A 56,171-nucleotide genomic window follows, 5' to 3' on the forward strand; every position below is an offset into this window, starting at 1 on the left:
GTAAAACTGAGTATATAATTGATGTAAATATTCACTCTAGCACATATATGAAAAAGTTAATTATTCTATTATTACACAATGTTATTCTTCTAAAATAAAAATGCCATGTGTAATAAAATACCTATACTTAATTTTTTATATCCTATAAATAAAATGAGGCAAAAAAAATCATGAGTAATTTTTCCACGGAAACTGTAAGCCTAAAATCATTAATATTAAATATTGATTCTCCTTTTTTAGCTGTCCCGTCATCATCTGATGATTTTCCAGCAAAAATATATACTAAAGTAACAGCTACTGTGAGAGATATACATGGAAATCCTTTATCTGGAAAAAAAATATTTGTTTCAAGTGACTCAAGAGCTAGTTTGGAAGAAATAATAATCTATGATTCTGATCATACTACAGAAATCAAGCTTCAATCCGGTGGGGATTATGAAGGTTTCCTTGTTAAAACAGATCAAAATGGCAATATCTTATTTTTCATTCATCCGATTAAATCAGAGGGATTAAAACTTAAGCTCTTTTCTCAAATATTAGGAACTACAAATACAGTCGCTGCAAACTATACCATCTATATAATTGGCAATACTTTACAAGAAATTCTAGAAAAATATCCAGAACCAGAGATATTTAATTCTTCTGGAATAAACTTAATATCACATGGAGAAAGCAAGTTTTCAGTTGAAATTCCGGATTATGATAGCCCTAAAGTTGGTGATTCTATTCTATTTTTTGTTAATGATAAATATACTAAATACTCTATTAATATTACGGACGAAAGTGATTCTGGAGGCTCTCTTAAACTGCCTTATGCAATTTTTGAAGAAAATGTTGTATCTTATTTTAGTTATATTGTTATCAGAGAAGCCGGGGAAATCGCTCAATATAAATCTAACCCATTAACTTTGATTTACAAAGGAAATTCAGAAAATAAGCCTTGGAATGATGTTGATAGAATATACGATACTTGCAAAGTTTATTCTAGTGGTGACACTCTTATAGACGAATATGATGTTGTTAACGATGCTACTATAGCTGAGAGTAACCCAAGTAATGCAGGTTTATTTGTTAGAATAACAGGAACTAATGATCCTAATGACAGCAGTAAAGTATTTTTTGGGTCTGAAGTTAAATTAAACTTGTATATTAACTCTAGCACTAGAAAAATCACGCATACTTTTACTGGTACAATGCCAATTCACCCTGATGATGCAGGAGGGAATACCGCTACGTTATTAATAAGTATAGATCATAACTATTTGAATAATGATATGGGATACGAAAGTGGGGAAAATGGTTCAATCTTCTTTGATTATCAGGTAGGGGATGATACTGATATTGATGTCGCATATGGTGGAATTTGGCAAGGTGGTATAGACACAGATCCTTATGCCTGATAACGATTTAAAAAAAATCAGATAAAAAACATTATCCATAATAAATAATATTCTTAGTTCCTATAACAAATAGGAACTAAGAGAATTGAAAATAATAATATATCAATAAGCACAAAATTAATTTTATAAAGTTTTCAAATGGAGTAATATAATGAACAATACAGTTGCATTTCCTCCTACTAACTATAGTGTTATTAAAGGGCAAATTCTAATAATAAATGTAAATTTAACATCTGATAATCCAATATCTCCTAATACGTATATCTACTTGGAAAATCGAAATAATGCCACACTAGAATATCCTATCCCTAATATATCTCTTTCTTCAGATGAAAAAACAGGAACATTTACCGTTCAATTAAGGATATCATCAACAGTGAATAGTGGTGATACTATCAGTTTTGATATAGTTCCATCCTCTGATTCAGCGATCTTTCCTTCATTAAATAATATTCAATATACTGTCAGAACATTAAATAATGATTCTTTGCATCTGAATTTTGATGTAACTTCTTTAGAAGTACCTACTAGTGAAAATACGCCACCTAATGGAAAAATATTTACTCGTGTAAGCACGCTGATTAAAGATGAAAATAACCGTATAATTCCCTATCTTGCTGTGTTAATAAATACAGATGATGATCGAAATCTGGATAAAATTAACATATATGAATCGGATAAAGCCACACAAATAGAAACTCAGAATTTTTCCTATTACAAAGGGATATATTTAGCTTCAGATAAAAATGGTAGATTAGCTTTCTATATTTATCCTAAAAAAGATGAAGCTTTAATTCTAAATTTAAACTCTCAAATTTTTGGGGTTGGAGGTGCAGAGCCTTCAGCTAATACATTAAACATTACTCACAGCGATCCTGCTGGTGTAATACATAAATTAGCCCCCCCTGAAATTGAAGGGTTTAACGGTGGAGAATTAGTAAACCACGGTGACACATATTTTTATGTTAAAATACCAAGTTATTTGGGTGCAAGAAAAACTGATACAATTAAATTCTATGTTAATAGTCAAGATGCTGGCGTTGATTATCCGCTTGTAACTACAACTAAATTAGATAATTTCTCTATACCATTACCTTATTATATCTTTCCAGTTGGAGAAGTAACTGAATTTTATTATAAAATAATTCATACTAATAGTGCTAATACTTTAATATCAAATCCCTTAGAACTAACCTACACGGGTGAACCATGGCCAGCTCCCGTTTATTATGATAAATGTGTGGTTTATTCTAGTTTTGGGGCAGGAGATCCTAGTAACCTCATAGAAGATTTTGATAATACAGACTGTGTTGATATTAAATACAATAATATTGTGAACTGTGATAACATATCTAATTATAGCAATAATAAAGATGAGACAGGGTTATTTGTGCAGATCACAGGATCTAACGATCCAAATGATAAAACCAAACCACCTTTGGGTTCAAAAATAAGATTACACTTACAAATTAACGCAAAATATAGAACTGTTGATCAATGGATAGATGGTTCAATACCAGAGCAAGTGGGATCTGATGGTGTGACAGCAGTAGGAACAATAGGTATTCCATATTCTTACTTGACAGGATGTTCTGAATATGAGAATTGTCATACAGGAATGATTCAGATTACGTATTATATTGATAGCAATGGTAAGCCTTCCCATACAAGAGCCTGGAAAGGAAGAATTTCCACTGCGCTTGCAGGAACGCCCCCAGACTGTACACCATATTAATAAGAAAACAGAGATACCTTACCCGTTTTCTTTGTACTTGGAGTGTAAATCAGGCTGATAATATGCTTAAAGCTGCCCGTCACAATCTTTTGTGCGCGGGTTTTATAAAAATTTTATTTTTTAATTATGCGATAATTAATTTAAATCAGTTTAGTAAATAATTTTCTTAATTTATAGTTCATCGGTTAATATTAAAAACCATCAGAAAACTATTTTTCTTTATTTAAATTTAATTACAGAGGATCATTCGAGTAAAACACCTTGCAATATAAAAACACCCTACATTTATTATTAAATAGTGTTATTGGTTAACCATCACGTTAAAGGAAAAATAATTTTTCATTCATTATTCCGATAGCTTATTTTCATTAGTTTTCAAAAAAAATCTCATGTAAATTGTATACCGAGAAACATGATGCCATATAATATTATAAGAGGAATAAGCCATGAGTTTTCTATCTGCACCTATATTACCTCAAGCTGTAGGTGGTGTTTTAGACAAATCTAAAATAAGCGATAATACTATTAAAGTAGCGATACCAAAATACGAAGGTATTGCTGAAAAAGATATCATTACGCTTCATTTTACATCAGGCACACCTATTGTTTATAAACTCCCTAATCCTGAAAAATTAGATGATCCATTTATCATTCCCAATATAGATAAATCACAAGTTCCGGATGGAGAATATAATCTGTACTATCTTGTTCGACATATTACCTCAGTCGATTCTAGATTCTCAGATGCTATATCCGTAAAAGTTATCGATGGCACATCAACACAACCCCCCGTAAAACCATCAACCGACGTTCCCTTTTTCGTCATAGGTGCCCGCTCTACCCTTTACAGCACGGCTAATGCCCTCTATGGGCCACAACGCCTGACCGCCTGGGATAAGGACAATAAACCAGCGGAGGTAAACTGGACATATGCCGGTAAAACAAAAACCGACAGATCCTGGCAGAAGACTACTTCACATTATTTCTACGATGTCGCTCCCCATTTACCACTAATCGCGTCTTTAGGAGACCATCAGGTCACACTAAACCCACTCAACATTTTCGGTAATGGGGGTACATCCGATAGCCTTTATGCCACCCAACCCACTGCCCCTAGAAATGAAGCACTACCTTTCGGTCTTCCGGAAGATTTCTCCTCTAGTTTTGCTGCATTGCTCGATAACAAGGGATTGGTAACCTGGGGGAATATGAATTCTCGTAATCTGGGTCTTGTCGCCAGAAATGTGAAGAAAGTTGCAGCCTCCGGGGTCGGTTATGTGGCTCTGAGTGCAGATGGCAGCCTGTCATTCTGGGGAGTACCAAACGATATAGGCTTATCCGTACCTTCCGGTAATGATTACGTTGATGTCGGTATAGGAAGCACATCCCTTATCGCTCTGAGATCTAACGGGTATTATGCTGTCTCGGGATTTAATGAAGGAGTAGGAGTAACAAACTATCTGGGAGCTACCGATAGTGTTCTCCTCTTCGGAAATGACACCGGTGTCTTTGGTTTTAATACTGACACTGCGGAAGCTACCTGGTGGGTTAGCAGCTATGCCGGAGGGCAACCCCACTGGCCCCTTAATTCACTGGGCAGTAATTACGTACATCCCCGTGCCATTGTCCCCGCAAATAACGGTGCGATTTTTATCGGACAAAATGGTAGTGCGGAATTTTGGCCGCCTCCACTTGTTCCCGCAAAAAATCCGGCAGGAAATAGGGGCCCATTAGTCGCTAATAATGTTATACAAGCGGTCTATTCCATTGATTGGTCCGGCTTTGGAACAGGAGCTGCTTGTCTGGATGATTCGGAGCAAATCTATCTTGATTCTTCAGGGATTATTAGTACTGGTGTCGCAGATATGTCAGGCAATAGGCAAACGCTCATTTTAAGGTACAACGATGGTAGTGTCGATGCATTCGGTAAAGATCACAGAATAGTGCCCCCAGAACTACGAAGTAAAAATAATGTCGTTCAGGTCACATGTACATCTCAAGCCTATGCCGCATTGCATCAGGATGGCACAGTCACCGTTTGGGGTGACCCTAACTATGGCGGCGCTATTGATTATTCAGTCAGTTCTCAGCTGCATAATGTAAGAGCTATCTACGCCACAGGGAAAGCGTTTGCGGCTCTAACATCAGATAATAGAGTTGTTACTTGGGGAGAGAATATCGGCGGCGGAAATAGTGATGCTGTTCAAAGCCTTCTTAATGGGAATATTAGTTATTATGCCTAATAAAACATAAGCCTAAAAATAAGGTGGATACGATAATAATCGCTTCACTCTGAAATAACAGGCGCAATCAAGATGTCTGAAAACAGAAAAATCAGGTTGCGCCTGCTCCAATACCTAATATCACCATTATGGTGCACTCTCGTGCTTGATTATCCCCAATTTAGTGCAATCACATCTAAAAAGTGCTGTTTATCTGTTCACATTTCGCCACCAAAAAATTCATTCATTGATATTAAGCGCTTTTAAAAAGTTGGCACACTTTTCGCATTGTTTTTTTGCAATAGAAATAGAAATTGCAAGATAAGACTGCATTCCCTGCATCGTTTTATCCAGCCGACGTAAACCAGGAGAGCTTAGTATGTCCGTTGAACATGTTTTGTCCATGATTGAAGAACATCAGGTGAAATTTATTGACTTACGTTTTACTGATACTAAAGGTAAAGAGCAACATATCACCATTCCTGCCCACCAAGTTGATGAAGATTTCTTTGAAGATGGCAAAATGTTTGATGGTTCATCTATTGGTGGCTGGAAAGGCATCAATGAATCCGACATGGTGTTAATGCCGGACCCAAGCACTGCAATGCTTGACCCATTCTTTAATGATGCCACGCTCATTCTGCGCTGCGATATTCTGGAACCCGGCACAATGCAAGGCTATGACCGCGATCCTCGCTCTATTGCAAAACGCGCGGAAGATTTCTTACGTGCAAGCGACATTGCAGATACGGTGCTATTTGGGCCAGAACCCGAATTTTTCCTGTTCGAGGATATCCGTTTTGGCAGTTCCATCTCTGGTTCTTATTACTATATTGATGATACCGAAGCTGCATGGAACAGCGGTACACATTATGAAGCCGGTAACAAAGGCCATCGTCCCGGCATCAAAGGGGGCTATTTCCCTGTTCCGCCAGTCGATTCTTCCCAAGATCTGCGTTCAGCCATGTGCCTGACAATGGAAAAAATGGGGCTGGTGGTTGAAGCTCACCACCATGAAGTTGCAACTGCCGGACAAAATGAAGTCGCCACCCGCTTTAATACAATGACCAAAAAAGCGGATGAGACTCAGATTTATAAGTATGTGGTGCATAATGTGGCCCATAAATTTGGCAAAACTGCGACATTTATGCCAAAACCGCTGGTGGGAGATAACGGCTCTGGTATGCACTGCCATATGTCGCTGTCCAAAAATGGCACCAATCTGTTTGCTGGTGACAAATACGGCGGTTTGTCCGAGATGGCCCTGTACTATATCGGCGGTATCATCAAACATGCCCGTGCATTGAATGCCTTTACCAACCCAACAACCAACTCATACAAGCGTCTGGTGCCCGGTTTTGAAGCCCCGGTCATGCTGGCTTATTCTGCCCGCAACCGTTCTGCTTCTATCCGTATTCCGGTTGTGTCCAGTACTAAAGCCCGCCGTATTGAAGTGCGTTTCCCTGATCCTGCGGCTAACCCTTATCTGGCCTTCTCTGCCCTGTTGATGGCGGGTCTGGACGGTATCATCAACAAAATTCATCCGGGTGATGCGATGGATAAGAATTTGTATGACCTGCCAGCAGAAGAAGCGCAAGAGATCCCAACAGTGGCCTCTTCTCTGGAAGACGCTCTGGCTGCTCTGGATGCAGACCGCGAATTCCTGACACGCGCCGGTGTTTTCACTGATGATTCAATTGATGCTTATATCAACTTATTGAATGGTGAAATTGAACGCGTTCGCATGACTCCGCATCCTCTGGAGTTTGAACTGTATTACAGCGTGTAATGCTTTATAGCGTGCTTGATGGCATTGCTGTTGTTCCTTTTTTGTTGCCGTGAAACTTTTGGCCCATCTTCGGATGGGCTCTTTTACATACTGAACAGAGGAACTCATTGAGTTATGCTGAAATAAGCTACAATGCACCAAAAACGTGCAGAGATTGAATGACGATGGCTGATTTACCCAAAGCAGAACAAATTCTCGACTCACTGATAAACAGCGTATTGGTGCTGGATAATGATTTGATTATCCACTACGCCAATCATTCCGCTATGCAGCTTTTGGCACAAAGTACGCGTAAATTATTTGGTACGCCTCTTCCCATTCTGTTTGGCTATATTTCTCTGGATACAGAATTGATGCGTGCCAGTTTGATCAACGGACATGGTTTTACCGATAACGAAGTTATTCTGGTGATCAACAATCACTCTCATGTGATGTCGCTCAGTGCCCAACCAATTTCCGAACAGTTTATCCTGCTGGAACTGGCGCCTATGGACAGTCAACGCCGTTTAAGCCAAGAGCAGATTCAACAAGCACAGCAGGCGGCTGCGCGGGAATTGGTTCGGGGGCTGGCACATGAAATAAAAAATCCCCTTGGAGGACTGCGGGGAGCCGCGCAATTACTTGCCAAGGCGTTACCCGATCCTGCCTTGCGGGAATATACCCAAGTGATTATTGAACAAGCCGACAGGCTACGCGGCCTTGTTGATCGCTTATTGGGGCCACAGCATCCGGGTGCTCAAACCAGTCAGAGCATTCATCATGTCGTCGAGCGCGTTTATCAATTAGTTGCGCTGGAAATGCCCTCCAATGTCACTCTGACCAAAGATTATGATCCCAGTCTGCCAGAACTGGCTCACTATCCTGACCAAATTGAGCAGGTGTTATTGAATATCACCCGCAATGCGCTACAGGCACTGGGGGAAAAAGGGGGCACTATCACACTGAGAACGCGAACCGCATTCCAGATTACTTTACAGGGTGAGCGCTACCGTCTGGCTGCCAGAATTGATATTAAAGATGACGGACCTGGTGTTCCGCCCAATATTCAGGATACGCTGTTTTACCCTATGGTCAGCGGGCATAAAGGTGGCACTGGACTTGGGCTATCCATCGCCCGTAATCTTATCGACCAACATGCTGGCAAAATCGAATTCACCAGTTGGCCGGGGCATACGGAATTTTCCATTTACCTGCCTATCAAGAAATAACCATTCAAGAAGCAGAGGGTGACAATGCAACGAGGAAAAGTCTGGGTCGTTGATGACGACAGTTCTATCCGCTGGGTACTGGAACGGGCGCTGAGTGGCGCGGGGATGGCGTGTACCTGTTTTGAAAATGCCGATACTGTGCTGGCTGCACTCTCTCAGGACTGTCCTGAAGTGCTTCTGTCAGATATCCGCATGCCCGGTTTCGACGGGCTGAGCCTGCTTAGTCAGATCAAACAGAGCCATCCACAGCTTCCGGTCATCATTATGACCGCCCATTCTGATCTGGATGCCGCCGTCAGTGCCTATCAACATGGTGCGTTCGATTATCTGCCAAAACCCTTTGATATTGATGAAACTGTCGCGCTGGTTGAACGGGCGCTGAATCACTATCGCGAACAACATCAATCCTCCTCTAACCCGCAAGTGGCGGCATCTGTTTCAGATATAATCGGAGAAGCCCCCTCTATGCAGGAGGTATACCGGATTATCGGTCGGCTTTCCCGTTCTTCCATCAGTGTATTAATCAATGGGGAGTCCGGCACAGGAAAAGAGCTGGTTGCCCATGCCCTGCACCGCCACAGCCCACGCGCTTCTGCGCCATTTATTGCCCTGAATATGGCGGCAATCCCGAAAGACTTGATTGAATCTGAACTGTTTGGTCATGAAAAAGGCGCTTTTACAGGCGCTAATCAAGTGCGGCACGGGCGTTTTGAACAAGCCAATGGCGGCTCGCTGTTTTTGGATGAAATCGGTGATATGCCACTGGATATCCAAACCCGTTTATTGCGCGTTTTGGCTGAGGGACAATTTTATCGGGTCGGCGGTTATGCGCCAGTGAAGGTTGATGTCCGTATTATTGCGGCGACTCACCAGAATCTTGAACAACGCGTTGCGGAAGGCAAGTTCCGGGAAGATCTCTACCATCGCCTGAATGTTATCCGTGTTCAATTGCCCCCCTTGCGGGACAGAGTGGAAGATATTCCTCGTCTGGCCCACCATTTCCTGCAACAAACCGCGATAGAACTGGGTGTTGAAGCCAAAGTGCTGCATCCTAATACTGAACTTGCTTTGATGCGCCTGCCGTGGTCAGGAAATGTGCGCCAGTTGGAAAACGTCTGCCGCTGGCTGACCGTCATGGCGGCCAGTAAGGAAGTGCTGGTACAGGATTTGCCTGCTGATCTGATTGGGAATCAGACTACAGAACAAACAGGAAATGCGCCTGTTTCTCACTCTGCCGCACCTGAAAATTGGTCGCATCTGTTAGCAGCATGGGCGCAACATGCGCTAAAAGAGGGAAAAACCGATCTTCTTTCTGATGCTCTGCCATTGCTGGAACGCACTCTGCTTAATTGCGCACTGGAATATACAAATGGCCATAAACAGGAAGCCGCCCGTTTGCTGGGTTGGGGAAGGAATACAATAACGCGGAAATTGAAGGAGTTGGGGTTGGAATAGATCTCCATGAAAACGAAAGCTTATAGCATCCTGTTTGTTGTGATTCCCAAAAGTCCGCAATATTCGTCATAACTTACTGTAACCATGCGATGCTTAACCTATCCGAAACTTCATAAATGATGATAAGTTGTGTGCTTTTAATCCGATAACCATTTCAAATTCTGTGTTTACAGTTTATCAAAAAAGGGGTACTTTGTACTCCAGCGTGGACGGAGGTTTTGCCAGTGAGTCATGCAATAGAGTTTATCGAAACTACGATGTTCACCCGGCAGATAAAACAGATTGCCACGGATGACGAACTCAAAGAGCTGCAATGCGAACTGATAGAGTCACCGGATAAAGGGGATCTTATACGGGACACAGGTGGATTGAGAAAAATCAGGATGGCGACAGGCTCACAGGGGAAAAGTGGCAGTATCAGAGTTATTTACTTTCTGGCGACAGAAGAGATTATATATCTGGTTATGGCCTATCCGAAAAATACCAAAGATGATCTAACTAATGCCGAAAAAGCAGAATTGAAAAAACTGACCAAGTTACTGAAAAATGAGGTGTAATATGAATTTTTTTGACGAGTTGAAAGCATCTCTTGAAGAAGCGGTCGACATCAAACAAGGCAAGAAAGCCGCAGCGCGTGTCACCCGCTACGAAGTTGCTGATGTAAAAGCTATTCGTACCCAGCTGAACATTTCACAAGCAGATATGGCGGCAGCACTTGGCACTAGTCTCGATACGATTAAGAGCTGGGAGCAAAAGCGTAGAAACCCTACAGGTCTGGCGGCAAAGGTGTTGGCGATTATCCAAGATGACCCTAATTTCTTTACAGTGTTGGCATCACATTAAATAGAAGAAACGCGTTCTGTGATGTTCTGGTTACGAACATTTGCATCCAGAACATCATCATTCTCGTTTTTTTGAATGTAAACGCGGTCAGTGTCGAACTCAAACTCAACAGGTAATCTAACTGCCTGATTATGCCCATCACAATGGCATAGTAATTCATATCACCCGCGAAAACTGCCTCTGACGCATTTGGTTACGCAGGTAGCTATCAAAACACATGCAAATATTACGGATCAGTAAGCGCCCTTTCGGGGATACCTGAATCTGCGATTCCGTCACTTTAACTAGCCCATCTTCCGCCAATGGAGCTAACAATTGCAGGTCTTCGGCAAAGTAATCAGCGAAATTCAGCCCATAACTCTGCTCGATCTCCGCAAAGTTCAGCCGGAAATTACAAATCAGCGCCTTGATAACATCACGACGAATACAATCATCCTGCGTCAGCGCCAAACCACGCCATAATGCCTGCCCCTGTGCTTCTACCGCCGCATGATAGGTTTTCAAATCTTTCTGGTTCTGGGCATAGCTGTCTCCCAACATACTGATGGCTGAGACGCCCATGCCAAGCAAATCGCATTCTCCCTGCGTGGTGTATCCCTGAAAATTACGGTGCAAAATACCTTCTCGCTGGGCAATCGCCAATTCATCATCAGGGCGGGCAAAGTGATCCATGCCAATAAATTGATACCCGTTATTTGTCAGGGTTGAAATTGTTTCCTGCAAAATATCCAGCTTTTGAGTCGCAGTCGGTAAGTCCTGTTCCTTGATCTTACGCTGCGCCGCAAATAAATTTGGCAAATGTGCGTAATTGAATACACTCAGGCGATCAGGCGACAGCGCCAACACGCGCTGCAATGTGAAAGCAAAGCTCTCTGGAGTTTGCTTCGGCAAGCCGTAAATCAAATCAATGCTGGTGGATGTAAAACCGATTTCACGGGCTTGGCTGACCAGTTCAAAAATAAATTCTTCATCCTGCTCGCGATTCACCAAACGCTGTACGTCTTTATTAAAATCCTGCACACCCATGCTAAGGCGGTTAAAACCTTCATGGCGCAGATGGTCAATCACATCAAGCTCAATTTCTCGCGGATCAATTTCAATGGAAAGTTCGGCATCAGGCAGAAAATGAAAATGGCTACGCAACATCGACATCAATCGGCTAATCTGCGCCTTATCCAGATAAGTCGGCGTACCTCCGCCCCAGTGCATCTGGCTGATTTTCCGCTGGGAAAATAATTCAGCCCGTGACGCAATCTCTTTTTCCAGCACATTCAGATATTCATCCGCTTTGTGCTTTTGGCGAGTAACCAACTTATTGCAGCCGCAGAAATAACACAGCTTATGGCAGAACGGGATATGAATATAGAGAGAAAGCGGTCGATTAGGATAACGGGCAGCAGCCTGAGAAAAAGCAGAATCATCATACTGCTGGTTAAACTCCAGGGCTGTTGGGTATGACGTATAACGAGGCCCTGAATAGTTGTATTTCTGGATCAAAGGCAGATCCCAAACAATGGCTTGCTCTGACATGCTTATTCCTTCCGCTGTTTTCGCCCATCAAAGCACAACTTTTTCATGGAGTTGAAATGTCGGGCCATGATGATATTGCGCAACCGACGTTTACGTCGCGATAGCTGCCATAGTTTACCCAATAACCACAATAAATAACATACTAATACTGTGGTTATTAGAATGAACCCGCCTTTTACGATCACAATCAATTGATACAGGGATTACTTACCCTTCAACAACTGCATGATATCTTCCTGCTGTTCCTCTTCGCTGTCGTCTTTCTCCAGATTGATACCCAGTTCTTCCATTAACGTATCAATGCGGTCGAGTATGTGGTCGACATAGGCATTGTCTTCCTGAGACAGTTTTTCACCCTGCTCAAGACGTGCCAACAAGTCATCCAGACGCTCATCATTTTCCAACATTTCCAGCTCTTCCTGCGGTGACAGGCGTGGCTTCTGTGTCTCCACAACCGGTTTAACTGCGGGTTTCACCGTGGTTTCTTTTTCACCGACGATCAGAGGGACGGGAACTTTACTGCCGATACGCGGATCTTTTTCCTGCTTGTCGCCTGAACGTTTTTTATCTCTGTCATTACCGTTACTCCGGCTGCCAATAGGGTTACCGCGACGCTTTTTCTCACGTTTACGTTCACGCCCTTCAGCATCCAGCTCTGCACGGCTTTTCTTTTTTTGCTTGCCAGCGGAAGGTTTCGCTGGTGATTTTTTCTTTAACGGGCTCATAGCTTGTGACTCAACTCTCTTTTATCAAGATATTTTCGGCGGAATCTAACAGAAACTACCTATAACATCCAATGTCATTCACTTATCGTTTAAAGTTCAGCTAATATTCTAAGGAATTTTAACTCAAATATTATGGTCATTAATCACCATGCGTTTTTTTGATACTTCTTCTTACCGCATGCCATTGTATCTTTGGGTCACTGGTTATGCTGTTTTATGGGTAATCGCAACTTATACTCTCGATCCCACCGTTCCTTATGACGCTGTAGAAGCATTAAACTGGGGTATAAATGGGGAATGGGGTTCTCCAAAAAACCCGTGGCTAGTCGGTGCCATAATGCTCCCGACTATCCATATCAGCAATATCTCTCTCAGCTTTTATTGGTATTTCACCCACTTTGTTGCCATTGCCATCGGTATGCTTGGTGTCTGGCAGCTCGCTTTTCGGCTAACAGGCAAAATTGTACTGGCATGGCTTGCCATGTTAACGCTGAACCTGTCAGGCATCATCAATTTCGATATCATTCCTTACAATGATAATTACCTTCTGGTCATGCTCTGGCCGTGGTCTCTGCTGTTTTTCCTGCGCGCGATTGACGATCATCCCAAATGGTGGCTGGCATTTGCGCTCACCACCGGGCTGGCAACGATGGGGAAATATTCTTCACTTGCCATCATCGGTTCTGTCTTTTTGCTCTCGCTGTTCATACCCAAAGTGCGCCGCAACTATCGGGAACCGCTGTTTTATCTCGCCCTTGTGCTGTGGTTCGCGCTGGTGTTACCGAACGTCTGGTGGCTGGTGCATAACGACTTTGCCGCATTTAAATGGGTAGATTCCCAAATCCAGAAAGGATTCAATCTACATACCACTCGCGCAATGTTCTCCGTGTTCTATCCATTGATCATTGTCAGTGTGATTATTTACCTGTTGGGTGGCAGGATTGGCTGGCCTAAACAACAGTCTAATGCGCTGGTCAATATCGTTATCCTGCTGCCTTTGCTGATTATTTATGGCTGGTTCTCTTTCAATCAGGGCGGGCGCATGACTGAGTGGGTACAGCCTTTTATGGTTGTTGCTCCCGCCTTGTTGGTGGGATCAATAACGGTTTATCCCCGCAAATCTCTGCAAGGTACGTTACGGGGATTGGCCGTGTTCGGTGTATTCGTTTTTATTGGTTATTCCAGCGTCATGATGGCGAATGTCCGTCATGCCGGGCAAAAATTTGTGGGGATAAAAACGTTTACCAGCCAACTTGATCAACGTTGGAATGAGCTGTACCCAACCCCTTTGCGCTATGTAGGCGGAGAATATCTGCATGAATGGCTGACGTTCTATAGTCACTACCGCCCAAAAACGATACAGCCTTGGGAATTAGACAAGGGTGCTCCGCCGAATATCTATAACCGTCATATCAAAGAGAACGATATCGTAGAACAGGGGGCATTATTGGTAGGAGAACGCGGCAAGAGCTGTGGAGAAGAAGATTTCCAACATACTATTCTGGAATGGCCTGCCTTGACGATTAGCCATAAAGAAGAGTTCTCTTTTCAGGCCCAACCCAGCGCTGAACCACAAACGGTCTGTATTGGTTTTGTCGCACCGAAAAATATTCAATAACCATCCAACAAAAAAAGCCTGACATGAATATTGTCAGGCTCGAGCCTGTTGATAAATAGAATTAAACCAAAACCTCTTATTGAGAAAAAATAGCAATTTAATTTATGAGATTGATTTTCAAAAAAACGAAATAACATGAATTAATCTTGTCATTAAATATAGTTGAATATTCGTTTAAAGTTCGTTTAACACATTTTAAAAAAGCCAGTGTAATATTATTACGAGAAGAAACCTGTTACACCAAAAATCATCTGAAACCATTAAATCCAAATCATTAAAAATAACTCCTACAGAGAGTAAACCCATTAAAAAATTATGAAAAGGAATACTTATGAAATTAAGCACAATAATCATGACTGTATCTATATTCAGTTTTCCTTTTATATCATTACATGCTGAGTCTGAGAGAAAATCCACTATAAACATAATTGATTGTAAGAAATTAGATGGAAAGCATGGTCAAAATGGTCAAGATGGAATACCTAATAGTAATTGTAAAAATGGAGGTAACGGTGGGGATGGGAAATATCCACGGCAATCAGGGGGTAACGGTGGCAACGGCGCATCTGGCGGTGGAAATGGTGGTAGTGGTGGCAATGGCGGTAGTGGTGGCAATGGCGGTAGTGGTGGCAATGGCGGTAGTGGTGGCAATGGCGGTAGTGGTGGCAATGGCGGGAATGGCGGGAATGGAGGTACAGGCCATAATTCTAACGGTGGTAAAGGAGGTGAAGGTGGTAAAGGCGGCTCAAACGGTGGGCATGATGGACACCGTGGTAAGGATGGGTAATTGTATTTTAAATAGAAATCCCGTATTAATTACGGGATTTCAGATTATTGACCCGTTATTTCATCTCAATCGTGTTTAGTGGGCATCCACAAACACCATTTTCAAGACAAACAGTAGCGTCACAACAATGACGCAAGGGCTAATCTCACGCCATTTACCTGTTCCCAACTTCATGGCGCAGTAGGCGATAAAACCCAACGCGATACCTTCAGTAATAGAGAAACTAAATGGCATCATCACGGCTGTAATAAAGGCAGGTACGGATTCAGTCAAATCATTCCATTTAACCCGTGTCAGGCTGGAAGTCATCAAAACACCGACATAAACCAACGCTCCCGCTGTGGCATAGGCAGGCACCATACTCGCTAATGGAGAGATAAACATCACCAGCAGGAATAAGATACCGACGACAATTGCCGTCAGGCCAGTACGCCCCCCCACAGAAACCCCGGAGGAACTTTCAATATAGGCAGTCACCGAGGAAGTTCCAATGTAAGACCCCGCTACCGAACTGATACTGTCCACATACAAGGCTTGTTTCATTCGCGGGAATTTGCCGCTGCTGTCCGCAATGCCTGCTTTATCCGTCACACCAATCAATGTACCGGAAGAGTCAAACAGGTTAACCAACATAAACGAGAAGATAACGCCCACTAAAGCGATATCTAAAGCCCCTTTCACATCGACGTTACCCACCACGCTCATCACGCTGGGTGGCAGGTCAAAAATACCGTAATACTTAACATGCCCCAGCATAAAGCCGATACCGGTTGTCACGACAATGGAAATCAACACCGCAGCATGAAAATTACGGGCCGCTAAAATGGCAATAATGAAAAAGCCCAGTGTACCCAAAAGAACGTTATGGGAAGCAAAATTGCCAATGGAAACGATCGTGTCGGGATTTGGCACGATAATGCCCGCATTTTTCAGCCCCATCATCGCAATAAAAAGGCCAATCCCACTGGTAATTCCCACTCGCAGGCTTAATGGAATATTGGCGATCATCCAGTAACGTACACGGAAGATAGTTAAAATCAACAATCCCACTGCGCCCCAGAAAATCGCGCCCATTGCAACCTGCCATGAGATCCCCATCGCGCCAACCACGACAAAGGCAAAAAATGCATTCAGCCCCATCGCGGGAGCAACAGCAACGGGTAAGTTCGCCATCAATCCCATCATAATGCTGCCAATTGCGGCAATGAAGCAGGTAGTGACAAATACCGCCTTAATATCCATTCCTGCCACGGCCAAAATTTGTGGGTTCACAAAGACGATATAAACCATGGTCAAGAAAGTCGTCAGCCCGGCGACCATTTCAGTACGAACCGTCGTGCCATGTTCCTCTAATTTAAACACGCGCTGAAGCAAGCCCTGACTATTCGCAGAGCCAGAAGTTATTGTGCTCATGTAATGTTGTTTCCTAAAAAACGAAGTTTTCGACTTATCCTACAGGAAACACATATAAATCGTTACCCTGAAATGAGGAAAAAAGAAAACGTTTGCGGCATGACTAATCAACAAGTTAATTAACATTATGATTCTTGGGGAGATTCATTGGATGGCGATATTTTATGCGTTATGATTTCTCTTTAATTTATCCCAAAAGAAAACAATACAACGCGTTAGAGCCTACTTGAATAGGCTCTAACATGTTTAAACAGACTCTTAATCTTTATCAGATAGTGAGTGTTCAGAAGAAACTTTGGATGGCAGAGAAGCAAGAATATCATTGAAGATATCTTTCCATTCATCTTCTCCGATATCCATTAATCCGAAGAAACGCAGAACAAAAGCGCCCTCCGCCGCTAAAAAAGCTAAACGTGCCTGACGGCCTTCCTCAGTCGTCGTATCCAAACCCGCAAGGCGTTCGCGATACCAAATTTGGGTTGATTTGAGATGCTCAGGCGTTTGTTGCAACGCGGCCAGTAATCCGGCGGCTTTTGCCGTCGAGGCTTCGTCAGATCGCATAGTCGCCTCAATATGTGCATGCACTGCGGTTAACGGTTGAGGATGATCGCCTGCCATTTTATGGAATTGTTCATCATAACTCGCTCCCCAACGCTCAAACATCGCATCAATAAGATTATCCTTGGTACTAAAACTGTATTGCACCCCACCTTTGGTAATACCGACGGCCTTTGCCAGTGCATCAATGGTAAGAGCCGCTGCGCCATGTGTTGTAACAATTTGTTCTGCTGCATCCAACAAAACTTCTCGATCAATTTTCTTGCGTCGTCCCATACTACTTCCTTTTAATTAAATACGTATGTATTTATAATAACTGGCAACAATTTCGTCAAGGTTCGACGGGCTTTTGTCTCCGAACCACATTGGTGAGTTTATGAGATCAAATATTCGCTGGCTTGTGCTAGCCATCATTTCCAGTGCGCTTTTCCTCGTTGTTATTGATATGACTGTTCTCTATACGGCCTTACCACGGCTGACACATGATTTACGCGCTTCTGCCTCTGAGAAGTTGTGGATCATGAATGCCTATACCTTAACGATTGCGGGCCTGCTTCCCGCGATGGGAGCATTGAGTGACCGTTTCGGAGCCAAAAAACTTTTTACCAGCGGGTTAGCGATTTTCGGCCTCACATCGCTGATGGCGGCATTTTCTCCCAACCCAGATACACTGATCGCAGCACGTGTTATTCTTGCCTTTGGCGCTGCCATGATGATGCCAGCGACGCTCGCGATAGTCCGCCAATCATTTGAAGACCCAGACGAACGAGCACTGGCCATCGGCATTTGGTCTGCCGTTGCTTCGGGAGGCGCGGCACTTGGCCCTGTCATCGGCGGGCTCCTGCTCGAATATTATTGGTGGGGTTCAGTTTTCCTGATTAATGTTCCAATCGTTATCATCGCACTTGGCTTCGCTCTGATCGTTATTGAAAAAAGCCGGAGCAATCCAGAACATACTTTCGACCTGCTTGCTTCCGTGCAAATCATGATCGGCTTAGTTAGCATTACCTATGCCATCAAGGAAATCAGTAAACCAGCCCCGTCACTGGCAACTGCGTTAGCCGTCGGCGCTATCGGACTTATTTTTACTACTATTTTTATTCGCCGACAGCTAAATTCACCCACCCCCATGATCGACTTCAAGCTTTTCAGCAACCGTACTTTTACTGTAGGAGTCATCGCAGCCTTTGTTTCCACGGCGGCATTGGTGGGTACAGAGCTTGCTGTTAGCCAGCGTTTTCAACTCGCTATGGGATTTTCTCCTCTGCAAGCTGGGCTATTTATCTTGCCTATTCCTATCGCTTCTTTTATTGCCGGCCCTTTGGCAGGGCTTGCTATACCAAAATGGGGTTCCGGGCGGATCATATGGCTTTCTCTCGCCCTCGCCGGGCTTGGCTCCTTTGGCTATCTCGTCAGCTTACAGTCCGGTATGTTCGTGCAAATTGTTGCATTTAGTGTGATTGGATTTGGTATCGGTGCCGCAATGACAGCCGCTTCTACTTCCATCATGCTCAATGCGCCAGAAGACAACGCGGGCACCGCCGCCTCTATTGAGGAAGTCGCCTACGAACTGGGGAGCTTGCTCGGAATCGCTGTTCTAGGCAGCCTGATGGTAGCGGTCTATTCTGCATCGTTCACCCTTCCGGCTGATATGGGCGTATCGGATCTTGCGCGAAACAGCATTGATGAAGCCCTTATCGCCGCAGAAGGGTTAAAAGGAGACGCAGCGTCATCGCTGATCCATGCGGCAAAACAGGCCTTTAATCACTCATTTCTGTCAGTGCTGATCGCGGCAGGTACATTATTGTTGTTGACTGCTGCAATAATTGCGATGCCCAGAAGAAGTAAACTTCATTAATAAGTTGGTCAATTAACAACAATAAGAGGTATGAGCCACCATGCTCTGTACCTCTTATTTATTTTTAATCACTTTATGCCAAGCCCAAAAGCAGTGTAGTTCTCTGAGATGCTGACAGTAATACTCTGTATTTAACATAAAGAATATCAGTAAGAAATCGAAAGCAATAATGCCTAAAGAAATATTACTGTAATCCAGCATACACACAGCAAATTTCAGACCCACCAATAACGCAAAAATAGCGATAAAAAGATAACGGGCCAAAGCTAACATCTTAAAACCCAATGTCACTCCGCGATGTGTCAGCAAGATGGGCAAAGGAGCAAAGACAATTGCGGCTCCGACTACAAAAAATAAGATAGGCAGATCATCTCTGTTATCAAAGTTAGAGAACAACATAAATGTTGCCATCACATAAGCTTTCGTCAATAAAATCGTCATTAGTAATGTCATCAATAACGCTTTTTTTGGAATACCGAAATCCAACAGATGCTGATATTTATTCACTCTTTTTTCTGTCAGCAAAGTAAGATCTTTTTTCTCCACACGTTGGTTAAGCTCATAACTGATTTTGAGTGTGTTATTGAGATTGATGTTTAACACACTATATTGCCAGAAAAGCGTGAATATATTTTTCTTTTTAGTCACCATATTTTCTTTAATAACATCAGAACTATTCTTTATCTGTCTCCGCAGGATATGGTTTGTAGTTTTAAACCACAAAATTTCAGTCATAGCCTGAGAGAAAGCCAGACTATTAATGATCACACGATTCGAGAAAAAATTGAAAAAGACAATGGTGAGCAAATACCATTCGTGGTGCATATAATAGACAAAATAATCAAGTGCAAGAATGGCGAACGTAAAGATAATGCTGAGTGTATTCAGTATATTCAGGGTTTTTAAAGCTGAAATATTTCCTCTGTAAGCATAAAATGCTAATAAAGAGATCACCGAAATAATAAACATATTGCAGGAACGTTGGAAACCTGCAATATCATAGGAAAAATAAAATCCATAAAAAACAATGACCAATATGATATAAGAAACAAATATCAGTATAGGAAACAAAGCCAGTAATATGCTTTCTTCAGAAGAGCGATTGATGGCTGTTTTATCTTTAAGCCTGACGATATCAGGTTCTTCGATAAGAGAAGAATCAGCGCTTTTGATTCTGCCTTCAATGCTTCTATATAAAATCAAAAGACGTCTGAATTGGTTGTTAGTTAGCATTTCAGTTAAATTCATAAATCAGCCCTTGAAGCTTTCCTTTTATTGTCACGTAAATCGAATTGGCCATATTATGTTAATCCTTCATCATTATTATCTTGCGTTACACCGTGTGTGTTATAGCAGGAAATTTAATCAAAAAACACCGATAACATCCTAAAAACCAAACCAATAACACAAATAAAAACATATTGTTTCAATAAGAAAAATATCGGGCGAGTAAATAAAATAATCTCACAATTTTTAGCTTAATATAAAAAATTCCCTACCGTCTTAGCAGGGAATTAATACAACAGCGAAAATATCTGCCAGATATCAGATATTAACTTTGTGGAACCATATTCAATGTTTTTTTGCGCCAAAATCCGAAGAACGCGGTTTTTTCACGTTTCACCGAGAAACGACGGGCAATATAATTGGCGATCAACTCCAGTGATAAACACATCACAAAATACACCAGCGCAACAAATAAAAAGACTTCCATCGGATAGACCATGCTGCGGTTATTCACTTGGGCCGCCAGAAATGATAATTCCCCCACACCAACAATATAGGCCAAGGAGGTATCTTTAATTAATGCAATCCATTGGTTGATAAATGAAGGCACCATCATGCGTAATGCCTGTGGTAAGACGATATGCCACAATACTTCCCAACGATTTAGCCCCAGTGATAATCCCGCGCGCCATTGACCTTCACTGATCGCTAAAATACCCGCTTTCACGCCATGCGCCAGATAAGCCGAGGTAATCAACGCCAGTGCAAAAACGACCGTGGTAATTTCAGGAATTTCCATTCCCAATACCACAGGCAACAGGAAGTATGTCCAGAAAATCAGCATGATAACGGGAATGGCACGGAAAAATCCCAATACAGCCGCCAACAGATTGGCCCAAAATCCACGCAGCATCGCCAGAGCGATTCCGCCCACAATACCGAATACGATAGAAATCACACCTGCCATGATGCTGATTGCCAGCGTCAATGCCGCCCCTTCCAGCGGCCCATCGGGAAAAGTGCCCAATAGCAAATAACGCCAGTTTTCAGCAATAACGGTAAAGTCCATCTCAATACCCCCTCGCTAATGTTTTCTGCTGACGCCACTGTCCCCAACCTTCCATCACGGCAATGATGGCGATGTAAAGTACGGTTGCGACACCAAATGCCTCAAAGGTTTGCAGGGATTGGGTTTCCACCTGACGGGAAGCATAGGACAGTTCTGCTACACCAATCGCCATAGTTAATGAAGAGTTTTTGACGATATTCATGTATTGCCCCAGCAAAGGCGGCATGGCAATTTTCAGCGCCTGTGGCAGTACAATATGCTGCATGGCCTGCCAACCCGTTAGGCCCAACGCATGAGCGGCGTATTTCTGCCCGCGGCCGACGCCCTGAATACCCGCACGCAGTTCTTCTGCCACAAAAGGGGCGGAATAGAGCGTCAGGCCGATAAATCCTGCCAGAAATTCAAAAGACGGCCATTCCAGCGTTAGGCCAAAAATTGTTGTTTCATGGGGCATGTTCAGCCACATCATTGCCTCTTGCGGCAAGATCTGTCCCGATGCGAAGTACCAGAAAAACAGTTGTACCAACAGAGGCGTGTTACGAAATACAGTCGTATAAGCCGTAACCAGCCAGCGCAATATCTTACAAGGCAATGACTTAATCTGGCTGTCCCGTGCCGCAGCAATCACAAAGCCCAATAAGGTGGAAGAAACAATGGCACAGGCAGAGAGCCACAAAGTGATCAAAAATCCCTGCCAGAGCCATCCCAGATATTCAGGAGCCAGTAAGTGCTCGGTAATAAATTGCTCAAACATATCATTCACCGCATAAATAAGCAGCAAAGCCCCGTTATGACGAGGCTAATTTTAAACGCGCTTTCCGCTATTCCTTAAACAGAATTACAGCTTTGCCTGACTTTCCAATGGCGCGAATTTAAAATCACCGCGCGGCTGGGCAGATTTGGTTTCCGGGCCAAACCAACGGTTGTAGATTTTCTCCGCTTCACCCTCTTTTTCCAGCTTAGATAACGTCTGGTTAACGGCGTCAATCAGTCGCCCTTCTCCTTTGGAAGCCGCTACCGCCTGATATTCGCGTGTAATGCTGAAAGGTGAAATTTCAAAGTCGGCTTTCTGGGCTTCCGGAACGTTCGCCAGCAGGCCAACCAATTTCGCATCATCCTGTGTAATCGCCTGAACATTGCCATTTCTCAAAGCAGCAAATGCCAGCGGTGTATCGTCATAAGAGATCACTTTTGCGGTTGGATAACGTTCACGTAAGGTAATTTCCTGCACGGTGCCTTTGTCTGCCCCAATACGTAACTTGGCGATATCGTCAGGTTGGGTCAGCACACCTTTGCGGGCAATAAATTTCTGTCCGGTCGCAAAATAAGGAATGGAAAAATCGACTTGTTTAGCTCGCTCATCAGTCACCGTGAAGTTGGCAGCGATTAAGTCAATTTTCTTGGAAGAAAGCAGAGGAATACGGTTTGCCGGGTTTGTTGGGCGCAGTTCCAGCTTCACCCCCAAATCACTGGCAATGGCATTGGCAATGTCCACATCATAGCCTGCCAGTTTTTTCGTTTGAGGATCGATAAAACCAAATGGCGGGTTACTGTCAAATACCGCAATACGTACCGTACCGACTTTTTTGATGTCATCAAGTTTATCTGCTTTTGCGACACCAGAAACCAGAGTCAGGCTAGTCAGCAGCGCAGTAACCGCTACGCGGGATTTATTGCGAATCTTCATTGAACACCCCTGTTGATTATTAATTTTTATATGACCAACAAAAGCTATCAATTTAGGTATAGCACATGAAATAATATAAAATGCTATATTTATAGCCTAAAAGAATATAAGAAAAAGAAAACGCCGAGGGAAAATACCAGCGTTTCAGTCAGTTAACCTTATTCGTCTTTAGTCAGCAATTTTTCCAGATTATCACCACCCACGTGGCGAAAATCCTGCCCTTTAACGTAATAAAAGATAAATTCACAAATATTCTGGCAGCGATCGCCAATACGCTCAATGGAGCGGGCGCAGAAAAGGGCTGTCATGACATTCGGGATCGTTCTCGGATCTTCCATCATATAAGTCATTAACTGGCGGACAATGCCTTCGTATTCCTGATCGACTTTTTTATCTTCACGATAGATGCGAATGGCTTCTGCCAAATCCATGCGGGCAAAAGCATCCAGTACATCGTGCAGCATCTGGATAGTGTGGCGCCCCAATGATTCCAGGCTAACCAGCAACGATTGCTGCTGATGTGAAAACTTCTCAAGCGCGGTCTGACAAATTTTATTGGCAACATCCCCAATGCGTTCCAGTTCGGCAATGGTCTTGGAAATCACCATGATCAGGCGCAAATCGCTGGCGGTCGGTTGGCGTTTTGCAATGATGCGGACACACGCTTCATCGATCGCCACTTCCATCATATTGACCTTCTGATCATCCTCAATCACTTGCCGTGCCAGCGCTTCATCCTGATTGTGCATCGCCAGAATCGCTTTGCTGAGCTGCTCTTCCACCAGCCCGCCCATTGTCATCAATTCAGTACGAATATGTTCCAGTTCAGCGTTAAACTGACCGGATATGTGTTTGCTGAGATTCAGATTGTCCATCTTATGTTATTCCCCGTTTGCTATTCCCCATTTATATGCCGAATCAGCCATAACGGCCGGTAATATAATCTTCAGTCTGCTTCATCTTTGGTGTGGTGAACAGTCTGTCAGTATCGCTGAATTCAATCAGTTCACCGAGGTACATAAATGCCGTGTAATCAGAACAACGTGCTGCCTGCTGCATGTTGTGAGTGACAATCACTACGGTGTACTCCGATTTCAACTCACTAATCAGCTCTTCAATACGTCCGGTAGAAATCGGGTCAAGCGCGGAACAAGGCTCATCCAGCAATAAAACTTCCGGGCGGATAGCAATGCCCCGGGCTATGCACAAGCGTTGCTGCTGACCGCCAGAAAGGCTGTATCCACTCTGGTGGAGCTTATCTTTGGTTTCATTCCATAAGGCCGCTTTTGTCAGTGCCCATTGGACTCGCTCATCCATTTCAGCCCTTGACAGCTTTTCAAACAGGCGCACCCCAAAAGCAATATTGTCGTAAATTGACATCGGGAATGGCGTCGGTTTCTGGAATACCATCCCGACTTTGGCGCGCAACAAGGCGATATCTTGCTTATCCATCAGAATATTGGTGCCATCCAGCATGATTTCACCTTCTGCTCGCTGCTCACCATACAGTTCATACATTTTGTTGAAAGTGCGCAGCAATGTGGATTTGCCACATCCTGACGGCCCGATGAATGCCGTGACTTTATTCTGTGCAATATCCAGCGTGATGTTTTTCAGCGCATGAAATTTGCCGTAATAGAAGTTCAGATCGCGTACCTGAATTTTGCTTCCTGCGATGTCATTTACCTTATTCATCAGTGCTTCTCTTTACCTATATAAAATATTAGTGCTTCTTATTCGCAAACAGCACACGCGCTGCAATGTTAATCAGCAGTACACACAAGGTAATCAGTAATACCCCGGCCCATGCCAGTTGTTGCCAGTCAGAGAATGGACTCATGGCAAACTTGAAGATAGTGACCGGCAGGTTCGCAATCGGCTGGCTGAGATCTGTGCTCCAAAACTGGTTGGAAAGTGAGGTAAACAACAACGGCGCAGTTTCACCCGCGATACGGGCAATGGCTAACAGAACGCCGGTAATAATGCCTGACATTGACGCTTTCAATGTAATGGCAGAGATCATTTTCCATTTCGGTGTTCCCAGCGCATAAGCCGCTTCGCGCAGATTATCCGGCACCAGCTTCAGCATGTTCTCCGTCGTGCGGATAACGATAGGGATTTGTAACAGCGCCAATGCAATCACTCCCGCCCAACCTGAGAAATGTTGCATTTTCGTCACGACCACCGTATAGACAAACAACCCGACAACAATCGAAGGAGCCGAAAGCAGGATGTCATTGATAAAGCGGATTATCTCTGCCAACCATGAACGGCGGCCATATTCCGCCAGATAAACGCCCGCCATAATGCCCAATGGCGTGCCGAAGACAGTTGCCCAGAATATCAGCAGGCCACTGCCGACGATGGCGTTTGCCAGCCCGCCCCCTTCTGTATTGGGCGGGGGCGTCATTTCGGTAAACAACGCCAGCGACATACCATCAATGCCTTTAGTCACGGTAGAGATTAAAATCCAAACCAGCCAGAACAGGCCGAACGCCATCGTCGCCATAGACAGCATCAATGCAATGCGGTTCTTCTGACGACGCCATGACTGCATACGACGACGGCTTTTCATATCCACTTCATTGACGATTCCTACTTCACGTACTGCGCCAACTTCACGTACTGAGCCAGCCAAATGGGGCTGTTGGTTATTATCGTGGGTTGTCATCTCAGCGCCCCTCATTTTTTGCCAGACGCATAATCATCAATTTTGACAATGCCAACACAATAAAGGTGATTACAAACAAGATCAGCCCCAACTCCATCAAGGCCGCGGTATGCAGGCCAGATTCAGCTTCGGCAAATTCATTTGCCAATGCAGAAGTAATGCTGTTTCCGGGCATGTAGAGAGACAAGCTGTCGAGCTGGTAGGTGTTACCGATGATAAAGGTAACGGCCATGGTTTCTCCCAATGCCCGGCCAAGCCCCAACATAACGCCGCCAATCACACCGTTCTTGGTATAAGGCAAGACGATATGCCAAATCACTTCCCATGTGGTACAGCCTATCCCATAGGCTGACTCTTTCATCATCACGGGCGTTTGCTCAAAAACATCACGCATGACAGAAGCAATATAGGGGATAATCATGATGGCAAGAATAATGCCCGCTGCCAGAATGCCAATACCAAAGGCAGGGCCGGAAAACAGTTCACCCACGATGGGAATGCTTGATAACACATCACCAACGGGTTGCTGAAAATAGGTGGCAAACAGCGGAGCAAAGACAAACAGCCCCCACATGCCGTACACAATACTGGGGATCGCTGCCAACAGTTCAATCGCCACACCCAATGGACGCTTCAACCAATTTGGCGCCAGTTCTGTCAGAAACAAAGCGATACCAAAGCTCACCGGAACCGCAATAATCAAGGCAATTAATGACGTCATCAATGTGCCATAAATCGGAACCAGTGCGCCAAACACTCCGGCAGGTGCATCCCAGTCTTTGCTCCACAAAAAAGTAAAACCAAATGTTTTTATACTTGGCCAGGAAGCAATGAGCAGCGAAATGATAATGCCGCCTAGCAGAAGTAAGGTCAGCACCGCCGCTAATCTGACCAGCGCACTGAAAATAATGTCGCCATTTTTACTGGGTGCTTTCAATACCGTTTTATATGCCGTTTTACGTTCGGCCATACGCTTAATTCTCATCTTGGGTTATTTCCCCCTCGAAAGGGGGAGGTTTAACAAAGTCCGTCAATAAAGCGGTTTGCCACTGCTGTCTTTGATGTTGCTCTTCCATGCTGCACGTACCTGACTGACGACTTCTTTCGGCAGAACGGCATAATCCAGATCTTTCGCCTGTTTTTTGCCTTTGTCATAAGCCCAATCGAAGAATTTCAGCACTTCAGCGCCATTCGAGGCACTTGCCTGCTGTTTGTGGATGAGAATGAAAGTGGTGGAGGTAATTGGCCACGCATTATCGCCTTTCTGGTGTGTCAAATCCTGAGCAAAGCTGCTGTTCCAATCCGCACCTTTTGCTGCCGCACTGAAGTTTTCTGCCGTAGGTGCCAATACTGCGCCATCTGCTGAAACCAGTTTGGTGTAAGCGAGGTTATTCTGTTTAGCATAAGCGTATTCAACGTAACCAATCGAACCGGGCAGGCGTTGCACAAAGGCCGCAATACCATCATTGCCTTTACCACCCAAACCAGTTGGCCATTTGACGGTCGAACCTGCCCCGACTTTTCCTTTCCAGTCGTTATTCACTTTAGACAGGTAGCTGGTGAAAACGTAGGAAGTTCCTGAACCATCCGCCCGCCGCACTACGGCAATGTTCTGATCCGGCAGTTTGAGATCTGGGTTCAATTTTGCAATAGCGGGATCATTCCATTTCTTGATGTTCCCCAGATAGATGTCGCCGAGGGTTTTGCCATCCAGAATCAACTGACCCGGTTTGATACCGGAAATGTTTACCGCCAGCACAATGCCGCCAATCACGGTTGGAAACTGGAACAAACCATCAGCCGCCAATTTTTCATCAGAAAGCGGCGCATCAGAAGCACCAAAATCAACGGTATTGGCGATAATCTGCTTCACACCACCCGAAGAACCGATGCCTTGGTAATTGATTTTGTTACCCGTTTCTTTTTGATAAGAATCCGCCCACTTGGTATATACCGGTGCGGGAAATGTCGCACCTGCTCCCGTCAAGCTGGTGGCAGCAAATGAAGACAGGGATGTCATGGCAAATACGGCTGCCATAATGCTTGCCACGGTGGTACGCATTGGTTTCATATTCCCTCCTGCTGGGATACGCATCATTAATTAAAAACAAGTGTCAGACATCTTCGACAATCTGGTTTTTAGGTTAAGAAATGGATCAGGAAGGAAAATAGGTGAATTCAATGACAGTAAAATGTATGAATTATGACATTTTTATGACAGGCCGCTTTCAAGGGATAACGGTTTTTCATTCAAAGGAATATAGGCGCGAATGGATAGCCCCTGCTTTTCACTTTCTCCCACTTCGATATACCCTTTGTGGATATCAATGATGCGGCGGATAATTGCCAGCCCCAGCCCTACACCACCATTATTGTGAGTATTGCGTATCCGCTCTCCCTGAATGAATGGCTGGAACAAAATGGCGGCCTCTTCTTTTGTCATCCCCCTGCCGTTATCCTCCACCTGAAACCAGCCAAATCTTTCTGTTGAACCACTACTGATTCGAATCCATCCATTGCCATAACGTTGGGCATTAGTAAACATATTGACCAACACACGCTTAATAGAAAGTGGATTGGCTGAAATAAAAATCGGGCGGGAAGATAAGTTGTTTTCGATATCGGCCGCACAACACGGTTCTGTTTCAATGGCAGTTTCAAATTCAATGGCCGATTCAAGCAGCGCGTTCAATTCACAGCGTGACATCGGCACATCTTGTCCCGACCGCTGATAGTCAATGAACTGATCAATAATGGCGTTGCATTCCTCAATGTCCCGATGGATAGATTCCGTGAGAAAATCATCTTTTCCTTCCAACATTTCCATCGCCAGCCGGATACGGGTCAGTGGAGTACGCAAATCATGGCTCACCCCGGCTATCAATACCGCCCGGACACTTTCTTGTGATTTCAGCTCCACGGCTATCTGATTAAAGGCGCTAATCAGCGAGCGTATAACGGGCGTTCCCCTTTCCGGCAGTGAGGCTATCCTTTTCCCTTTCCCCATATCCATCGCTGCTTTTCGTATTGTTTTGAGTGATTGTTTCTGAATGTGCAAATATCGCCAGAACACCACAAATACTGATAATGCAGACGTAAAAACCCCGATAAAGAGATAAGGAAACACCACGTTGAATGAAACTCTTTCCAGTGTTGCCAACCACTGGGCGGCCAAGTAACTGATCAGCAGGCAGCCCAGAGACAAAGATAATATATAGGGAAACAAGGCGAGCAACGAAAGCCAAAGCCTTTTCATACTTTGCTTCCATCAGGAACAAAAACGTAGCCCAACCCCCAAACCGTCTGAATATAGCGGGGATGAGCGGGATCTTCTTCAATCAGACGACGCAGACGGGAAACCTGAACGTCAATGGAGCGCTCCATCGCACCATATTCCCGCCCCCGGGCCAGACTCATCAATTTATCCCGTGATAACGGCTCACGAGGATGGGAAACCAGAACTTTCAGTACTGAAAATTCCCCACTGGTCAAAGACAACAATTCATCTTGACGGAACATTTCGCGCGTTCCGAGATCAAGTTTAAATTTTCCAAACTTGATGACGGCATCATCTGATGCCGGTGCTCCCGGCAATTCATTAGCCTGGCGACGTAAAACAGCACGTATGCGTGCCAACAGCTCACGCGGGTTAAAAGGCTTGGCAAGGTAATCATCCGCGCCGATTTCAAGGCCAACAATTCGATCAACTTCTTCCCCTTTTGCGGATATCATGATGATCGGAATCGGATTATGCTGGCTTCGCAATCTTCGACAAACCGATAATCCATCTTCGCCCGGCAACATCAAATCCAAAACAATCAACCGAATGGATTCTCTGGTCAATAAACGATCCATCTGCTCTGCATTTGCTACGCTACGAACTTGAAATCCCTGCTCAGATAAATAACGCTCCAATAACGCCCTCAAGCGCATATCATCATCAACAACAAGGATCTTATAACTCTCTTGCATGTTTCAGCTCCCAAGATGCTCCATGCTCGCAATATCCATCACTCTCACAGAAAACCCATAATTCAATAGAGACTAACCGCATGTATTTTAAGTCCATTAACGGCATTAGCAATAATTGCTTATGGTTAGGTTTTCTCTCCTTGTTTTCCTTTTAGGTCACATAATCGCCATGATTTATGCTAAAGGCTGATAGCTGATTTCCAATATCCAATACGTCACGATGCCATTGGGCGTCATCACCGTGACCTCATCATCAGTTTGCTTGCCAAGCAACGCCCTCGCCACGGGAGAGTCAATGGAAATCCACTTCTTGGCCGGGTCAAATTCATCCGGCCCCACCAGCCGAAAAATATGTTCTTCTTCATTTTCATTTTCGACTTTCACCCATGCCCCAAAAAAGACTCTTCCCTCTTGCCGCGGATCAGGATCAACAATTTTCAGCACATCCAAGCGCTTGGACAAAAATCGTACCCGACGGTCAATTTCCCTTAACCTTTTCTTACCATAAATGTATTCTGCGTTCTCTGAACGATCCCCTAACGCAGCGGCTTCTGAAACAGCCTGAGTGACTTTAGGTCGTTCAACTTTCCAGAGATATTTCAGTTCCTGATCAAGCGTATGCCAACCTTCCCGGGTAATGTAGTGACTCTTGGCCATGAAAAAACTCACTTGAGAAAAGATGATTAATGGCGGTGTACTATATCTCAACCCAGAAGATATTCGATGAATTCTGTCGCAACATGACCGAAATATCGCGCTAAACTGGAAATTATCGCGCTCAGCACGTATAAATGGAGCCAGTTTGAACCATGCCGATATTGTTTCAGATGAAATTTGACCCTATCCGGCTCTGCCTGATGATATCCGACGATATCTACGGGCGCTAAGAAAGTTGAAGAAAACAGACCATGAATGAATCTTTAAGTCGAATCATTGCCGGTGAGCTACAGGCTCAACCACAGCAAGTCCAAGCCGCCATTACTCTGCTTGATGAAGGGAATACGGTTCCTTTCATTGCCCGTTACCGTAAAGAGGCCACCGGTGGTCTGGATGACACGCAGCTCCGCCAGCTCGAAAGCCGCCTCGGTTATCTGCGCGAACTGTCCAACCGCCGTCAGACTATTCTGAAATCGATTGAGGAACAGGGAAAGTTAACCGTTGAGCTGGAAAACGCGATTAATGCGACATTGAGCAAAACCGAACTGGAAGACCTGTACCTCCCTTATAAACCTAAACGCCGTACCCGTGGGCAAACCGCCATTGAAGCCGGATTGGAGCCTCTGGCCGACCTGCTATGGCAAGATCCGCAACAAGAGCCTGAACTGGCGGCAGCGGCCTATGTCGATGCTGACAAAGGTGTCGCTGATGCCAAAGCTGCACTGGATGGCGCTCGTTATATCCTGATGGAGCGTTTTGCCGAAGATGCGGCCCTGCTGGCAAAAGTCCGCGAATATCTGTGGAAAAATGCCCACTTAGTCTCCAAAGTTGTCGAAGGCAAAGAGGAAGAAGGCGCTAAATTCAGTGATTACTTCGATTATCACGAAGCCATCGCTGCTGTTCCTTCCCACCGTGCCCTTGCCATGTTCCGTGGACGCAATGAAGGTATCCTGCAACTCTCTTTGAATGCCGATCCTCAATTTGAGGAAGCGCCAAAAGAGAGTTACTGCGAGCAACTTATTACTGATCACCTTAACCTGCGCCTGAACAATGCATCTGCTGATAGCTGGCGCAAGGCAGTGGTGAGCTGGACATGGCGCATCAAAGTGTTGCTGCATCTGGAAACCGAACTGATGGGCACACTGCGCGAGAAAGCCGAAGACGAAGCCATCAACGTATTCGCCCGTAACCTGAATGATCTGCTGATGGCCGCACCTGCGGGTATGCGGGCAACGATGGGTCTGGATCCGGGCTTGCGCACAGGGGTGAAAGTCGCCGTTGTTGATGCGACAGGCAAGCTTATCGCCACCGATACCATTTACCCACACACGGGTCAGGAAAACAAAGCGGCTGCAACGGTTGCAGCACTGTGCACCAAACATCAGGTTGAGCTGGTCGCCATTGGCAACGGTACGGCTTCCCGTGAAACAGAGCGTTTCTTTGCCAACGTGCAAAAACAGTATCCTGACGTCACCGCACAGAAAGTCGTGGTCAGCGAAGCGGGCGCATCCGTCTATTCCGCCTCTGAACTGGCTGCACTGGAATTCCCTGAACTGGATGTTTCCCTGCGTGGTGCGGTTTCCATCGCCCGTCGCCTGCAAGATCCGCTGGCAGAGCTGGTAAAAATCGAGCCGAAATCCATCGGTGTTGGTCAATATCAGCATGACGTCAGCCAAACCCAGCTTGCCAAAAAACTGGATAACGTGGTTGAGGACTGTGTAAACGGCGTCGGTGTTGACCTGAATACGGCATCCGTCGCCTTGCTGACGCGCGTTGCCGGCCTGAGCCGTAATGTTGCCCAGAATATCGTTAACTGGCGTGATGAGAACGGTCGCTTCAACAACCGTGACGAACTGCTGAAAGTTCACCGTCTGGGGCCAAAAGCCTTCCTGCAATGTGCGGGCTTCCTGCGCATCAATCAGGGGGATAACCCGCTGGATACATCCACTGTTCACCCAGAAGCTTATCCGGTCGTTGAGAAGATTCTGACAACAACTGCGCAGACCCTGCCTGAATTGATGGGCAATCCTGCTTCCCTGCGTAACCTGAGTGCCCAAGATTTCACGACAGAAAAATTCGGTCTTCCAACCGTCACTGATATTCTGAAAGAGCTGGAAAAACCGGGCCGGGACCCGCGCCCTGAGTTCAAAACAGCGACTTTCGCTGACGGGGTTGAAACGATGAAAGATCTGCGTGCAGGCATGATTTTGGAAGGTACGGTCACCAACGTCACTAATTTCGGTGCTTTCGTTGACATCGGTGTCCATCAGGATGGCTTAGTGCACATCTCCTCCCTGTCCGATCGCTTCGTAGAAGATCCACATACCGTGGTGAAAACGGGCGATATCGTCAAAGTGAAGGTGATGGATGTTGATCTCAACCGCAAGCGTATTGCACTGACCATGCGTCTTGATGAGCAACCTGGTGAAACACAAGTACGCCGTGGCTCTCAAGGTGGTAATCGTCAGAATAGCAATGACCAAGGTCGTAATAACCGCAATGGCAATAGCAATGGCAATGGCAGAAACCGCCATATTTCGCGTTCAGGTTCTGCACCTTTAGCCAATAGCGCCATGGGTGATGCGTTGGCGGCTGCCTTTAATAAAAAACGTTAATTAGCACAAACGTTAATTAACAAAGAAACGTTAGTTTAATTAAATGATTTCCTGAACTGGTGCCATTATGCCAGTTCAGGATCTTTCAAAAAAAGAATTAGCAGCCTCTGAAAGACGGGGTTTTACGGCACGCCGGATTAAAAACCCTTGACTGGCTATACGTAAAAAAGCCATTATTTTCATCATGATGATTCTATTTATTGCTGATGTTATAAATTTGAATAAGTTATGACCCCTGCATATTTTAATTAATACTCCGTATAATTCATTTCGCAATAAATCTCATAATAATGGGAACTTATTGAATAATATAAAAATATAAATCTTCCATAATATCCTGATGTTCTTATACCCAATGGGTTTCGAGTTTTAGGTATAAAGAACGAATGCACACTGTTGAGGAAAAACCATGAACAAATATGTCCAAAGCAGTTTTGATCTACTCAGCAATATACGTTTCTTCAGCCTTTCCACTCACGATCCAGATGCAGATTCAGTCTGGTCATCGACGATGTTCTATATTCCGAAATATAACCCACTGACACTGATCTGGTACTCAAAGCAAAATACCCGGCATTCGCGAGAATTACATATCAATCCCCGCGTCAGCGGTACAATCTACAGCAGTCGGGTCACGCCTGATTCATCGCTGGATCTGGCTGGCGCTCAATTCGTTGGTCACGCCCGCCGAGTCCCCGATGAGCAACTACAGGAAACCTATGACTACTTTTTCTTAAAAACTTATCCTGATGAAAATGTCAGAAAGAAAAAATCTCGTCCCATCAGTGATTATCAAGGCCATGCCACACGCCGTTTCTATCAGTTGGAAATTCAGGCATGGTGGGTATACGACTCGGATGCCTGGAGCCAGCATCAAGATGATGATCGCGTTCAGGTTCCATTGAGTGAACTGCTTTATCCTCCAAAAGGTTAATAAAAGCCAATCAATCATTTATCAAATTAATAAGAAAATAGAAATCAACAAGCCCCGTTTATTAACGGGGCTTATCAATAAAGATATTTTTTACGAATATTAAATATTCCTAATAATTATTTATTTTCAATCAAATCACCATTAATTTGATTAATATCAATTTGTTTCCACATTATTCAGGATAAATAACCAATATTGCAGTTGCGTATTATTATCATTAGCAATTAGAATTCAGAGAAATTACCGTACTTTTTCCTTGTGAAATTCCCTTCATTGAGGATAATCATTCTTATAATCACTTATTTTTTCAGTCAAAATGGAGAGTTATATGGTTCTTATTCCAGAACGCAGGTATAAAATTCTGGGATTTTCTCCAGAGATTAGTCCAGCTTACCGGCAAAAATTATTGTCACTCGGCATGTTACCGGGTTCAACATTTCAGGTCATTCGCTTCGCTCCATTGGGCGATCCAATACAAATCGAAACACGCAGAGTCAGCCTTACCCTTCGTAAACAAGACTTGGCATTTCTCATGTTGAATGAAGATCTGAACTAACAAAGCGCTAAGTTGATTTAGTTCAGAATAACCATCACCCACACACTTTGATAACCGTAGTACTAAAGTATCACCAGGGTACTGAATATGTAACTAAGGTACGAAAGTCACTTCGTAATTAGCAGACTTCATGATTGGTAGATTTTGTGATTGACAAAAGTATGATGAAACAATTAACCATAGGCCTGATTGGTAATCCCAATGCCGGCAAAACGACACTTTTTAACCAGCTTACTGGCTCCCACCAACGCGTGGGAAACTGGGCTGGTGTTACGGTAGAACGCAAAACCGGCCACTTTACCACCGATAACCATCAGGTCGATCTTGTCGACCTCCCCGGCACTTATTCTCTCACTACCATTTCTGAGCAAACGTCCATTGATGAGCAGATTGCCTGCCACTATATCCTTAGTGGTGAAGCTGATATGTTGATCAATGTTGTTGATGCATCGAATCTGGAGCGTAATCTTTATCTCTCACTGCAATTGATTGAACTGGGCATTCCCTGCATCATTGCGCTGAACATGCTGGATATCGCTCAGAATCAGCGTATCAATATTGATGTTGCGGCACTGGAACAGCGCCTCGGCTGTCCGGTTATCCCACTGGTTTCAACCCGTGCCACAGGGATCGATGCACTGAAAAAAACCATCGACGATCATCCGCAAAAAATTAAATACCCGCAAAACGCTAAACCTGTGCAGGTTGAATATCCTGATTCACTATTACAGGAAGTCTCCCATCTTTCACGCCAAATCACGGGGACATTCAGCCCACAGCAGCGTCGCTGGCTGGCTTTGCAGGTGCTGGAAGGGGATATTTACAGCCGTGAGATTTCCGGTCTGACTCAAATACAGCTAGCTGAAAGTCAGGCTCGCCTGCAACAGCAACAGATTGAAGAACCCGACCTGATCATTGCTGGCGCACGTTATCAGACGATTAGTGATATATGTCTGGCGGTCATTGATACCCGATCAGCCATACCAAACAAACTGACCCAAGTATTGGATACCGTTATCCTGAACCGCTGGCTGGGTCTGCCTATCTTCCTGTTTGTCATGTACCTGATGTTTGTGCTGGCCATCAATATTGGCGGCGCTTTGCAACCCATCTTCGAAGGGGCTTCTGCCGCCATTTTCATTGATGGAATGCAATGGCTCGGTCATATTCTCCATTTCCCGAATTGGCTGACGGTTTTCCTTGCCCAAGGTATTGGTGGAGGCATCAACACCGTACTGCCGTTGGTTCCCCAGATCGGCATGATGTACCTGTTCCTCTCCTTCCTTGAAGATTCAGGCTACATGGCGCGAGCCGCATTTGTTATGGACAGGCTGATGCAAGCCATGGGATTGCCGGGTAAATCCTTTGTGCCCCTGATTGTTGGCTTTGGTTGTAATGTGCCGGCCGTGATGGGCTCAAGAACACTGGACGCCCCTCGTGAGCGTCTGATTACCATCATGATGGCACCGTTTATGTCCTGTGGGGCAAGATTGGCAATCTTTGCTGTCTTTGCAGCCGCTTTCTTCGGCAAAAATGGTGCAAGCATCGTTTTCTCCCTGTATATATTGGGGATTGTCATCGCCATCCTGACAGGACTGCTGCTCAAATACACCCTGATGCGTGGTGAAGCATCGCCATTTGTGATGGAGCTGCCGGTCTATCACGTTCCACATACTAAAACCCTGCTGCTCCAGACATGGCAGCGGCTGAAAGGTTTTGTGATACGAGCAGGTAAAGTCATTGTTGCGGCAAGTATGTTCATTGGCGCTCTGAACAGCTTCTCCTTCTCAGGTAAGGCCGTGGATGACATTAACCAATCAGCTCTGGCTTCTGTCAGTAAAGTGATCACGCCAATATTACAGCCCATCGGTGTGCAGTCTGATAACTGGCAGGCCACTGTCGGGCTTATCACTGGGGCAATGGCTAAAGAGGTTGTTGTTGGAACGCTGAACACCCTGTACACCGCAGAAAACATCACTCAAGCACCATTTGACCCGGATGAATTCAATTTGCCGGATCAGTTGAAAGATGCTGTTGCAGAAACGTGGGACAGCCTGAAAGAAACCTTTACCTTAAGCGCACTTTCCAACCCGATAGAAGCCAGCAAAGGTGATGGAAATATGGAGCGCGGTTCTATGGGAACAATGAGCGCCAAATTTGGCTCTGCCATTTCTGCTTACAGTTACCTGATTTTCGTACTGCTATACGTACCCTGCGTTTCCGTCATGGGAGCCATTGCACGTGAAACCAGCCGTGGATGGATGACTTTCTCCATCCTGTGGGGATTGAATGTCGCTTATTCACTCGCAGCATTGTTTTATCAAGCCGCAACGTTTTCCGCCCACCCAGAAAGCAGCCTGATAACAATTCTGTCCGTGATCCTGTTTAACGTACTGGTTTTTATTGGATTACGCCGTGCACGCAGCAGAGTGACCGTCACGTTCAATAACACCACCGATCGTAACTGCGAATGCTCAAACGGCAACTGCCATTAACTGCCACTAGCTATTAATAGGAGCGATAGATGATTAGTCTGCTGGAAATTAGAAACGCCGTTGCCCTCAATGGGCGTACTGATGCAAGGTCATTAAGCTATCAGTTTTCAGCACCGCTGCCGATGGTAGAGGCCATGCTCAAGCAGCTTGTCGCAATGGGCAAACTGGAGGAAGTGGATGCTTCTTCCTGTTTAAGCGGCGGCTGCAAGCAGTGCCCGGAAACGCAGAAATGTGGTTCCAAAATTTATCAACTGTCAGTAAAAAACTAAGCATCTGACCCTGTAAATGCTAAAGAATTGCCTGCCTGATCAAGCTTATCGGGCAGGCAATTTCTCTTTGAAGATCACGGCTCATTTAACCTTTTCATCTTTTGCCAAATCAGAGCAAACAGAACAGATTAGCACGCCTACAGCCAAGCCAAGTATTAAAGCCGCCGTCATCCAGGGATACTGACTTGGCAATATACTGGCAATAGCGCCGATCATCGCCGCCATCACTTGATGGATAAAACTATTCAACGCAACCGGATAAGCTCCACCAACCGGGGATTTATCAATAGCAACCGACATACTGACAGGAAAGATAATCGCAGCCCCGACAAGAGCAATGCAATACGACAACCAGAGAAACAAGGAGAGATAAAATATTCCTCCCAACAACATCGCAGAAGAGCCGAACAATAATAACCCTAAGCTGATAAAGACAATGAGCTTATGACCTTTTTTGACAACATAGCGGCCGACTATCACCGCCCCCAGAAAATAGGCAAGGGTAATCGGCCAGCCCAATAAACCATATTCGTATGCGCTCCATTGCAAAGCTGTTTGAAAAATAAATGGCGCATTCGTATTAAATGTGACAACGACACCATACCCTAATCCGCCCGCCAACGAAGGCAGGAGAAATCGTCGGCTCCGCAAGATTTCTACATAAGCCAGTTTGGAGGAAAGGATGGGAGGTGCAGACTGGGCGTCAGGCAACTTGAGATAAAAAAAGAAGAGGGCCAATATCAACGTGACAATACTTAAACTGAAAAAAATAGCCTCCCAGCCCCAAAATCTTGTCACAGCAGCCCCAAGAAATTGTCCGATTCCCACAGAAATAACAAATGAAATCGAAAGCCAGGCCAAACTTTTAGTTAACTGATTACCACTAAAGTTATCTTTAAGTAATACACGAGACAGAGATGTCATTCCGCCTGCCCCGGCTCCTTGCAGGAAACGGAGAAGAATGAACATTTCGGCATTGTTGACCATCGGTATACTGAAACTGCACAGTGAATAAAAGAGTATGGCAATGAAGATCATCGTTTTTCTGCCATACTTTTCACTCAAACTTCCCCAAACCAGCATTAATGCAGCCATACCAATTAAAAATGCGGGGAAAGACAATGCGATATCCTGTTGCTGGCTGGATAACGCATCAGTAATCAATGGCAGTGCAGGTAAATACATCGACATACCTAGCTGTGCCAGGAAAACAGTGATGAAGACGATAAATATGATATATTCTTTTTTTACTTGAATTCCCAAATTAAATTCCTTATTAGCAAGTAATAACCTGTTTTCATATTGGAACTTAGTTATAAAATAATGGTGTAATCAAAAATATCTTATTCAATATTAAACAAAAAAAGACTCATATCAAAAAATAAATTTATTCATGACCACGAATTGAAAAATAAATATCTCTTCCTTATTATCTGACACACGGATTTACCGTTATTAATAACCCGAGGATAGTAATATGCCTAAAGAGTTATTTACTGCAACAATTGAGTCCATTGGTCATCTCAAGATGAAATGTTCATCACGGAATTTTACCTTTCACGTAGACGAACCGAAAAGTCTCGGTGGAACGGATGAAGCAATGAACCCTGTGGAAGCATTACTGTCTGCTTTTGGCGCATGTCAGTGTATTGTCGCAAAAAGTTTTGCCCGCAAGCATAAAATTAATTTGAACGATATTCAGGTTAAGGTAGAAGGAGAATTGGATACCGATGGCTTCACGGGTAGAAATAAAAACGCCAAATTAGGATTTTCCAAAATCACCTCCAAGTTTTATATTGATGCAGATAATACCGAACAAGAGATCCGTGATTTTATTGCTTTTGTCGAAAGTAATTGCCCTGTCCTCGATACTATCGTTAACACACCCGAAATTGTGACCGAAGTTTATCCCGGCAAAAAAACGGCTGATTATCTATAACGATTACCCATAACGATTACCCATAACTATTAATGGCTATGGGTAATGTTGAGCATTTACCATCCCATGCCGGAAGTAAAATCCATTAATACTTCAAAAAATTCATCAGGATGAGAAATAAAAGGTGCATGAGCGGCATTTCGCATAATAACGGAATGTGTATTCGGCCACTCTCTGTCAAGCTGTGCAGCAATCTTGCGCGGCACCAGCCCATCAAGATAACCATAAATACGCAGGAAAGGTAATTGAAGCTGTGACAGTTCCGCCCTTAAATCATCAGTACGCAAAATTTCCAACCCCGCATTAAGTACATCCACTGTCGGCATCGGCTGGTTCAAAACCACAGATTTCAGTACACGGGCATCCTGACGCGCACTATCTGTCCCCAATGTCTGCAAAGCCAGAAAACGTTCGACTGTCTTCTGAAAATCTGCACTTAATTGATGTTCAAATGCTCTCAATACCGCAGGCTTAATACCCGGCCAATCTCCATCTGTACTGAATTTGGGTGAAGAAGCCACGGTTACCAAACCAGCAACCTGCTCAGGATGATCCAATGCAATCCGGCTGGCAACCAATCCACCCAAAGACCAGCCCAACCACAGGGCATTTTCTGGTGCTTGTTGCCATACCGTATCCGCCATGTCCGCCAGTGACATGGCAGGATATGGCTGACTGCGGCCATAGCCCGGCAAATCCACCAGATGCAAACGAAAATGCGGAGCCAGACACATTTCCACTGAACGCCATACCTCGGCATTCAATCCCCAGCCATGCAGCATCACAAGATCACGTGGTGCATCACCAATTGTCTGCCAAAACAACTGATTCATTGTTATTCTCACCTCATTTATCATCAAGGAATATCACCAAGGAAGGTCACTATGCTAACAATGGTTGGATACTGTTGGCTATGCCATCAAAATTTGTATTTTGCCCATCACGGAGTCTGTCACGTTTGCCATCAACAATTAAAACGGCGGCAACATGTTTGCCCACGCTGCGCGTTACCTTCTGAATCCGGAGATGTTCCCTGTGGGCGCTGCCTGAAATATCCCCCGCCATGGCAATCCCTGATCGCGATTACAGATTACACGCCACCATTAAGCCAGCTTATCCGGCGATATAAGTATCACAATACGCCACAACTCGCGGCAGTCCTGGCGCGTCTGTTCCTGCTGCATTGGTTGCAGGGCTATCGCGAAGGCCGCTGGTACAAACCAGATCATATTCTGGGTATTCCTCTGCACAGCAAAAAACGTTGGCAACGCGGTTTCGATCACATTGAATTAATGATTCAACCTCTATCGCGCTGGCTGCAATGCCCGTATCAGCCAGACCTTTTGCAATGCTCACGTGCTACACTCTCACAGCGGGGCTTATCTGCCGCCCAAAGGAAAACCAATCTTAAGCATGCCTTTCAATTGCGGGGCGATTTTACCGATCAACATGTTGCGATTTTCGATGATGTGATCACGACGGGCACAACGCTGCATGAAGCTTCACAATTGTTAATTCGTGCGGGTGCCCGCTCCGTACAAGCCTGGGCAATCTGCCGAACCTTGTAGAACCTTTATAAATGGGCGTATTATAACCAACTAGAACAGTCAACTATTGAGCAAATGACATGATTAATATTACTGAAGCAGCGCAAGCGCACTTTGCCAAGCTATTGGCAAATCAAGAACCGGGCACACAGATCCGTGTTTTTGTCATTAATCCGGGAACCCCGACTGCTGAATGCGGCGTTTCCTATTGCCCACCGGATGCTGTTGAAGCCACTGATGTTGAACTGAAATTCGACCAACTTTCCGCCTATGTTGATGAAATCAGTGCACCTTTTCTGGAGGAAGCAGTCATTGATTTTGTGACCGACCAACTTGGCTCCCAGCTGACCCTGAAAGCACCGAACGCAAAAATGCGCAAAGTGACTGACGATGCTCCACTGATTGAGCGCGTTGAGTATGTCCTGCAATCGCAGATTAATCCTCAGCTGGCTGGGCATGGCGGCCGTGTCAGCCTGATGGAGATCACCGATGAAGGTTATGCCATTCTGCAATTCGGTGGTGGATGCAACGGCTGTTCAATGGTCGATGTCACCCTGAAAGAAGGGATTGAAAAACAGTTATTGCAGATGTTCCCTGAATTAAAAGGGGTGAAAGATCTGACTGAACACCAGCGCGGTGAACACTCGTATTACTGATTATTTTTCTGTTTCTGACATTTTCTGACTATATTCCCACGCCTTTTCAATAAATCCATTGGAAAGGCGGTCAGGTCATACCAGACGGCCATTAAGAAATGAATATAGTGAAAATGAAAATTTGAGAAACTACGTTGAGTATTTATGGACCACTTTCAAACGATAAACCCTGAGCAGGCTTACCAGCACTGGCTCGATAAAACCGCCATCATGGTTGATATCCGTGACCCGCAAAGTTTCCGTGCAGGGCACGCGACAGGCGCATTCCACTTAACAAATGAAACGCTTAATAATTTTCTACAGGAAGCGGATTTTGACCAGCCTGTCATGGTGATGTGCTATCACGGTCATAGCAGTCAGGGAGCCGCCCAATATCTCATCAATATGGGGTTTGAGACGGTTTACAGTGTCAATGGAGGCTTTGAAGGCTGGCAGAAAGACTATCCTCAGGCCGTCCACACTCTATGAATCTTTAGTGCGCTAATTTCAAGGCGATTAGCCCCTGTGTGATTAATTTCAACTTAAGGCAGAGATAAGACGAGCAATGATCCATGTAACCTCAATATCCAACCCTCGACTGGCTCAGGCCTTTATTGATTATATGGCAACGCAGGGCATTCATTTAACCATGCGGCCGACTAACGAGCCATTGCTCGTTGAACTATGGCTGGAAGATGACAGCCAGTTAAGTTTAGTTGAACAGGAACTTCAGCATTTTGCCCGCGATCCACTCAATGAACGCTACCAAGCCGCCAGTTGGCAGACAGGCAAATCTAACAGCTCGTTTAAATATCGCAATAATCTGAACTGGAACACGCTCAAAAACCAGTCCGGCCCGCTGACGATTGTCGTCACCGCACTTTGTGCCCTCGTTTATCTTTGGATGACAATGGCGGGCATGCCCGATGTTATGAACTGGCTGGCATGGCCTAACAGTCATCAATATCTGGAGTTATGGCGCTGGATTAGTCCTGCCCTGCTGCATTTTTCACTGACTCATGTCCTCTTTAACCTCGCGCTGTGGTGGTATTTTGGCAGTCAGGTAGAAAAAAAGATCAGTACCGGAAAACTTTTTGAAATCACGATAGTCTCTGCCCTTTTCAGTGGTTGGGCACAATCATTGTTCAGTGGCTCTCATTTCGGGGGGCTGTCCGGGGTGGTTTACGCGTTGATCGGATACGTTTGGCTAACGGGTGAGATGTCGCCCAAACGCGGGATCAGTGCTCCCAGAGGGTTAATCGCTATCTCTGTTATCTGGCTATTGGTTGGCTATTTTGATCTGTTTTCATTAAATATCGCCAATGCTGCCCATATTGCCGGACTAATCATCGGGTTATTGATGGGGCTATGGGATAATTTGCGTAAACAAAAGAATCAATAATATTCCGAATAATTTGGGCCAACTATAATCCATCTATGCAAACATTAGGGGAATTTTGTGAAGCAAACTCAGCGACATGATGCAATAATCGAGCTGGTGCGCCTTCAAGGTTATGTCAGCACTGAAGAGCTGGTTGAACATTTTGACGTCAGCCCGCAAACCATCCGGCGTGATTTAAATGATCTGGCAGATAAAAATAAAATCCAGCGTCATCACGGTGGCGCCGCATTGCCATCCAGCTCTGTTAATACCGCTTACCATGACCGCAAAATTATGTGGTCAAATGAAAAAGCGCGTATCGCTCAACAGGTTGCCACCCAAATTCCAAACGGCGCAACCCTGTTCATTGATATTGGGACAACCCCTGAAGCTGTAGCGCATGCCTTGCTCAACCATCGCGATTTGAGGATTGTCACCAACAATCTCAACGTCGCAACCCTGTTTATGGGTAAAGAAGATTTCCGTCTGATTTTGGCTGGTGGTGAAGTGCGCTCCCGCGATGGCGGTATCATTGGCGAAGCAACGCTGGATTTCATTTCTCAATTCCGTCTTGATTTCGGCATTCTTGGGATTAGCGGCATTGACAGCGATGGCTCCCTGCTGGAATTTGATTACCACGAAGTCCGCACCAAGCGCGCCATTATCGAAAATTCCCGTTGTGTCATGTTAGTTGCCGACCATTCTAAATTTGGCCGCAGTGCCATGGTCAACCTCGGCAACATGAATCTCATTGATTTCCTATTTACAGACAAAGCTCCTCCCCCCAACATCCAGAAAATCATCGAACAACACAACGTCAAACTGGAACTGTGCTAATCACTTTTGATGCCATGACGCTTCCCCGCCTGAAATTTTGGGTGGGGAACTCCCTCCTGTAATTATTCCCTTTTAAATTTGTAACCCGCAAAATCCTTATTAATCTTAGGCATATTATAAAGATTTGTTACCTATATCACGTGAATCTGTTTTTTCTGAGTTAATGGTTGGCGCTTGATGAATTTTTGATTACAATCTTTGAGCGAAAACGAACATTAAAGAACTGTTTCGAACATTTCAGAGGGTATGCAATGGAAACCAAAGACTTGATTGTAATCGGCGGCGGAATTAACGGCGCTGGTATTGCGGCAGATGCTGCTGGCCGGGGACTTTCTGTCCTGCTGTTGGAAGGTCAAGACTTGGCCAGTGCGACTTCGTCTGCCAGCTCCAAACTGATCCACGGTGGCTTACGCTATCTGGAGCATTATGAATTCCGTCTGGTCAGTGAAGCATTGGCAGAACGTGAAGTGCTCTTGAAACTGGCTCCGCATATTGCATTCCCAATGCGTTTTCGTCTGCCACATCAACCACACCTGCGCCCGGCCTGGATGATCCGTATTGGCCTGTTCCTGTACGATAATTTAGGCAAACGCGTTAGCTTACCGGGCAGCAAGGGGCTGAAATTTGGCGCAAATTCAGTATTGAAGCCATCAATCACCCGCGGCTTTGAATATTCCGACTGCTGGGTTGATGATGCACGTCTGGTTGTTCTGAACGCGCAAGAAGTGCAAAAACACGGTGGCGAAGTGCGTACCCGCACCCAAGTGACCCGCGCATGGCGTGAAAATGATGACTGGATGGTTGAAGCCAAAGATCTCACAACCGGCGAAACCAACACGTGGCGTGCGAAAGGCTTGGTTAACGCAACCGGCCCATGGGTGAAAAATTTCTTCGATAACGGTCTGCAACTAAAATCGCCTTACGGTATCCGCCTGATCAAAGGCAGCCATATTGTAGTTCCTCGCGTTCACGATGAACCACAGGCTTATATTCTACAAAACGAAGATAACCGCATCGTGTTTGTGATCCCATGGAATGGCGAATTCTCCATCATTGGTACCACCGATGTTGAATACAAAGGTGATCCAAAAGAAGTCAGCATTGACGAGCAAGAGATCAATTACTTACTGAAAGTCTATAACGACCACTTCAAGAAGCAGCTTACCAACAATGATGTTGTCTGGACTTATTCCGGCGTTCGCCCTCTGTGTGACGATGAATCTGATTCACCACAAGCGATTACCCGTGATTACACATTGGATGTGCAGGATGAACAAGGCCAGACGCCATTACTGTCCGTCTTCGGTGGCAAACTGACAACGTATCGTAAATTGGCTGAACACGCCGTGGATAAGCTGGCACAATACTATCCGAATGCAGGCAAGGCATGGACTAAAAATGGCAAATTACCCGGTGGTGAGCTAGAAGGCTATGACCGTGATGGTTATGCGCGTCTGCTGCGTCAGCGTTACAACTGGTTGCCAGAAGGTGTAGCACAGCGTTATGCCCGCACTTACGGCGGGCACAGCGAAATCATTCTGAAAGGCGCGGAAGCATTAACTGATCTTGGTGAATTCTTCGGTCATGGCCTGTATGAAGCTGAACTGCGTTACTTGGTTGATCACGAGTGGGTAACACAATTGGACGATGCCATCTGGCGCCGTACTAAGTTAGGCATGTGGCTCACCAATGAACAAAAACAGCGTGTCGCTGATTGGCTGACACAGAACATCAAAGCCGCCGCTTAATGACAAAACTGATTAGCGTGCATAAAAGGTAATGATAAAAATGGCGATGCTCTATCGCCATTTTTCATTTTCATACGTCATGCTTTCATACATTCTGAGAATAGCCCCTTATTCCTCACAAAACGTTTTTTCCTGCTCATTAACACCTTCGAAAAAGCAATAAACTTTCGAAAACAATCATCCCTATTTTCTATTGAAATTGTCCTATTATTCCTTTAATTCAACTGGTTATTTCTAAAGCACATTTTTATCACCATGATAATATGTTATCCGCGCCAATATGTTGCAAATCAATTTGACGGATATCTAAGCCCCACATTTTCAGGATAAAATCCCATTGCAACAGGTTACGGTGAATGGCTGGCAGGGGAACACCTTATCAACGAGGTATCAAACAATAACCTGATTCCCAGTAAATAATCCTGGAGATTCTTATGTTTTCTATGCGAAAAGCGACGATAGAAGATGCAACGTTACTATCCCAACTCCTTGAGACAAGCTACCGTTTTCACTTTTCCGATTTGTGGTACGACAGAGACGAACTGGAAGAATATATTACGGAAGAGTGCTCAGTAGAGCAAATATCAACCTCGCTCCAAGCGCGCGATCACACATGGTTTATTGCCAAATCTCAACAAGCCATCAGCTCAGATGCCAAGCATTTTAAAACGAATTATTCCGATATCATCGGCTTTAGTAAAATCGTCTTCAATCAACCTATTCCTGATGCAGACTGCACTGGCGTCTATTAAGCACAATGCATATAATGACTAAGAAGCTATAGATTGATTAACCAGACCGATATCTGAAATAAATGGATTCCCATCCCTAATCTCTACAATAAAAGTAAATATTCTGGATGGGAATGAAGATGAAAATAATCCTAATGAAGGACATCAGCCAGTTGCTAACTCAAACAAATCTCATCTAAAAAATTATAGCCCGAAATACATTAGAATTGGATTTAATATAAAAAAACTTTATTATCTAACTATATGGTGTTTCAATAGTGCTTCATATTACTCAAAACGTTAAATACTTCTTCATCAATTCCTAAGCATTCATCTTTTTCAGTTTTTTGATGGAATATTTGATTTTTAGGTATGATAGCCTTATTTAAGTATCTAAATTCTGACTCTGTAATCGAACTACAATATTGACCTTGTGCAAATGATGTTTTTTCTCTCCAGGGGTGATGAGAAAGAGTCTGTTCACCTAACCGAGAATGATATCTACTAACTTGATTATCATGAGATAATTGCATAGCAAAGTAATCTTCAATAAAACAAAAACCCTTAATCGGTGAATTTGCATTTCTGGATTCTTCAGCAACCCATTCTAACCCTAACTTACATAATTTCCTAACAATAGCAATAGAGAACGCAACTAAAAGAACACACTGACTCCTATTAAAAAATGACCCTCTTTTTTCAACACCTTCTTCTATTTTTCTCAATGCACTAAGTCCCTCCATATCGCCTTTGTCGAATTGACTAAAAATATGCTCAATGATGCCCATACCAACGCCATCAAATTTGATTTCTTCATTTAGAACCATGGAGTTCATTGTTATATTTTTATTTATAAACCTTATACCCAAGTCTGCCCAATTATTAAGTTTAATATTGTATTTTGTTGCTTTTTTCATTAAGATGTTTTGAAATGATAAACTATTCTTATTTTTAAGTATAAAGGATATCCAATTCTCATAGATATAACGACAAGCATCTATTTCTAGTTTACAAGCTCGACCTTGCATATAACCAGATACCCTTTTATATAAATAATCAAAATTATTACTCGTAAATTCACCTTTACTGTTCCCATACATAAATGAAATAAAATTCCTTATTATTCTTCCTGCCTGACCTTGATCTCTTACCGGGTCTGGTGATATATTTATTGCCATATTTAAATCATCTATCAACATATACACATTTTCACTCTTATCTCTTTTGAGAAGATATTGAAAATAATTTTTTCTGGCAGTATTTTCACCATAAATAAAAATAATATTTTTTTTCATGTGATTTACCTCAACTATATCATTTTACCCTGATAGGCACTGGGAAATAGAAAATGATTTTCATCATGCTAAAAGCATAAATTTAATTATTCAATTTTTTATTCCTTTTATCACTTTGCTCCATGCAAAAATGGAATAATTTTCTCTTTCATCGCTTGCATAAATTGTGGCGGGAAACTATGCCCCATTTTGGGGATTGATAAAAATTCAGCATCGGTAATACGTTTGGCCGTATCTTCGCCACAGGCAATCGGAATCAAAGGATCATCTTCACCATGTACAACCAATGTTGGACAACGAATTTTTGCCAAAAGATCGACTCGGTGAGAATCTGCCATTACCGCCAATGTCTGCCGCATCGAACTGTTAGGATGATACCCACTACGGCGCAAGGTCATCCGCAAATGCTGGGCCAACTTATCTTTATCTAATGATTCAGAGGGAGAAACAACAGCTTGTATGATGTTAAGCTGATGAGTGATCAGCTCATCTTCACTAGTGCCTCCCGGCTTAGCCAATAATGCCGCCATCACTTCTGGCTGAGGCTGGGGAAGATAGTGAGCACCACTTGAACTCATAATACTCACCAAACTGATAACTCGTTCAGGGTAAGTTGCTGCCAGCCTTTGGGCAATCATACCTCCCATTGAGGCACCAATAATGTGAGCTTGTGAAATATTTAACGCATCGAGTACTCCCAAGGCATCATCTGTCATATCTTGCATACTGTAAGGAGTACGGACCGGCAACCCCAAACGAAAACGGAGTTTTTGCCAAAAAAATGTGGACTGCCGGAGGTGATCAAATTGCTGGCTTAACCCGGCATCACGGTTATCATAACGGATTACGCGAAACCCGGCCGCGACTAATAGGTTTACTATTTCATCAGGCCAGTCAATAAGCTGCATTCCCAACCCCATGATAAGCAAAACGGCTGGGCGTGTTTCCCCACCACTATCTTCAACTTCAATCGAAATATGATTGGCAGTAATTTTCATAGGTGGCAACCTTTTGATATATATACTTCATCTTTCAAAAAATAGCTTTATTAACTGCGCCACAGCTAGGAATTCATTGGGTATAGATAGAAACAACTTAAAATATGAAACTAAAATAAAATCCTGAAACAAACAAGATTTTTTTATTGCGCATAACAACAGAAAAAGCTAAGTTTTGCTGCGTTTAGATAAATTACATCCAACAGGATATTTTATTGATTCATACAATAATAACGTAAAGAACATAACCTAATTATTCTATCGCGTGACAAATAGTGTAGCAAAAATCACCATCCAGAAAGAAAAATACAGTGATCTGGCATAGAAATTTCCCCCACATTCCCTATATTCTCCCATAATAACGATTTTGATATCTTCAGGGCAAAATAAAAATATATCTTCAAAATATTGATAATATTAGACTTTATTATTTTTTAAATTTTCATTTTTTTAATAATTGTGATATTAATCCCCTTTCTTTAATTCGCTTGTTGCGGTTTATGTTCAAATTTATGAATATAAACGAGAATGGATAACAACTTGTAATGATAAGTCAAACATTCATTAAAAAAGAGGGGATTGCACAGGCTTTTCTGGCCCGTTATCTCCTCTCTGAACAATGTGGTAACCGGCTGAAAACCATTGAATTACTGGCTAAAGAATGCGATTTGTCCGTGGGTTTGATGCAAGCAGCATTAAAATCTCTCGAACAAGTACAGGCGGTTGGAATTAAGCGTCGTGGTCGTAATGGTAGTTTCCTTGCTCAGATAAACCACAAATTACTCTTGGAATATGCCGATATCGGCAATGTGGTCTGCGCAATGCCTCTTCCTTATACCCGTGCCTATGAAGGGCTGGCAAGTGGTTTAAAAGCACAATGTGCAGGTGTTCCTTTCTACTTTGCGCATATGCGTGGCTCAGATATCCGCATTGAATGTTTACTGAATGGTGTTTACGACTTAGCCGTAACATCAAGACTTGCCGCAGAGCAGCACCCAGAAAATAAAGATCTATATATTGCGCTTTCACTAGGGACACAAAGTTACACAGACAGGCATAGGCTAATCTTTCGTCATGGCGAAATGGAATCCATTCGCCGCGTGGGATTAGACAGTACCTCAGCAGACCAAAAAATAATGACAGAGCAATTTTTTGCCGGAAAAGAAATTGAATTGGTCGAGGTTTCTTACCATGAATGCCTGAATCAAATCATCAAAGGCCACATTGATGCGGCCATCTGGAACGTCGGAGAAGGCCACGAACTGATAGTACAGGGCCTGATGACGCAACTCCCGGATAACAGCGAATGCTTTATCAAGGCTTCTGAAGCCGTTATCCTTGCCCGCAAGGATAATATCCCCATCCAGCAACTCCTGCATACTATGGTTGATAAGGAAGTCTTACTGACTCATCAACGAAATGTCGTAGCAGGCATCATCGAGCCCGTTTATTGACACTCTAACAATCAAAATAAACTGTTTATTAATACTGACGTATAACAAAAAGCAATGGTAGAACAACGCTTAACTATCTTGTTGCAAGGTGGTGTCATCGACCAAGATATCTACGATGACATGCTGAATGTTGTGCATGCTCTGGAAGATACCTGGCGTATCCCTATCCATCACCCGCAAGGCGAAATGGCGCTTACCCATATGGCAAGTGCTTTTATGCGTTCACGTCGCGGTGAAAAGGTCTCTCCTCTGGATAAAGACATTCTGTCAAACATTGAGCAATCTGAAGACTACAATCGATTACTGACAATTCATCACTCTTTGATAGAAAACTTCAAAGTGAAGCTAGATCCCAGTGAAGAAGGCTATCTGTTAGTGAATTTATATGGTTTAATGCTTTCGATCGAAAGTGACTAGCTTTTGGTTCCATTATAAATATTCAAAAAAATGAAGATTAATCTCCACAGAAAATTTTAATTCTTACACAGCCTTGCTGCTTTGCAGACAGATATGAAGGGAAGCCTATGTTTATTGACGCATTGAAAAAACAGAACCCCAAATTGATTGAAGTTGCAAAAGAGCTTTGGCAACAGGGCGTCATTTTACCAGATACTTACATCATTGATGTCGATCAGGTCTTGAATAATGGTCGGCGCTTACTACAAGTCGCAGAGCAGTATGGCATTGAACTCTATTTGATGACCAAACAAATCGGGCGCAATCCATGGTTGACCAAGAAATTGGTTGAGCTCGGTTATCGCGGCGTTGTTGCTGTCGATTTCAGGGAAGCCTATAGCCTGAGCCAGCATGGTGTACCACTGTGCCACATCGGCCACTTGGTGCAAACACCGACACATTTAATCGAAACCATGCTCAAGCATAAGCCAGATATCATCACAGTATATTCGCTTGAAAAAGCACAAGCCATTTCGGATGCTGCGGAGAAATTGGGACGAATTCAGCCCGTCATGCTGAAAATATTTGATAAACGAGATATTGCTTTCCCCGGTCAAGAAGCGGGTATCACCTTCAGTGAACTCGATGCCACCGTGGATGCCTTAAAACATATGCCCGGCATTAAATTGAGCGGCCTGACTCATTTCCCTTGTCTATCATGGGATGAACGGTACCAGACAACCTTACCTACCACTAATTTGCTGACCCTCATTCGTGCACGAAACCGACTCGAACAACTCGGAATTAACCTTTCACAAATCAATGCCCCGGCAGCATCAAGCTGTAACACCATTCCATTACTGTCCAAATACGGTGCCACCCATCTGGAACCGGGCCATGCCTTGACCGGAACTGTCCCCGCCAATATCAGTGGTCAAGAGCCGGAACATGTTGCTATGGTCTATGTCACGGAAGTCTCTCATCACTACGATGGCAATAGTTACTGCTACGGTGGCGGTTACTATAAACGTGGGCACATGAAACATGCACTGGTTTTCCATGAGCACACGATTTCTCCCAAAAAAGTGCGCATACTGCGATTGGGAGAACCCTGCATTGATTACAACCTCCCGCTGTCAGGCACTCATCCTATCGGTAGTCCTGTGATCATGTGTTTCCGCCCTCAAATTTTCGTGACTCGCAGTGATGTCGCTCTTGTTTCAGGTATTCAATCAGGTTCTCCAAAACTTGAAGGCATTTATGACAGCCAAGGGAATTGGAAAAATAGTGGCTATTCTAAATAATCCCTCAATATAGGTATTACATATAATAATATTCCGTCATTAAATAATGTTATTTTCGCTATAGTGGATTTACCGCATGATCCTGAGCAAACATTTTATGGGATACTACAACCAGACTGGGGATACGCCCACACATTCCGCTTCGTATTCCTCATCCAGCATTAATGCAGTTGAAGGCACACTCGGGCCGTGGGATATCAAAGGTATCGAGTTAAAAGCCGGGGGTACACACTGCAACATTCATCAGAAAATCGAACCGTAAATCATCATTTGGCAATAGAAACAGATAGCCGCATTGACGCCTCTGGCTATACCTATGTACATGAGCATCTGCATATCGATCTTTCTGTTGCAAAAAGCAACCTTGATTGCCGATTGGATCAATATGATCTGATCGTTGATGAGCTGCATCATCTCTATACCCTCGGGGTAAGGAATATCGTGGAGATGACTAACCGTTACATGGGACGCAATGCGGTTTTTCTACTGGATTTAATGCGTGATACCCATATCAATATCATCGCCTCGACAGGCTACTATAAACAGCCCTTTTTCCCAGCCCATTTCAGTGAATTGAGTGTACAGACGATCGCCGATGAGATGATCTCAGAGATCGAAATCGGCATTGATGGCACCGAATTAAAAGCCGGGGTGATCGCAGAGATAGGTTCCAGTCTCGGGCAAATCACCGAAAATGAGAAAAAAGTATTTGCCGCCGCCGCTCTGGCACATCAGGCCACAGGTTGCCCCATTTCCACCCATACCACATTGGGCACAATGGGGCTCGAACAATTGATGCTGCTAGAAGGATTTGGCGTATCCCCCAAACATGTGGCTATCGGCCATTGTGACCTTAAAGATAATCTGGATACCATCATTCCGTTGCTGGAAGCCGGGGCATGGGTACAATTCGATACCATCGGCAAAAATAATTACTACCCAGACAGCCGACGCATTGCCATGTTGCAGGAAATCGCCAAGTTTGGGTTACTTGAGCGAGTAATGCTTTCTCAAGATATCACTCGCCGCTCTCATTTAAAAAGCAATGGGGGAAACGGGTTCGACTATCTGTTAACCGTATTCGTTCCTATGTTGCGGGAAGCTGGTTTTTCCCAAACGCAGATAGACCAAATGCTACGCGATAATCCTGTACGATTTTTCCAACGTTGAGTTTTCCAAGGCAAGGTTTTCAAGAACAGGTTTTCAAAAACCAGGTTTTTAAAAAAACGTGTTCAAGAAAATAAAAAAATAACTTTTAAAAGCAATCCGATAGAAGATACAAAAAGAGGGATAACAGCATGAGATTTGTCATTGGTGGGCAAATAGAGAAAGAGGCGATAGCCGAGAATATTCGTCAATTAGCAGGAGATAAAGCCACTTCCATTACAGTCATGAATGACATCGAAGCCGCTATGGCAATTAAAAATGGCGATGCAGATTACTACTTTGGCGCATGCAACACCGGTGGTGGTGGTGCATTGGCAATCGCAATCGCCCTTATCGGCTTCGAACAATGTGCCACCATAGGCATGCCGGGCAAAATTCTGTCTGACGATGAAATTATTGCTCACGTGAAAGCAGGTAAAAAAGCATTTGGTTTCACAGGACAAGATATTGAGATCGTCCTGCCAGTGATAATTAACACCATCATCTCACTATAAGGAACCTATCATGCAGCATCTTCATGATTTCCTGATCAGATTGATGGAAGTTGATCCTTTCAAAGCGGGATTATTGGCAGCAATCGGGGCTATTGCTGCCATGATGGCAAACCGCGGTATCGCTGTTTTCCATGATGGCCTGCGTCCTCTATTGCCTGAATACCTTGAAGGACGGATGAGCCGAAAAGTACTCGCCGCAACCAGCTTCGCTCTGAGCATTGGTTTAGTTGTCGGTTTTGGTATTCCCTTTTCACTCACCGCTCCCATTGTGCTGGTTCACAGTCTGTTACTCGGCACTGACATGATTGGCATCTGGTGTGCCAACAGCCGAAGAGGCTTTATCGCCTCTGGTATCATCGGTGCCCTGTATGCCATTGCCTTGCTGGCCGGCCTGCGTTCGGTGGTAGAACTGTTTGCCCTGCTGCCCGTCAATTTCACCGATGACCTCAAAAAAGTCGGTGATCCGATTGTGGCTTGCTTTGCCCTATTCCCTGCCATGGTCGTCGGTTATCAATATGGCTATCGCAAAGGTCTATTAGTCATGCTTACTGCACTGGTTGGCTATCTAGCCACCAAAGCAATTGGCCCATTGAGCTTTGGCGGCATGATCGAAAAACCCGTCAGCATTGACCCTAACGGCGCTGCATTGCTGCTATCGATGATTGCCATGTTCTACTTTGCGATGCGCGAGCGTCCTGCTCAATCGACAGAGCAAAAAGGAGCCAATGAAGTCTTGGTCGGCCTGTTCTCAACCCGTATAGAACGCATCCAGAAAAACAAGTGGCTGCTGATTCTGTGTGGTGGCCTGACCGCCAGTGCGGCAACCATGTCTTTCAGCCTGCTGGCGGAAGGCCCGGTTTCCTTGCAACTGATGGCGCAAGGCGAGCAGACAAACGCATTGCTGGTAGCATTGGCACGTGCCATTGGTTTTATTCCATTAGTGGGTACAACAGCGATAGCGACCGGCGTTTACAGCCCGAATGGCATGAAATTCGTATTTGTGGCGGGGCTGGCGACCAACAACCCGTGGATTGCCTTTGTTGCGGGTGGTATCACCATGTTCATCGAAATCCAGCTGCTGGCGAAAATTGCAATCTGGCTGGATAAATACCCTGGCGTGAAAGCGTGTAGCGGACACATTCGTACCGCGATCACTAAAATGCTCGAAGTGGCCTTGCTGGTTGGTGCTATGATTGCCTCCAACGCCATTCTGCCGGGAATGGGCTTTATGATCGTGGCGGGTATCTACCTGCTCAACCGTACCTCTAAACGTCCTTTAGTGGAAATGGCTATCGGCCCAATCGCAACAATTACCGTGGGTATTCTTGCGAACTTGCTCTTTCTGCTGGGAATAAAATAAGAAAATGAAAACCTATCCATTGCAAAGCATGACGATGGCACAAGCACAACAGCAGCAATTCAAGCTGGTGGATATTATCTGTCGTCATTTTCCGGGTGCTGATTTTCTTTCGCAAGGTGATCTGGGCTTAGTCCCGGATCTGCACCAGCCACGCATGACGCGACGCATTGAGGCTGTAATTGCAGAGTTTTTTGGCGCTGAAACAGCAGCTTTTGTCAATGGAGCAGGAACCGGCGCATTGCGTGCGGGGCTGGCCGCCTTAGTCAGCCCCCATGCAACATTGCTTGTACATAATGCGCCAATTTATCCCACCACTAAAGTATCGATTGAACAGATGGGATTAAACATCGTTCAGGCGGATTTCAATCACCCGGAACAAATTGTGGCGGCCATCCGGCAATACCAGCCTGTGGCTTGTCTTGTCCAGCACACACGCCAGAAGATATCTGACAGTTACTCTCTGCAAGCAGTGATTGACACGCTGAATCAATATCACATTCCTTCACTAGTGGACGATAATTATGCGGTGATGAAAGTGGCACAGATTGGTTGTGAGTATGGCGCAACGCTTTCCACATTCTCTTGTTTTAAATTATTGGGGCCACAAGGGGTTGGGATTGTTGTAGGAGAACAGGCAATCATTGATAACCTTCGCCACAGCATGTATTCCGGTGGCTGCCAGATACAGGGTTATCAGGCAATGGAAGCCTTGCGGGGTATGGTATTCGCGTCCGTCATGCATGCAGTGCAGGCAGAAGTTAATAACGAACTGGTCGCACGCTTGAATCAAGGGGAGTTGCCACAAGTGAAACAGGCATTCCTCGCCAATGCCCAATCAAAAGTTCTGCTAGTGGAATTTCACGAACCGATTGCAGAAAGGGTACTCACCGTAGCCCATACATTCGGAGCACTGCCTTATCCGGTAGGCGCAGAATCAAAATTCGAAATTCCTCCCCTGTTTTACCGCATTTCTGGCACCTTTCGCCAAACAGATCCCACACTGGAACATCGTATGATCCGTATTAACCCTAATCGCAGCGGAGCAGATACCGTGATGCGCATTTTACGAGAAAGCTGTCAGTTGAAAAGTTAAAAATGTAAGAAAAGCGATACCTGAAAAGCAAGCTGTTGAATTGATATTATAGAAAAAATATAACGCCTGATTATCATTAAGAAATTAATCAATATATCACCTTCTGTTATTACATTACATAAGGTATTTCATCTGTTTTTATTATCTACCCATGACTTGGATTAACAATACCAAAACAGAATCAGGCGTTAATAAATCAAGTTATTCCATATAATAATTAGCATCTAATTTGCCTTTGGTCAATTTATTTTATCATTCTAATCACGATCCAGTTCTTTTTAAATAACTACTATTTCATATGGGTGTAATATAAATTACATTAATAAAACTATGTAACTAATATTTAATTCGGCACGATAATTTCCTTCAACATCATACCCTGCAACATCATGGCGCTTATTCCATTTAATTAAATTTCCTTATATTTCTGTCATCTATAACCGTTATCCATAATAACACTCACGAAATAAGCATTTAAAATCAAGGAGTTATTTATAAC

Annotated in this window: 52 protein-coding genes; 32 read left to right on the forward strand and 20 right to left on the reverse strand. The window is 44.2% G+C overall.

Annotated elements, in window-relative coordinates:
* Window positions 1–170: 170 nt before the first annotated feature.
* From AB204_RS14285 to nadS, 8 genes are all read left to right on the forward strand, one after another.
* Window positions 171–1,400, forward strand: coding sequence for an Ig-like domain-containing protein (locus tag AB204_RS14285; RefSeq protein WP_047964043.1), 1,230 nt, complete (start codon window positions 171–173; stop codon window positions 1,398–1,400).
* Window positions 1,401–1,551: 151 nt separating this feature from the next.
* A complete protein-coding gene (locus tag AB204_RS14290; RefSeq protein WP_047964044.1) occupies window positions 1,552–3,135 on the forward strand; it encodes a hypothetical protein in 1,584 nt (527 codons plus the stop codon).
* Between the two features lie 446 nt (window positions 3,136–3,581).
* Window positions 3,582–5,378, forward strand: coding sequence for an RCC1 domain-containing protein (locus AB204_RS14295; RefSeq protein WP_047964045.1), 1,797 nt, complete (start codon window positions 3,582–3,584; stop codon window positions 5,376–5,378).
* Between the two features lie 358 nt (window positions 5,379–5,736).
* Window positions 5,737–7,146: a glutamate--ammonia ligase gene (gene glnA / locus AB204_RS14300; RefSeq protein WP_047964046.1), complete on the forward strand. Its 1,410-nt coding sequence runs from the start codon at window positions 5,737–5,739 to the stop codon at window positions 7,144–7,146.
* Between the two features lie 158 nt (window positions 7,147–7,304).
* Window positions 7,305–8,354, forward strand: coding sequence for a nitrogen regulation protein NR(II) (glnL, locus tag AB204_RS14305; RefSeq protein WP_047964047.1), 1,050 nt, complete (start codon window positions 7,305–7,307; stop codon window positions 8,352–8,354).
* Window positions 8,355–8,378: 24 nt separating this feature from the next.
* Window positions 8,379–9,809 (forward strand): nitrogen regulation protein NR(I), encoded by a 1,431-nt coding sequence (glnG, locus tag AB204_RS14310; protein ID WP_047964048.1) that lies wholly within the window; start codon window positions 8,379–8,381, stop codon window positions 9,807–9,809.
* A 224-nt stretch (window positions 9,810–10,033) separates the two neighbouring features.
* On the forward strand, window positions 10,034–10,366 hold the full coding sequence (locus tag AB204_RS14315; RefSeq protein WP_047964049.1) for a type II toxin-antitoxin system RelE/ParE family toxin: 333 nt from the start codon (window positions 10,034–10,036) through the stop codon (window positions 10,364–10,366).
* Between the two features lies 1 nt (window position 10,367).
* Window positions 10,368–10,652 (forward strand): NadS family protein, encoded by a 285-nt coding sequence (gene nadS / locus AB204_RS14320; protein ID WP_047964050.1) that lies wholly within the window; start codon window positions 10,368–10,370, stop codon window positions 10,650–10,652.
* Between the two features lie 156 nt (window positions 10,653–10,808).
* Here the strand turns inward: nadS and hemN are convergent, their stop codons facing one another.
* Both hemN and yihI read right to left on the reverse strand, forming a co-directional pair.
* On the reverse strand, window positions 10,809–12,182 hold the full coding sequence (hemN, locus tag AB204_RS14325) for an oxygen-independent coproporphyrinogen III oxidase (protein ID WP_047964051.1): 1,374 nt from the start codon (window positions 12,180–12,182) through the stop codon (window positions 10,809–10,811).
* A 203-nt stretch (window positions 12,183–12,385) separates the two neighbouring features.
* On the reverse strand, window positions 12,386–12,907 hold the full coding sequence (gene yihI / locus AB204_RS14330) for a Der GTPase-activating protein YihI (RefSeq protein ID WP_047964052.1): 522 nt from the start codon (window positions 12,905–12,907) through the stop codon (window positions 12,386–12,388).
* 148 nt (window positions 12,908–13,055) lie between these two features.
* Here yihI and AB204_RS14335 point away from each other — a divergent pair, with 148 nt between their 5' ends.
* Together AB204_RS14335 and AB204_RS23230 are read left to right on the forward strand one after the other, a co-directional pair.
* The gene (locus AB204_RS14335; RefSeq protein WP_047964053.1) at window positions 13,056–14,525 is read left to right on the forward strand and encodes a glycosyltransferase family 39 protein; all 1,470 of its coding nucleotides are present in this window, start codon (window positions 13,056–13,058) and stop codon (window positions 14,523–14,525) included.
* A gap of 331 nt (window positions 14,526–14,856) precedes the next feature.
* Window positions 14,857–15,312 carry a hypothetical protein gene (locus tag AB204_RS23230; protein ID WP_072061450.1) on the forward strand — a complete coding sequence of 152 codons (456 nt, stop codon included), beginning with the start codon at window positions 14,857–14,859 and terminating at the stop codon, window positions 15,310–15,312.
* Window positions 15,313–15,387: 75 nt separating this feature from the next.
* Here AB204_RS23230 and AB204_RS14345 read toward each other — a convergent pair whose 3' ends face one another.
* The gene (locus AB204_RS14345; protein ID WP_047964055.1) at window positions 15,388–16,725 is read right to left on the reverse strand and encodes an NCS2 family permease; all 1,338 of its coding nucleotides are present in this window, start codon (window positions 16,723–16,725) and stop codon (window positions 15,388–15,390) included.
* Window positions 16,726–16,983: 258 nt separating this feature from the next.
* Window positions 16,984–17,559, reverse strand: coding sequence for a TetR/AcrR family transcriptional regulator (locus AB204_RS14350; RefSeq protein WP_047964056.1), 576 nt, complete (start codon window positions 17,557–17,559; stop codon window positions 16,984–16,986).
* Between the two features lie 100 nt (window positions 17,560–17,659).
* Between AB204_RS14350 and AB204_RS14355 the strand changes: the two genes are divergently transcribed.
* The gene (locus tag AB204_RS14355) at window positions 17,660–19,141 is read left to right on the forward strand and encodes an MFS transporter (RefSeq protein WP_047964057.1); all 1,482 of its coding nucleotides are present in this window, start codon (window positions 17,660–17,662) and stop codon (window positions 19,139–19,141) included.
* 54 nt (window positions 19,142–19,195) lie between these two features.
* On the opposite strand, the gene AB204_RS14360 is transcribed toward AB204_RS14355, so the two are convergent.
* From AB204_RS14360 to greB, 12 genes are all read right to left on the reverse strand, one after another.
* Complete coding sequence (locus AB204_RS14360; protein WP_047964058.1) at window positions 19,196–20,389, reverse strand: hypothetical protein; 1,194 nt, start codon at window positions 20,387–20,389, stop codon at window positions 19,196–19,198.
* Between the two features lie 304 nt (window positions 20,390–20,693).
* Window positions 20,694–21,437, reverse strand: coding sequence for an amino acid ABC transporter permease (locus AB204_RS14365; protein WP_047964059.1), 744 nt, complete (start codon window positions 21,435–21,437; stop codon window positions 20,694–20,696).
* Between the two features lies 1 nt (window position 21,438).
* Window positions 21,439–22,191 carry an amino acid ABC transporter permease gene (locus AB204_RS14370; RefSeq protein WP_047964060.1) on the reverse strand — a complete coding sequence of 251 codons (753 nt, stop codon included), beginning with the start codon at window positions 22,189–22,191 and terminating at the stop codon, window positions 21,439–21,441.
* Window positions 22,192–22,275: 84 nt separating this feature from the next.
* The gene (locus AB204_RS14375; RefSeq protein WP_047964061.1) at window positions 22,276–23,124 is read right to left on the reverse strand and encodes an ABC transporter substrate-binding protein; all 849 of its coding nucleotides are present in this window, start codon (window positions 23,122–23,124) and stop codon (window positions 22,276–22,278) included.
* Between the two features lie 158 nt (window positions 23,125–23,282).
* Window positions 23,283–23,999 carry a phosphate signaling complex protein PhoU gene (gene phoU / locus AB204_RS14380; protein ID WP_047964062.1) on the reverse strand — a complete coding sequence of 239 codons (717 nt, stop codon included), beginning with the start codon at window positions 23,997–23,999 and terminating at the stop codon, window positions 23,283–23,285.
* A 43-nt stretch (window positions 24,000–24,042) separates the two neighbouring features.
* Window positions 24,043–24,819 (reverse strand): phosphate ABC transporter ATP-binding protein PstB, encoded by a 777-nt coding sequence (gene pstB, locus AB204_RS14385; RefSeq protein WP_047964063.1) that lies wholly within the window; start codon window positions 24,817–24,819, stop codon window positions 24,043–24,045.
* Between the two features lie 28 nt (window positions 24,820–24,847).
* A complete protein-coding gene (gene pstA, locus AB204_RS14390) occupies window positions 24,848–25,699 on the reverse strand; it encodes a phosphate ABC transporter permease PstA (RefSeq protein WP_200898248.1) in 852 nt (283 codons plus the stop codon).
* Between the two features lie 97 nt (window positions 25,700–25,796).
* Window positions 25,797–26,765, reverse strand: a complete 969-nt coding sequence (pstC, locus tag AB204_RS14395; protein WP_047964089.1) for a phosphate ABC transporter permease PstC — start codon at window positions 26,763–26,765, stop codon at window positions 25,797–25,799.
* 60 nt (window positions 26,766–26,825) lie between these two features.
* Window positions 26,826–27,866: a phosphate ABC transporter substrate-binding protein PstS gene (gene pstS / locus AB204_RS14400; protein WP_047964065.1), complete on the reverse strand. Its 1,041-nt coding sequence runs from the start codon at window positions 27,864–27,866 to the stop codon at window positions 26,826–26,828.
* Between the two features lie 141 nt (window positions 27,867–28,007).
* Window positions 28,008–29,051: an ATP-binding protein gene (locus AB204_RS14405; RefSeq protein WP_047964066.1), complete on the reverse strand. Its 1,044-nt coding sequence runs from the start codon at window positions 29,049–29,051 to the stop codon at window positions 28,008–28,010.
* Entirely contained in the window at window positions 29,048–29,767 is a 720-nt protein-coding gene (gene ompR / locus AB204_RS14410) for an osmolarity response regulator transcription factor OmpR (RefSeq protein WP_047964067.1), read from the reverse strand. The genes AB204_RS14405 and ompR overlap by 4 nt, the downstream gene beginning before the upstream one ends.
* Before the next feature lie 174 nt (window positions 29,768–29,941).
* Window positions 29,942–30,424, reverse strand: coding sequence for a transcription elongation factor GreB (gene greB, locus AB204_RS14415; RefSeq protein WP_047964068.1), 483 nt, complete (start codon window positions 30,422–30,424; stop codon window positions 29,942–29,944).
* 251 nt (window positions 30,425–30,675) lie between these two features.
* On the opposite strand from greB, the gene AB204_RS14420 reads away from it, so the two are divergent.
* From AB204_RS14420 to AB204_RS14440, 5 genes are all read left to right on the forward strand, one after another.
* Window positions 30,676–33,039, forward strand: a complete 2,364-nt coding sequence (locus AB204_RS14420; RefSeq protein WP_047964069.1) for a Tex family protein — start codon at window positions 30,676–30,678, stop codon at window positions 33,037–33,039.
* Window positions 33,040–33,448: 409 nt separating this feature from the next.
* Window positions 33,449–33,973, forward strand: coding sequence for a pyridoxamine 5'-phosphate oxidase family protein (locus tag AB204_RS14425; protein WP_047964070.1), 525 nt, complete (start codon window positions 33,449–33,451; stop codon window positions 33,971–33,973).
* A 328-nt stretch (window positions 33,974–34,301) separates the two neighbouring features.
* Window positions 34,302–34,529: a ferrous iron transporter A gene (feoA, locus tag AB204_RS14430; protein ID WP_047964071.1), complete on the forward strand. Its 228-nt coding sequence runs from the start codon at window positions 34,302–34,304 to the stop codon at window positions 34,527–34,529.
* A gap of 164 nt (window positions 34,530–34,693) precedes the next feature.
* Entirely contained in the window at window positions 34,694–37,024 is a 2,331-nt protein-coding gene (gene feoB, locus AB204_RS14435) for a Fe(2+) transporter permease subunit FeoB (RefSeq protein ID WP_047964090.1), read from the forward strand.
* A gap of 29 nt (window positions 37,025–37,053) precedes the next feature.
* Window positions 37,054–37,293: a FeoC-like transcriptional regulator gene (locus AB204_RS14440; RefSeq protein WP_047964072.1), complete on the forward strand. Its 240-nt coding sequence runs from the start codon at window positions 37,054–37,056 to the stop codon at window positions 37,291–37,293.
* A gap of 81 nt (window positions 37,294–37,374) precedes the next feature.
* Here AB204_RS14440 and AB204_RS14445 read toward each other — a convergent pair whose 3' ends face one another.
* A complete protein-coding gene (locus tag AB204_RS14445) occupies window positions 37,375–38,556 on the reverse strand; it encodes an MFS transporter (RefSeq protein WP_200898247.1) in 1,182 nt (393 codons plus the stop codon).
* A gap of 214 nt (window positions 38,557–38,770) precedes the next feature.
* Between AB204_RS14445 and AB204_RS14450 the strand changes: the two genes are divergently transcribed.
* On the forward strand, window positions 38,771–39,232 hold the full coding sequence (locus AB204_RS14450; protein WP_047964073.1) for an OsmC family protein: 462 nt from the start codon (window positions 38,771–38,773) through the stop codon (window positions 39,230–39,232).
* Window positions 39,233–39,288: 56 nt separating this feature from the next.
* Here AB204_RS14450 and bioH read toward each other — a convergent pair whose 3' ends face one another.
* On the reverse strand, window positions 39,289–40,065 hold the full coding sequence (bioH, locus tag AB204_RS14455) for a pimeloyl-ACP methyl ester esterase BioH (protein ID WP_047964074.1): 777 nt from the start codon (window positions 40,063–40,065) through the stop codon (window positions 39,289–39,291).
* 51 nt (window positions 40,066–40,116) lie between these two features.
* Here bioH and gntX point away from each other — a divergent pair, with 51 nt between their 5' ends.
* The 7 genes from gntX to AB204_RS20890 all read left to right on the forward strand — a co-directional run bounded on the left by gntX (window position 40,117) and on the right by AB204_RS20890 (window position 46,132).
* The gene (gntX, locus tag AB204_RS14460; protein WP_047964075.1) at window positions 40,117–40,800 is read left to right on the forward strand and encodes a DNA utilization protein GntX; all 684 of its coding nucleotides are present in this window, start codon (window positions 40,117–40,119) and stop codon (window positions 40,798–40,800) included.
* Window positions 40,801–40,859: 59 nt separating this feature from the next.
* Window positions 40,860–41,435, forward strand: coding sequence for a Fe-S biogenesis protein NfuA (nfuA, locus tag AB204_RS14465; RefSeq protein ID WP_047964076.1), 576 nt, complete (start codon window positions 40,860–40,862; stop codon window positions 41,433–41,435).
* A 144-nt stretch (window positions 41,436–41,579) separates the two neighbouring features.
* Window positions 41,580–41,903, forward strand: coding sequence for a thiosulfate sulfurtransferase GlpE (gene glpE, locus AB204_RS14470; RefSeq protein ID WP_047964077.1), 324 nt, complete (start codon window positions 41,580–41,582; stop codon window positions 41,901–41,903).
* A 76-nt stretch (window positions 41,904–41,979) separates the two neighbouring features.
* Window positions 41,980–42,816, forward strand: a complete 837-nt coding sequence (gene glpG / locus AB204_RS14475; RefSeq protein ID WP_047964078.1) for a rhomboid family intramembrane serine protease GlpG — start codon at window positions 41,980–41,982, stop codon at window positions 42,814–42,816.
* 57 nt (window positions 42,817–42,873) lie between these two features.
* A complete protein-coding gene (locus AB204_RS14480; protein WP_047964079.1) occupies window positions 42,874–43,632 on the forward strand; it encodes a DeoR/GlpR family transcriptional regulator in 759 nt (252 codons plus the stop codon).
* Window positions 43,633–43,883: 251 nt separating this feature from the next.
* Window positions 43,884–45,380, forward strand: a complete 1,497-nt coding sequence (glpD, locus tag AB204_RS14485; RefSeq protein WP_047964080.1) for a glycerol-3-phosphate dehydrogenase — start codon at window positions 43,884–43,886, stop codon at window positions 45,378–45,380.
* 434 nt (window positions 45,381–45,814) lie between these two features.
* The gene (locus AB204_RS20890) at window positions 45,815–46,132 is read left to right on the forward strand and encodes a hypothetical protein (protein ID WP_053067918.1); all 318 of its coding nucleotides are present in this window, start codon (window positions 45,815–45,817) and stop codon (window positions 46,130–46,132) included.
* Window positions 46,133–46,383: 251 nt separating this feature from the next.
* On the opposite strand, the gene AB204_RS14495 is transcribed toward AB204_RS20890, so the two are convergent.
* Both AB204_RS14495 and AB204_RS14500 read right to left on the reverse strand, forming a co-directional pair.
* Window positions 46,384–47,406 (reverse strand): hypothetical protein, encoded by a 1,023-nt coding sequence (locus tag AB204_RS14495; protein ID WP_047964081.1) that lies wholly within the window; start codon window positions 47,404–47,406, stop codon window positions 46,384–46,386.
* A gap of 110 nt (window positions 47,407–47,516) precedes the next feature.
* Complete coding sequence (locus AB204_RS14500; RefSeq protein ID WP_047964082.1) at window positions 47,517–48,404, reverse strand: alpha/beta hydrolase; 888 nt, start codon at window positions 48,402–48,404, stop codon at window positions 47,517–47,519.
* A 545-nt stretch (window positions 48,405–48,949) separates the two neighbouring features.
* Here AB204_RS14500 and yhfZ point away from each other — a divergent pair.
* The 8 genes from yhfZ (at window position 48,950) to AB204_RS14535 (ending at window position 55,672) form a co-directional block, all read left to right on the forward strand.
* Window positions 48,950–49,858, forward strand: a complete 909-nt coding sequence (gene yhfZ, locus AB204_RS14505; protein ID WP_047964083.1) for a GntR family transcriptional regulator YhfZ — start codon at window positions 48,950–48,952, stop codon at window positions 49,856–49,858.
* Between the two features lie 54 nt (window positions 49,859–49,912).
* Window positions 49,913–50,275, forward strand: a complete 363-nt coding sequence (locus AB204_RS14510; RefSeq protein WP_047964084.1) for a hypothetical protein — start codon at window positions 49,913–49,915, stop codon at window positions 50,273–50,275.
* A 107-nt stretch (window positions 50,276–50,382) separates the two neighbouring features.
* The gene (locus AB204_RS14515; RefSeq protein ID WP_047964085.1) at window positions 50,383–51,558 is read left to right on the forward strand and encodes a YhfX family PLP-dependent enzyme; all 1,176 of its coding nucleotides are present in this window, start codon (window positions 50,383–50,385) and stop codon (window positions 51,556–51,558) included.
* A gap of 76 nt (window positions 51,559–51,634) precedes the next feature.
* Complete coding sequence (locus tag AB204_RS22440; RefSeq protein WP_152671544.1) at window positions 51,635–51,820, forward strand: hypothetical protein; 186 nt, start codon at window positions 51,635–51,637, stop codon at window positions 51,818–51,820.
* Between the two features lie 14 nt (window positions 51,821–51,834).
* The gene (locus tag AB204_RS14520; protein WP_152671546.1) at window positions 51,835–52,728 is read left to right on the forward strand and encodes a phosphotriesterase-related protein; all 894 of its coding nucleotides are present in this window, start codon (window positions 51,835–51,837) and stop codon (window positions 52,726–52,728) included.
* A 128-nt stretch (window positions 52,729–52,856) separates the two neighbouring features.
* Window positions 52,857–53,219: a DUF2620 domain-containing protein gene (locus AB204_RS14525; protein ID WP_047964086.1), complete on the forward strand. Its 363-nt coding sequence runs from the start codon at window positions 52,857–52,859 to the stop codon at window positions 53,217–53,219.
* Between the two features lie 10 nt (window positions 53,220–53,229).
* Entirely contained in the window at window positions 53,230–54,579 is a 1,350-nt protein-coding gene (locus AB204_RS14530) for a YhfT family protein (RefSeq protein ID WP_047964087.1), read from the forward strand.
* Window positions 54,580–54,583: 4 nt separating this feature from the next.
* Window positions 54,584–55,672 (forward strand): aminotransferase class V-fold PLP-dependent enzyme, encoded by a 1,089-nt coding sequence (locus AB204_RS14535; protein ID WP_047964088.1) that lies wholly within the window; start codon window positions 54,584–54,586, stop codon window positions 55,670–55,672.
* Window positions 55,673–56,171: the final 499 nt, after the last annotated feature.

Source organism: Xenorhabdus khoisanae (genome assembly GCF_001037465.1).
Lineage (GTDB): Bacteria > Pseudomonadota > Gammaproteobacteria > Enterobacterales > Enterobacteriaceae > Xenorhabdus > Xenorhabdus khoisanae.

Excerpts from the sequence above, each read along its gene's own strand:
- yhfZ (WP_047964083.1), top strand. The coding sequence starts at position 48,950 with ATGATAAGTCAAACATTCATTAAAAAAGAGGGGATTGCACAGGCTTTT.
- AB204_RS14535 (WP_047964088.1), top strand. The coding sequence starts at position 54,584 with ATGAAAACCTATCCATTGCAAAGCATGACGATGGCACAAGCACAACAG.
- AB204_RS14530 (WP_047964087.1), top strand. The coding sequence starts at position 53,230 with ATGCAGCATCTTCATGATTTCCTGATCAGATTGATGGAAGTTGATCCT.
- AB204_RS14425 (WP_047964070.1), top strand. The coding sequence starts at position 33,449 with ATGAACAAATATGTCCAAAGCAGTTTTGATCTACTCAGCAATATACGT.
- hemN (WP_047964051.1), bottom strand. The coding sequence starts at position 12,182 with ATGTCAGAGCAAGCCATTGTTTGGGATCTGCCTTTGATCCAGAAATAC.
- AB204_RS14420 (WP_047964069.1), top strand. The coding sequence starts at position 30,676 with ATGAATGAATCTTTAAGTCGAATCATTGCCGGTGAGCTACAGGCTCAA.
- AB204_RS14295 (WP_047964045.1), top strand. The coding sequence starts at position 3,582 with ATGAGTTTTCTATCTGCACCTATATTACCTCAAGCTGTAGGTGGTGTT.
- ompR (WP_047964067.1), bottom strand. The coding sequence starts at position 29,767 with ATGCAAGAGAGTTATAAGATCCTTGTTGTTGATGATGATATGCGCTTG.
- gntX (WP_047964075.1), top strand. The coding sequence starts at position 40,117 with ATGCTAACAATGGTTGGATACTGTTGGCTATGCCATCAAAATTTGTAT.
- AB204_RS14370 (WP_047964060.1), bottom strand. The coding sequence starts at position 22,191 with ATGTTTGAGCAATTTATTACCGAGCACTTACTGGCTCCTGAATATCTG.
- AB204_RS14345 (WP_047964055.1), bottom strand. The coding sequence starts at position 16,725 with ATGAGCACAATAACTTCTGGCTCTGCGAATAGTCAGGGCTTGCTTCAG.
- bioH (WP_047964074.1), bottom strand. The coding sequence starts at position 40,065 with ATGAATCAGTTGTTTTGGCAGACAATTGGTGATGCACCACGTGATCTT.
- pstS (WP_047964065.1), bottom strand. The coding sequence starts at position 27,866 with ATGAAACCAATGCGTACCACCGTGGCAAGCATTATGGCAGCCGTATTT.
- glpG (WP_047964078.1), top strand. The coding sequence starts at position 41,980 with ATGATCCATGTAACCTCAATATCCAACCCTCGACTGGCTCAGGCCTTT.
- AB204_RS14440 (WP_047964072.1), top strand. The coding sequence starts at position 37,054 with ATGATTAGTCTGCTGGAAATTAGAAACGCCGTTGCCCTCAATGGGCGT.
- glnG (WP_047964048.1), top strand. The coding sequence starts at position 8,379 with ATGCAACGAGGAAAAGTCTGGGTCGTTGATGACGACAGTTCTATCCGC.
- AB204_RS14510 (WP_047964084.1), top strand. The coding sequence starts at position 49,913 with ATGGTAGAACAACGCTTAACTATCTTGTTGCAAGGTGGTGTCATCGAC.
- glpD (WP_047964080.1), top strand. The coding sequence starts at position 43,884 with ATGGAAACCAAAGACTTGATTGTAATCGGCGGCGGAATTAACGGCGCT.
- feoA (WP_047964071.1), top strand. The coding sequence starts at position 34,302 with ATGGTTCTTATTCCAGAACGCAGGTATAAAATTCTGGGATTTTCTCCA.
- AB204_RS14375 (WP_047964061.1), bottom strand. The coding sequence starts at position 23,124 with ATGAAGATTCGCAATAAATCCCGCGTAGCGGTTACTGCGCTGCTGACT.
- nfuA (WP_047964076.1), top strand. The coding sequence starts at position 40,860 with ATGATTAATATTACTGAAGCAGCGCAAGCGCACTTTGCCAAGCTATTG.
- nadS (WP_047964050.1), top strand. The coding sequence starts at position 10,368 with ATGAATTTTTTTGACGAGTTGAAAGCATCTCTTGAAGAAGCGGTCGAC.
- AB204_RS14360 (WP_047964058.1), bottom strand. The coding sequence starts at position 20,389 with ATGAATTTAACTGAAATGCTAACTAACAACCAATTCAGACGTCTTTTG.
- AB204_RS14285 (WP_047964043.1), top strand. The coding sequence starts at position 171 with ATGAGTAATTTTTCCACGGAAACTGTAAGCCTAAAATCATTAATATTA.
- AB204_RS23230 (WP_072061450.1), top strand. The coding sequence starts at position 14,857 with ATGAAATTAAGCACAATAATCATGACTGTATCTATATTCAGTTTTCCT.
- greB (WP_047964068.1), bottom strand. The coding sequence starts at position 30,424 with ATGGCCAAGAGTCACTACATTACCCGGGAAGGTTGGCATACGCTTGAT.
- AB204_RS14450 (WP_047964073.1), top strand. The coding sequence starts at position 38,771 with ATGCCTAAAGAGTTATTTACTGCAACAATTGAGTCCATTGGTCATCTC.
- AB204_RS14335 (WP_047964053.1), top strand. The coding sequence starts at position 13,056 with ATGCGTTTTTTTGATACTTCTTCTTACCGCATGCCATTGTATCTTTGG.
- AB204_RS14500 (WP_047964082.1), bottom strand. The coding sequence starts at position 48,404 with ATGAAAATTACTGCCAATCATATTTCGATTGAAGTTGAAGATAGTGGT.
- AB204_RS14290 (WP_047964044.1), top strand. The coding sequence starts at position 1,552 with ATGAACAATACAGTTGCATTTCCTCCTACTAACTATAGTGTTATTAAA.
- glnL (WP_047964047.1), top strand. The coding sequence starts at position 7,305 with ATGACGATGGCTGATTTACCCAAAGCAGAACAAATTCTCGACTCACTG.
- pstB (WP_047964063.1), bottom strand. The coding sequence starts at position 24,819 with ATGAATAAGGTAAATGACATCGCAGGAAGCAAAATTCAGGTACGCGAT.
- AB204_RS14515 (WP_047964085.1), top strand. The coding sequence starts at position 50,383 with ATGTTTATTGACGCATTGAAAAAACAGAACCCCAAATTGATTGAAGTT.
- AB204_RS14405 (WP_047964066.1), bottom strand. The coding sequence starts at position 29,051 with ATGAAAAGGCTTTGGCTTTCGTTGCTCGCCTTGTTTCCCTATATATTA.
- AB204_RS22440 (WP_152671544.1), top strand. The coding sequence starts at position 51,635 with ATGATCCTGAGCAAACATTTTATGGGATACTACAACCAGACTGGGGAT.
- pstC (WP_047964089.1), bottom strand. The coding sequence starts at position 26,765 with ATGGCCGAACGTAAAACGGCATATAAAACGGTATTGAAAGCACCCAGT.
- yihI (WP_047964052.1), bottom strand. The coding sequence starts at position 12,907 with ATGAGCCCGTTAAAGAAAAAATCACCAGCGAAACCTTCCGCTGGCAAG.
- AB204_RS14365 (WP_047964059.1), bottom strand. The coding sequence starts at position 21,437 with ATGGACTTTACCGTTATTGCTGAAAACTGGCGTTATTTGCTATTGGGC.
- AB204_RS14350 (WP_047964056.1), bottom strand. The coding sequence starts at position 17,559 with ATGGGACGACGCAAGAAAATTGATCGAGAAGTTTTGTTGGATGCAGCA.
- pstA (WP_200898248.1), bottom strand. The coding sequence starts at position 25,699 with ATGAAAAGCCGTCGTCGTATGCAGTCATGGCGTCGTCAGAAGAACCGC.
- AB204_RS14495 (WP_047964081.1), bottom strand. The coding sequence starts at position 47,406 with ATGAAAAAAAATATTATTTTTATTTATGGTGAAAATACTGCCAGAAAA.
- AB204_RS14525 (WP_047964086.1), top strand. The coding sequence starts at position 52,857 with ATGAGATTTGTCATTGGTGGGCAAATAGAGAAAGAGGCGATAGCCGAG.
- glpE (WP_047964077.1), top strand. The coding sequence starts at position 41,580 with ATGGACCACTTTCAAACGATAAACCCTGAGCAGGCTTACCAGCACTGG.
- AB204_RS14355 (WP_047964057.1), top strand. The coding sequence starts at position 17,660 with ATGAGATCAAATATTCGCTGGCTTGTGCTAGCCATCATTTCCAGTGCG.
- feoB (WP_047964090.1), top strand. The coding sequence starts at position 34,694 with ATGAAACAATTAACCATAGGCCTGATTGGTAATCCCAATGCCGGCAAA.
- glnA (WP_047964046.1), top strand. The coding sequence starts at position 5,737 with ATGTCCGTTGAACATGTTTTGTCCATGATTGAAGAACATCAGGTGAAA.
- phoU (WP_047964062.1), bottom strand. The coding sequence starts at position 23,999 with ATGGACAATCTGAATCTCAGCAAACACATATCCGGTCAGTTTAACGCT.
- AB204_RS20890 (WP_053067918.1), top strand. The coding sequence starts at position 45,815 with ATGTTTTCTATGCGAAAAGCGACGATAGAAGATGCAACGTTACTATCC.